We start from the raw sequence: 52,726 nt of genomic DNA, 5'->3' as shown, positions 1-52,726 counted from the left end.
TCCCCTGACGGCGTTTCACGCCGTCGAGGGCTCCGCTTCGCGGAGCCTGACCGCCGTTTCACGGCGGTTGTGGGGGTTGCTCGGGCCGCTTCGCGGCCTCTGACCTGGGATTTTGCCGCTTCGCGGCTAGGCTGGCTAGGAGGGGTGGGGGTGACCTCGTCGGTTCCGTTTCCCTCGAACTTGGTTTCTATTTTCCTCACCTCCCTTTATCTAATTCCGTTTAGGTTTCCTACCATAAGGGTTGTTCAATTCTTTGTCAAGTGTGGTGGTCGCCTCTTTATCGGGCGCCTTTCTCGGTAATTCCTTGGCTTTATGAGAATACCTCAGCATTCGTTTTCCAAACGGCCGTAGGCCGTTTTCCTTTGCCCCGCAGGGGCGGGCCCCGGCGCGAAGCGCCTTAAAGGGGCCCACCGCGATAGCGGCGGCCCGATAGGGCCGGGTCCTTTCCGCCCCGTGGCCGAAGGCCACTTAGGGGGGCGGGTTTCCTTTCGGGCCCGCGAAGCGGGACCAGGCCGCCCGTGGCCGAAGGCCACATAAAGGCGGACCAGCCCGAAGGGCTGTCGATTGGCCGCGCATTTGGGCATGGAAAAAGGGTGACCATTCACCGGTCACCCTTTTTCTGTTGCCTAGTCGTTACCTAGGCCGTTCTGTCAGTCCGTCATGTGGTCGAGCCAGTCGGCGGGTTCCATCCCGTCGATGGTCGGCCGGTCCTCGTCCCACTTGAAGTCACCGGGCGAGAGCTCGACCCCTGCGGCCTTGGCCCTTTCGAGGTAGGGCTCGATTTCCTCGGCCCGCTCCTCGTCGAGCTCGGCCTCAAAGTGCATGAGGCCCGCGTCGATGACGAGTTCCGGGGCGCAGCCGTTGAACCGGGCGAGGTGGAACAGGTCGGCGAGGAGGTCGCCGCCCAATTCCCTGAGAACGTCGCCGTCCACGTCGAGGGTGCCGTCGAGGTAGTTTTGCCCGGTCTCCGATCCGAATGCTTCCAGGGCGGTAACCGCCCAGTGCGCGCGGGTCCTATTGGCCTCGGCGGCGCCGTCCGCGTAAAGGTCCGTCATTTCCTTTTCCCTGCCTTTCACTTGCCGTAGACGGTGATTGCGGCGCGGACCTTTTCCGCGTCGAGGCACCCGGGGTGCCGGAACGTCGAGGGCGGGTTGCCGTTGCGCCCGCGCAGGTGGGACCAGTAGCGGGGGCCCTGCCACCCGCAGAGCTGGCACCGGAGGAACCAGGGGTTATCGGCCCCGGGGTAGCCGCCGAGGGGGGTCCAGAGGAATTCGGCGAGTCCATCCATGGCCTTGCGCGCGGCCTCGGTGTTCCGGGGCGTGGCGGGCATTCGCGGGTGCAGGAGGGGCACCGGCCCGACCAATTCGCGGGGCGCGGTTTCCTGGTCCTCCTCGGCGTTCTGCGGGGTGATCTGCCGCAGCTCGTACATGGCGACGAGGTAACCGGCGGCGAGTTCCTTCCCGACGCTTCCGGCGGCGACTCGGATCTCTTCGTTCTGTCCGGCCGGGACGGCGTACCAAGCACCGTGCCACCGGTAAATGCGGCCGATGTGCAGTCCGTTGAATCGGACCGGATAGCGGCATTCCTGGTTCGGGTCGCCGAGTTCGTATCGGCGCATTTCGTTGTTGGTCACTTGCTCCACCCCCACCAAGAACGGATTTCGTCGGCGCTCTCGCCGTAGTTCTCCTCGACCATTTCGGCGAACGAGGCGCCGGGGTTGGTGAGGCTCGTAATCGCGGCATTCACGACGAGGTTGATTGCGTCCTCTTCGGGCTCGCCGAGGCTGATCTCGCCGAGGACCATGTCGGCACCCGCGTTGACGGCGGTCCGAACGCTTTCCTCGGTGTAGCCGAGTTCAGGCCGCTTGATCCCGAGGCGGCGCGCGTCGATGTACGCCGCGAGGGATTCCGTCGCACTCCGCATGGAGTCGAGTCGGGCGTATTCGGCGTTCGGGCACTCGTCGGCGGTGAGGAATTCCTCGATTGCCTCCATGAGGCAGTCAAGGGAGTGGGCGGGGTCGGTGGCCGTGGACAGGGTTCCGTCGGCCGAGACTCCCCAGACCTCCATACCGTCGAGGTCGATATCGCGGCGGTCGAGGAGGTCCCCGCATTCGGGGCACTGGAACAGGCCGTCAGGCCGGACGCAGTAGGCGGAGAGTCCTCCGCACTGCGGGCAGCAAATTGGGTTCACTGAAAGCTCGCCTTTCGCGTAGCGCTTCCGGGGCGTGACCCAGGAGGCCGCACGGCACGGCGCGTACTTTTCGGCCCGGTGCGCGCCGAAGGCGCAGGGCCGAAAACCCTTTTGCCGGTGCGCGCCGAAGGCGCAGGCAAAAGGGCGGTCCCGCGAAGCGGGACCGAATCGCCGGTGAACGCGCCGAAGGCGCCCGGCGATTCGCCCGGAGGGCCCGCCAGGGCCCGCAGGGCGGTGCGCGGCGTGCCGTGTGGCACCCTGGGCCACGCCCCGGAAGAAAGGGCCCGTCAGGGCCTCTTGAGGCCCTGCGCCGCGCCCTGCCGCGCCTTGCTGCGCCCCGTTGCTGCGCCCTGGCCCAGAACGCGCGAGACCCCCCTCCCCGTGTGTCGGGAGGGGGGTCTCGCGCGTTCTCGGTGGCGGTGCCCTGCTACGCCGCTGCGCCCCGTTCGAGGACGCGAATCACGGCCTGTGCGCGCCGCTTGTTCTCCGGGACGTCCCCCAGGAGGACGAGCACCGGCTCGGCCGTCTCGCGGGCGTACTCGGGATCTTCCACGGCGAGGCGAATCCACACCGCGTGGGCGTTGCTGATCACCCGCTGTGTCTCGTCCTCGGGGGCCCCTGCCTCGCGGCGGCGCTGCGCCGTCTGGACGAGGAGCTCCAACGTCTCGGCCCAATCCTCTGTCTCCTCGACCCGGCGCACGGTGAACGCGGCCCTCGTCGTCATCACGTTGACCGTGGGCGGTGCGAGAGGCCCGAAGGCGCCCGCGAGGGCGGTCTCGATCTGGGCGGCGGCGACGATGGCCTCGACGAGCCGTCCCGCACGTTCGTGGGCGACGAGCTCGGCCCAGACGGATGCGTACTGCGGCGGGAGGGGCGCGGCCCACTCGGGCGGTACGGCGGCTGTGGCGCGGCCGGCATCCGGCGCGGCGGGCTGCTGTGCGGTACGGGCCTGAGTGCCGACCGCCGCCCGCTGGGGTGCCGCTGCCGAGGCGAGGGTCACGACCGGCTCGGCCGGGGCCGGGGAGGTGGGGGCCGCGGGGGGCGCCTGTGCGGGCACGGGTGCCGGCGGTGTCGGGTGCGGGCGGTCGAGCGTCATCACGTCGCCGTTGACGTCCACGATCAGGGGCCAGGCCGCCCCGTCGGCCTCCTTGGCGAGCACGCGGACGGGGCGGCCGTGAAAGGCCGCCTTGATCCGGACCTCGGCGAGGGCGCGGACGCGGGCCTCGTTGGCGTTGAGGCCCGGCTCGGTGACCTCTTCCCCGTTGACCGCGGCGACGCCGTTCGAGCTGACGGTGATGGTGTAGATCGGGGTTGCGGGAATCTGGTCGGGGTCAGTGATGGTCATTGGTCTTTCTCCGATCTATCCACCCTTGGGGAAATACGGTGGTGCCCAACCGACGTATGTAGAACCCCACTTACTTTCAATGTCGGTGGCGGGTACGACGTCAATGTAACCCGGTCTGAGGATATCGTTGCTGGCAATTTTTCCGTCGCCGAGATACACAGCAACGTGACCCGCTCGACCGCCGGTTTCCCAGTACATGAGGGCACCGGGCGGCGGGTTCCGGTCCTTGTCGTGCTTCATGCTGGCTGGCATCTCGTAGTAGTGGTCAATGGCGTAAGCCGTCCCGGAGAAACTCCAGCCGTACACCCGGGCAACGAACGCGAGGCAGGCGCGATACCAGTCCTTGCCGCCCGTCTTGGCCTCGTTCTCGGCCCAGGCGATGGCGTCCGCGGTGCTGCGGGGGTTCTTCACGTTCGCGGGCCACGGGGCGTCACCGTCATGGAACGCTTCACCGGGCTTGCCGGGGCGGTCGTTGGCGTCCTCGGGGTAGCACTTGGCGTTGGGGTCGTCGTCCTGGTCCGGGTTGGGGGTGGCGGTGTCGTCGCCCTGGCCCTGGTCCTCGTCGGCGTTGCCGCCCTTGCCGGGGCGGTCAAGGTCGATGCCGGCCTCTTTGGCTATCTGCCGGGCGGCGTCCTCCTGGCCGTCGTACAGCTCGGGGTGGGCGGACGCCTGCACCTTCTGTGCGGCCTGGCCGAGGCCCATCGTCTCCCACCCCCTTATGTCAGTCAGGCCGTGGATGCCGGCGGTGGTGTCGCGGTTGGCACCGAAGAAGAACATCCCGGCCGCGTAGGTGGGCTGCATGATCTGTGTCTTTGTGCCCCAGCCCTGCGACGGCCGCTGTTGGAAGAGGCCGATCGAATCGAGGTCGCCGTGATCGAGGTTGAGCAAGGTCGACTCTTGTAGGGCGGTCATCAGGCCGATGAGCGTTGCCCGTCCGGACAGGCCGCCATCGTCGGCCACCTTGTCAATGATCTTGGCGTTCGCTATCTGGTTCTTCCGAATGTCGCCGGTCGGCTGCTGGGCGTCTCCTCCGTCGCCGTCGCCGTAGTCGACGCCCGGTGTTCCACGTTCGCCGCAGGAGTCGGCGAACGCCTTCCCGCCGATGCCGGCACCGAAGATGCCGACAACGAACAGGAAGATCACGAACACCACCGACGCTATGGCAGTGGCCTTGATCTTGAGCCCGGTCCCGGCGAAACGGCCCACGGTCCGGACGGCGTCGCGTCCGTCCACTACAGCCCCAGGATTCGGGAGACGTGCCACCCGTCGCCGTCACCGTTGGTCAACTCGACCTGTAGCACGGTGGTTTCGCTGTAGTTGGTGTACCCCTCGACGTCTACCTTCGCTGTGGTCTTCCGCCAGACACGAATGGGGGTGTCCACGGGCAGGTCATTGCCCGCGGGCTCGACCTTGACCGTGCTCACGGTGGCGACTCCGCCGCGGCTGACGAGCTTGGACCATCCCGGGTCGGTGTGCCCGGCGAGGTTCTCGACGAGGGCCGCCGTCATGTACGGCTCGGCCCGGAGGACGCTCGCCGTGTGGTCTTGGTCCTTGGGCGGGTTGCGGGTGAGGTAGATCCGTACGGCCTCCTCGGCGACGTGGTCCGGCTTGCTGAGGTCGACGGCCGCCGAGGAGCTCGGCGACGCCGAGGGACTGCTCGGCGTCGCCGCGGGCGCCTCGTCCTGGGCGCCGGGGGTCGGGCTCGCGGTGGCCGTGACACGGTCGCCCTTGTGGCTCTCGCCAAGGAGGCCCGGCCACAGGAGGCGGGCCCCGACGCCGAGGCCCAGGATCACCAGCACGATGACCAGGGCACCGGCCGGGCGGATCGGGTCGCGGCGACGTTCCTCTCGAACCCATTCCTTCGTGCGGCGCCGGACGTCCTCGCGGTGCTCGCGCTTGGCCTCGCGGCGCCCGCGGCGGCCCTTCGTCTTCTTGACCTCCTCCGGGTAGGAGTACGAGGCGAGGATCTCCCGCCACTCCTCCGGGGTCGGTTCGTCTTTCTTCGTCATGGCTTACCCCCGTCGGCCGGTGTTCCTGGGCGCCGGGACCGCCGGGGCCGCTGGGCGGCGTGCCGGCGCGGTGGCGCGGGGCGGCGGCTGCGTGCTCCCGGTCGGCCGCGGTGGCGGACCGTTGGGCGTGCTGCGGATTACCGTCGCCTGAATGATCTTGGGATCGCCCGGCCGCGCGGGCGGCGGGGCCTGCCGGAAGGCGTAGTTCGGTGTCCCGCCGTTCTCCGGGCGCATGACCGGCGTCGGCCCCGACCCGATGGCCGGACGCGTGGCTCCTGCCCCTGCTGCGGTCCCCGCCGCGGCCGTGGTGCCCTCCCTGCCCCCAGGCAGTCCGGCGCGGGGCCTCGACGGCTGCGGGGGCAGGGTGGCGCGGGCCTTGCCGGTGACGTCGGACCGCTCGCGGTCGAGCGTGATCACCGGGGCGTCGGAGCGTCCGCCGGCAGTCGCGGCGCCGCCGCCGGGTGGGAGGGCCGGGCCCGCCCCCGCACCGGCTGTAGCCGGGAGCGGGCGGGGTGCCGGCGCGGGTGGCCGGTGGCGCGGAACGCGGGTGAGGACGACGTTCATGTCATCGGCTGCGCCGCCCCCGCCGCCGGGGAGCTGCGGCAGGTCGTCGCCGCCGCCCCCGCCTCCTCCTCCGCCGCCGCCTCGGCGACGTCCGCGGCCGGGCACGGTGCGCACGGGCTGATGGTCGACGCCTCCGCCGCCTCGGCGGCTGCTGCCTCCGCCGCCTCGGTTCATCATCTTGGCGAGGGCGAGGCCGCCGAGCATTCCGGAGGTGGTACCGCGGACGCCGAAGATTTGGGCGACGACGGCCCGGAAGTTCATCCCGACGATGGCGGCGGCGATGCTCAGGCCGCTGGTGGGGAGCCATCCGTACTGGCCGAACATCTGCGTCGTGGCGGCCTGTAGGGATAGGACCGCACCGAGGACCATCGTTGCGATCATGCTTTCGAGGGTGCGCGCGAGAACCTGATCGAACCAGGCGAGACCCCACTCGCGGGGGCGGCCGGGGATGACCCAGAGGCACGCGAAGATGACGCCCGTCAACAGAAGCATGAGGGCCCCGAGGAGGCTCGCCAACGAGGTGAAGGCGAGCATCAGGATTAGCGCCGCGAACAGGATCACGGAGATTAGGGCGGGAATGGTGACCATGATCCGGCCGACGGGGCTATGCCCCTGACGCCATGTCACGGAGTCGCCGCCGACTGCATCGTCGTCGACGGTGTCTTGCAACCATTCCTTGCGCTTGTCCTTGTCACTACCCTTGTCCAACAGGTCTTTTCCGTACTTCTCGCAGACCTCGAAAGAGCCGAATTCCGCGACACACCACGGGGTCGCCACATATGCGCGCCACACGGCATCACTCGATTTGCGGAGGGCGTCATCCCTGCCGTTCCCGCTGAATTTCGGCTTATGGTCGAGCTTGAACGGGAAGTCGCCCGAACCGTCGCCGAGGCCCTGCGACGTGGCGTTCATGGTGACGCTTGATCCGACCTGACGGGCGCTGTCGATGCCGCCGACCCAGGTCTGAGGGCTGGTCAGGAGCGAGACCGAGACCACACCGGAGATCAGCACCCAGGCGATTTGCGACAGGCCCCCGCCCCCGCCGCCCTTCCGGTGCTGCACGAATGCCACCAGGCCGCCGACGGCGAGTGCGCTCGGGAGGAGCGTCACCGTAAGGCCCTTGGCGGCCCCGCCGATGCTCTTGGTGATGGCGTTCTCAAGTTCGGGAATTGTGGTCAGTTGGAAAATCCACTGCACGATCACGATGCAGGCCGTACCGAGTACGGCGATCAGGCCCATGCAGATATCCGCGATGGCCTCGGCCATCGGGTCGAGGATGTCCCACTTACCGAAATCGGAATCGAGCTGCCACAGGGACGGATTGCTGTACGTCTCATAGAGGGTGCCCTCGCCGTCGGGCACCTTGTTGTCGGGCGACGGCATGAGGTCGCCGACTCCCGTTGGGTCGATATCCGCAGCGTGCGCGTGCCCGGCGAACACCATCAACGTGGTGAAGGCGAACAGGAGCGGAATCAACACGGTCCGCAGGCGCGGCAAGTTGTAGTAGACGAGCACTGTTACCCCTCTGACAGGGCGGTGCGGACCGGCGAACCGTGCCCCATGTCGCCCGCTTGTACGTCCTCGTGCTGGTCGACGAGCCAGGCCCCGCCCTGCTGGACCAGGCGCAGCGCGCGGCGCGTGGTGGTGGCGTCCTTGCCGGGCCACTTCACGGTGTAGGTGACGAGCACGCCGTACCCGGCCGGGTGGTCCTTGACCGCCGAGACCTCGACGACGTCCGAGGCCGAGACGGGGCCGGTGTCGGCCCGGTCCGGCCCGGTGGGCGTACGGGACGCGACGGGTTCGGGTGTCGAACCGTCGGCGTACGTCGGCGGGGAGAACGACGGCGAGGGGCTCGACTCGCTGGGGTCGGGCGTGGGCTCGTCCACGGTGAGCCGGTCGGCGCACTCCTCGACCGTGCCGCCGCGCAGCCGCGAGGAGCTGAGGCCGCAAGCGGCCTTCCAGTCAAGGCGGTTGGCGGCCTCCTGGTAGCGCTGGGCCACCTTCACGAGCGCATCGTCCTGGGGGGCCTGCTGCCCGCCGGCACTGGGGTTGGTGTCCTTGGTTCCGCCGTCGCCGTCCGAGGAGCATCCGGCAAGGGCGAGGATGCCGGCGGCCAGTACGGCGGCCGTCGTCTTGCGCATCATGCGTTCACCTTTTCCATGCTCACGGGATCGTCTTCGGCGGACTGGTCGGCCGCCTTGGGCGAGGTGTCGAGGAGCTGCAAGAGTTCGTCGCTCGGTACGTCCCACTGGACGGTGGCGCAGGAGAACCGGCGGTCACGGATCACGCAATGGCCGTGTCGAATCTCGCCGTCGGGCAGGAGGCCGACGGACTGAATCAGGGCGCGGCTGTGGGCATCCTTGGGCAGGCTGAGGAGCTCGGCCAACGCGTTCTGTTGTTCGCGGGTGGTGAGCTGGAAGCCCGCCACGGTCGTGAGTTGTTCGAGGACGCCGACCATGGAGACGAGCGACTCCGGGTCCTGCGTGTCGAGGAGGAGCGACGTCGCCAGGGCGCGGCCCACTCGGGCGATGTACTGCAAGAACGACGAGCCTTCCCGAGTCGCCGTGAGGACGTGCACCTCGGGAACGGCCACCACTTTGCGCAGGCCGCGCAAGTCTCGACGGCCTGCGGTGGTGATGCCGAACGCCAACATCGAGTGCATGAGGGCGACACTCAGGCGCTTCATGGGAGTCCAGTCCCGGCGGCTCTCCTCGGGCTGCGGCAGGGACAGGCCCGGCATCTGCACGACGAAGATCCCCGGCTCTGGGCTGATGGGCGCCCCCGCGCCGGTCGGGCGGCCCATGAACGGCGCACCCAAGGCGTTCTGCGCGAGTTCGTACAGGGCCTCACCCGCCTTGCGGCCGAGCTCGTCGTCCATCTTCCGCAGGTACTCGATCACCTTCCAGGTGGCGGGCTCGCCCTGGGCGATGACCTCGTTCACCGCGCGGGTGATGGGCGTCTCGGCCCCGGCCTCGCGCAGCCACTCGGGGATGGCAACGGAGAGTTGCGCCGGCACTTCACCGCGGGCGACGTCGACACCCTCGGACGCCAGGAGCGTGAACAGGTCGACGGCCCCGGCGAACTTGGGACCGGTCTCGATGAGGTGAGCGTTCAGACCGTAGCGGCGGGCCGCGGTGACGAGGCCGCCAAGGTCGCCCTTAAAGTCCAGCGCGAGGGCGTAGGAGCCGCGGAATCCGGCATCGAGGAGCGAGAGCATCATCGCGGTGGTTTTGCCTCGTCCGGACCGGCCGACGAACGCCGTCGTCGTGGCGTCGCCGCGGTCTGACCCGGCCGTCACGTCGTTGCGGAACGTGCCGGGCGTGCTGCCGGTGAGGTATCCGACGATGGGGCCGCGGTCGTCGCCAACCTTGGCGCCGCCCCACCACCAGGAGCCGGACAGTGCCGTGACGTCGCGGACGTGACCGAGGTCGGGCACGCGCAGTTGGTCCCCCGGCTGCACTTCGAGCCAGAGCTCGCGCTGCTCCTCCTCGCCGACGGTGACCTCGATCCCGAACCCGCCGTAGTGCGTGATCACCGCGTCAATCCGGGCCCGGAGGTCTTCGAGGGACGTCTCGCTCGTCACGATCAGCCGGGGGTGATCCTCGACGAGGGTCACGTCCTCACGCCGCATGTCGCGGGTGAGCTCGGCCATCACGTCCTCGGTCTCCTCGATGTCCCGGCCGGGGTCCTCGGCCGACGCCTTCGAGGCGCTGCGGCGCTGTTCCTTGGCGAGCCTGCGGGCCTCGTCCACCTTCTTGAGGGCGTCCCGCTTGGGCATCACGCGGAACCGTACGGACGCCTCGGGGCTGACGGGCTGGATAAGGGCGGCCGGGTCGAGGTCCGGGTCGAGGTCGTCCTCGTCCACGTCGGGCACGTAGTTGATCTCGGAGAGGACGCGCAGCCACTCGCCGTTTCCGGGGCTCTCCATCTGCTCGGGGAACCCCGACATGGTCAGCACCGACACCCAGGCCGTCACGTCGCCGTGGCCGTCGACCACCCGCAGGTGGTCGGGGTGGGGCAGGATGCGCCCGCGCGTCAGGGCCGCCAACTTGGCACCCGCGATGACACCGGCACGCGGGGCCGGCAGGGGGGTTCCGCGGTGCTGCTCGCGGCTGATCATCCATGCGAGCATCTCGACGGATGCGGGCTGCGCCTTCCACGGGGACGACTCCAGCCGTCGGCCGAGGCGGCGCATCTGCGCGTCGAGGCGCGCGAGTTCGCGGGAACCGACGGTCGAGGAGTTGAGGCCGAGGCCACCCTCGACACCCCGGCGGCCGAGCTTCTGCGCCTGCCCAGTGCGCTCGGTGAGGCGCACGCCGAGGAGGAGGTGACGCGTAGGCAAGGCGATCTGTTCGAGGCGGCCGACGCGGATCTGTGCCCACTCCTGCCAGTCCCCGGCGGTGAACATCTCGGCGGCCTCGGCGGCGTAGTCCTCGGCGTGTAGCGGGGACCACAGCACCCGAAGGTGGCAGTCGTGCCCGGCGAGGGTGCGCGCGAGGGCCGAGTTCGCGGCGTCGAGTTCGCCGTCGCGGGCCGTCTCCGACATGAGGTCGGTGTTCGAGGAGGCGAGGACGTACCACGCTTCCGTGTGGCTGTCGGTGATGACGAGGCCGTCGGCGAGGGCGACGTACTGCGGCGGCATCGCCGAGCGGTCACCGCCCACACCGAGGAACGTCCCGACCTTCTGTAGAACCTTCACGACGTGTTCCCCCTGTGCTGCTGCATTGCCTTGCGGCCATACGCCTTGCCGACGGCGTCAGGGCCGTACAGGCGAGGGCGTGCGGTGAGTCGGAGCGGGGCGCCGGCACCGGGCGGGACGGATTCCTCGGCGCCGAGCCATCGCTCGACGAGCGGCCCGAGCGGCGACTCGGCGAGGAGCTCGGCCTTTCCGGCCCACCGGGCGCGGCGGCTGATCCACTCGCTTCGGTTGGCGGCGCGACGCCCGGCGCTGATGATCGGCCGGTGTCCGAGGACGAGGTACCGAACCCCGATGCTCCACCGGGTGATGTTCCATCGGCGCTCGACTATCCGTGATCGCTGCGTGCCGTAGACAACGGTGATCAGCGGGGGCAGGAAGTAGAGCGTAAACGTGATCTTGGACGGGAGGCCGAACAGGAGCAACAGGGCGCCGGTCCACAGGGCGTAGAGCACGAGCCCCAGGACGAGGGCGCGGCGCGGCGCCCCCTCCCCGAGGTCCATCCCGAGCAACTCGTGTTGCTTGGTCTCAAGGTCAAAATGCCTGGTGTACGTGTTCCCTACGCGCATCAGGCAGACCCCGAGACCTTGCCCCACACGCCCGTAAGGAAGCCCTGCACGGTGTCAGGGGCCCAGATGATCGCGCCGACGAACACGGCGGCCACCCCGAGGGTGACCATCTCGCCCCACTCCTTTTTCAGGAAGTGCCCGAGGGCCCTCACCGCGAGGAACGCGGCGAACAGGTTCCCCACCACAACCAAGATCCAGTCTTTGAGCTCCGCCCCGGTGGTGAGTGGCGCGGCGAGCTCGACGAGGCGGTGCACAGGTTCCACGGGTTCCCCCTTGTACGTGAATGGGCAGGCTAGCCAGGAGTTATGACAGATGCTCATGATTTATGAGCTGGGGACATTGACGGGTCAGGCCGACCCGCCGCGGACGTCGTAGACCTGCCAACGGTGGGCGTCCGACGTCGACACCCGCGTGATGGTCACGCGGTAGACCTGCTCGACCGAGGCCCCGCCGAGGGACCAGGAGACGAGGGCGGTACCGGTGCGCCTGTCGCCGCTTCCGGTGTCCGCAGACCAGGAGACGAGCCCCTTGTACTCGACCCCGGCCGGAAGTGCCGGCACGCTCGCGCCCGGCGCCGTGACGGCGTCGGTGTCGCCCGCGGCGTACGCCGCAAAGAACTTGTCGACGGCGCCGTTGGTCTGCGTGCTCAGTTCGGGGTCGGTCTGCGTCGTGGGCGTGTCCGGCGCTTTGGGTCCGTGCTTGGGGATGCCGACGAGGCCGGGCCGCCCCGTGACGACGATCTGCCCGGCGGACTCGGCAACCGGCACGTCGAGGCCGACCCATCGGGCCGCCTCCTGGGCCGGGGTCGCCGCCTTGTCCTTGGCGGGTTCGGCCCCGGCCACGGGCCGGACGAGAGCCTCAACCCGTACGCGCGCCTGGGCGTTGTTGGTCTTGGTCACGGCGCCCGGCTGGACGGCTAGCACGTCTTGGCGGCCGTGCCCGTTCCATCCCATGGTGGTGTCGGCGTCCGGGGGCAGGACGGCGGCGAGGAGCTGCTCGCGCTCCTGGACCTTGCTCTCGTCCCACCCGAGGTAGGCGCGGGCGAACCTCGCGGCGACGGCCTGCGCCGCCTCCTCGGGGTAGGCCGCCTCGGTCTTCACGGCGGGCGCCTTGGGTGCCGGCGCCTTCGGCGGGATGAACCAGGCCCGCACTCCGGTGATGGCGGCCAGGACGACGACGAACCAGACCAGGCCGCGGCCGAGGCGCCTCAAGAACACGGCGCCCGACCGTTCGTCCTGCGGCGTCCACGGGGTGCCCGAGGAGGTTCTCGACGGCGCGGGCCGGGTGCCGTTCCCGGCCTTGCCGGTGGCGGTCTGCTGTCGCAGTTCGGCGCCTGCGGACTCCCACGGGTTTACCGGCCGGGGCGGCGTCTCCTCTGCCTGCCGTGGGACAGCGGCCGTCGGGTTCTCGCCGGTCCCGTTCTTGCCGGTTGGCTCCGGTAGGCCCATGACCTTCCGGGCGATGGTTCCAAGCGACACCACTCCCCGTAACCTCCCCCGTAACTAAGCCCACTTGGGCACATGTGGCCACTTGATGATCGACCATATGCCGCGTTCGATCACAGCGTCAAAGAAGTTGGTAACGACCCCCGGCAGGTTGTGGCTGGGCTGTGACACGGCCGTCCACGGAGGTGATCAAGGGCGCTAGAGTGCCGCCCCACACAGCCAAACGAGTCGGGGGGCAAGACGGGTGCGCATACGCCGTGAGCGGCTGCGACACCTGCGCAGAAAGCGCGGGATGACGCAAAGTCAATTGGCCGCCGCTTTGGGCTGTTCACGGGCCGCGGTGTCGACCTGGGAAACAACGGGTCGACTCCCCCGCCCCGACCGGCTGCAACTTCTTGCGAATGTCCTCGGCGTACCGGTTCCCGAGCTGATCGAGGACGGCGAATCGCTTTCGCTGGTGTCCCTTCGCCTCACTGCTGGAATGCTGGCAAAGGACGTTGCCCGCATTCTCAAGGTGTCGCAATCGACGTACTGCCATGTCGAACGCGGCCGACAGAAGGTCCCGCCGCGCTGGTTTCCGATTCTTTCTAGAACCTTTGGAGTACCGGCAGAGTTGTTCGGCTCATTAAGGGCGGAGCCATCCGTCAATAACACGGACGGGGGCGCCGAGTGACTACTCGGCGCCCCCGTCCATGTTTCTTTCTAGGCTCCCCCGGGAACCTCGCAGTAGGTTCCCCACTCTTCCGCGCAGCGCCTTTGGATAGCGTCGATTGCGGTTCCGGCCCCGGCGTACAGAATCACGCCGTGCGGGTCGGGTTCGGTCCGCAGGGAAACCATGTTGAATAGGTTATCTGCATGCTTGGCAGCATCGGCGATTAGCGCGTTTGCCCGCATGTTGTCGACGGGTGGGATAGGCCAACGCATGTGCCATCCGTTACCGACGAGGACGGGGGCGATATCCGCGTATTCGTCGGCCGAGTATGCGCGGATTCGACCGTGAACCAAATCGACCGAGAGGAACGCGGCCCTTCCTTGTTTCAGGTCGGCGCCCTCCTCGGCGAGATAGTCGCGGCTGATCTCTTTAGCCTGGGCCGGATCAAGCACTCGGCGCCCCCTCGGTTTCCTTGCCCGCCTCGGCACTCTTTCGCGGCGGCGGCGCGGTGTTGTTCTTGTCCTGCCATGCCTGCCATTCTGCAAGCCAGGCCGTGAGCTCCTCCTCGCTGTAAAAGGAGGTCTGCCCGTCGGTGATGCCTTCCGGGGCCTTGATTCCGCGCTTTTCACCGCGCTTGAAATACGTCCGGATGGTGCCCGGCTTGTGGGGGATGATGCCACGCTCAAATGCCTGGGCGAGGCTGTACGTCTCGACGACGTCCTCGACCTGGTCCTCGGCCTCGACCGGGACGAGCTCGGGGCCGGCACCTGTCGTGCCGCCTGTCGTGCCCCCTGTCGTGAGGGCCGGTGTCGTCGGCTGTGAGCTGGGCGAACCCCCCGTGATCCCCCTCGCGGCCGTGGTGCCGACAGGGGGGAGCGCTGCGGGGCCGTACTTGCCGCCGGGAAGGAACGCGGCCGTCGCGGCGGTCTCGTTGACCTCGTCGAGGACGTCAGGGGTAATCCACGGGGCCATGGCGCCGGCATCGAACCATGCTGGGGCCTGCTGGCACATCGAAAGGAATTGCCCGACTTCCGGCGTGATGTAGCTCGGCTGAATCTCCCGGACGTACAGGTAATCGGCGTCGGGGTCTTTCCGCTGATCGGAGTAGGCGCCGCGGCCCTTTACGTCAGTGTCGTACCCGAGAACCGGTGTGCTCTGCCCGAATGCCACGCCCCATGAAACGCGGTCCTGCTGTCCGACGGCAATCTTCGTGCCGATCTGGGCGCGCTCCATCGTGCCGCCGAAAAATGCGTTGGCGAACTGCTGCGTTCCGACGACGACGCGGTGATTCGAGGAGCGCCCTTGCAGGAGAATGATCGAGAGCCAGTCAAGGAAAGGAGGCGTTCCCTTCCCCTTGAGGCCGTAGCGCCACCATGTATATGCGAGCTTGATCAAGGTCGGCAATTCGTCGACAACAAGCGTTCGGGGTACGAGCTGGGCGCGGAGCGCTGGATCGGCGCCCTTTTGCATTGCCGCTTCGGCCGCCATCATCGACGTGAGGAATTCGGCGAATGCGGCGATGCACTCGCGCACGGTCTTGTGAATGCGGACGCCTGAATACCCTTCGGCCTCGGCGAGGCTGTTCCTTTTCGTGTCGAGAATGTCGATCAGTTCGCCATTCATGCGGCCGTGCACGACGGGAATATAAAGGACCGTTGATTTACCCGAACCGGTGGCACCGGCCACACCCCAATGCGGCGTAGCGGACTGCGTCTGAATGACGGCGTCGACAATCGAATCTCCCTCGATTGCGAGGCCGACGAACACGCGGCGCGGGTCTCCCGTCGACTTCCACGGGACGTATTCGGGAAGGACGGGTTTCGGTGTGGGCTTCGGCGCAGGCGTCCACTGGACGTAATGCTCCTTACCGGTGCGCTCCCATCGGGGCACCCATTCACCGGGAACCCGCTCCTCGATGATGCGCTCGATTGCCCCGACGGCCTCGGGTCCACCGATCCAACTCACCGGAATGCGCAGCACAATTCGAGCGCCGTCCGCGCGGACGTCATCGGGGACGGAGAGCCAACCCGACCGCGGTTCCGTGTCCTCCATTCGGAGGATCTGACGCACCGCCACCCAGACACCGGGCCCGTAGATTTGTCCATCTGTCCACGCAGGACGGATGCGCCACCATCCCAGTCCGGCCGGGCTGGTGAGGGCTGCGACGAACGCGGCCAACGCGATTGCGTAAAGGGCGAGTTCGGTCTCGGCGGGGAATCGCCACCACCCCCAGACGAGCGGGACCGGGGCGAGGCGGGCCGCCGAGCGCGCGGCGTACGGCCACCGGGACCAGGCGCGCAGAACGCGCCAGATGCCCGCGAGAGTGCCGCCGAGGACGCGCACCGGGGCGGTGGCGGCGCGGGCGACACGGCGGGCCTTGGACGGCTTGTCGAACGAGACGGCGGCCGGGACGCCGGGACGCGCGCCGAGCTGCTCGACGGGCGTCTCGGTGGCCCTGTCATCGGGCAGGGGTGCGCCTGCCTTCCACCATCTCGCCTCGCTGCGGGCCTCCCCGGTCAGCTCGCGGCCGGTGAGGTACCGGCCGATGCCGGCGGCGGCGTTGCCGAAGAACTGTTCAATGCTCCGGTTGAACTTCTCGCGGTCCCCCGGGGTGCCTTGGTTGGCGAGCACCGCAACGACGACCAGCGCGGCGAACAGGCCGCCCCCGCCGAGGCCGAGCGCGCCGCCGGGTAGTCCGTCGACGAGGTCCCTCGGGTTTGGTAGAGCTCCCACGTCTCCCCCTTTCTGTCCCGCACGCCAGGCGGGGCGTGCCCTGTGATCCTCGCGCACGGCCGCGCCGGGGCGCCGTCGGGTTTCAGCGGGCACAACGCGCGCCCGGCCCCTGGGGAGCCGGGCGCGGGGAAGGGCGGGTTCGTCAGGACGCCGGCAGGGCGTCGAGGGCGAGCTCCCACGGGAATTCACGGGGCCTGCCCTGGCCCGGCGGACGCGGTACGTATTTGCCCTCGCCGAGCAACACGTTCACGCCTGCCTCGCGCAGGGTTGCGATGCTCCGCTCAAATGCGGGGTGGCGGGCCTGCGCGGTGTTGAAGCTCGGGAGAGCAACGATCGGCTTGCCAAGTCCGATGGCCTCGGTAATCAGGCCCAGGGCGAGAGTGTCCGCGGTGCCCGCCGCCCACTTGTTCAGCGTGTTGAAGGTGGCGGGCGCAACGAGGATCGCGTCCGCCGCGGGCAGTACGTCGGGCTGCGAGGGGAGCTTGTAGGCGTGGCGCACGGGGTGGCCTGTGAGCTCGCGCAACTCCTCGATCTCCCCCTCGGCGTCCTCGACGGCCCACCGGTACGCGGCTGGGGTCAGGATGAGGCAGACGTCCCATCCTGCGGCCTGGGCTGCGCGGATACCAACGGAGACATGGCGGGCGGGCGGCGCCGCACAGGCGACTAGGTACAGAGTTCGTCGATTCACTCGGTCAGTCCACATCGGCCCGCTAGAGCCTGCAAGCGTCCCTCTGCGCTACCTACGCCCAAGAGGCGCAGGTCATCGACTAGTTGCCTGGTCCGGGGCCGACAGAGAACTTCCTCTTTGGCCTCCCGCTCGGCATCGAGGAGAGTGTCGACGGCCTTCTCGCGGCGGCCTACCTGCTGATAGGCGCGGGCAAGGTCGACGAGGTGGTGAGCGCGTCGTTCTCGCGGCAGTGCCGCACGGGCGGCGGCGGAGATATCCCCGGCGACCGTGACGGCGTCCTCGCCTTCCGAGAGCTGCACGGATGCCGCGACGCGATACAGGCCAACGTTTGTGGCGCCGAAGGAGGTCCACGTCCTTGCGCCGAACGTGGCCGGCACCCCGCCGCCGTCGCCGAGCTGGGCGGCGTAGTCGTCGGCCTGGTCCAGGTGGACGGGCACGGTCGTTGCGGCGCGGGTGTCGGGCGCAGACTGGGCGGCGCTTGCCTGAGCCATGGCGGCCTTGAGGTAGAGCGTCCCGAGGACCGACAGGCCGTCCGCACCGGCTGTCACGAGATCGGACGTAAGGCGGCCCGCAGCGGCGACGGCGAAGGCAGTAGCGGCCGGGGCCTGGCCGTGGTGGGTCATCGCGTCCGAGAGGTGACACGCGGCGAGGCCCATCATCACGGGATCTTCGGAGCGTTCCGCCGCAGCAACGGCGCGGTTGCCGGACTGGATGGCGAGTTCCGGGGCCCCGAACTTGATCGAGGCCGATTCGGCGAGGTTGAGCGCCATTGCCAGCACCCGGAAGGCGCCGAGCTGTTCGTCACCGCTATGCCGAGCGGCGGCACGGTTGGTGTCGATCAGGAGTTGAGGGACTGCGGTACCGAGCGAGGCGTACGCGCCCGCTTCAAAGGCACTGCGAGCGTGTACGAGCCTGTTCCACAGCGTCTCGACAGGGAGGGGATCGGCGTCGCTGCTGTCAGCCGTCCCGGTGATCACATCGTGCCGTTGCAGCACGGTCCGGATGGCGTCGAGCTCGACGGCGTCGAGGCAGTCCCGGCCAGGGGTGGAGTAGAGGAGGGCCTCTAACGGGACCTGTAGAACTGTCATCGCGCGGTAAAGGACGTCGATGTTCGGGTTGGCCTGCCTCTTGCCTCCCTCGAAGTCCTGCACCCATCGGCGGGATTGGCCCATGAGCCTGCCGAAGTCCGGTTGAGACAGACGGCGACGCTCGCGCCAGTAGGCAACACGGCGGCCGATTCCTGGGATATCCATGGACGCTACTCCGGACGGGAATGCACGCACATCGCGTGCCTACTTCCTGTTGTACGCCCCTTACGGTCCGGATATGGCCACTCCTGAGAAGACCCCCCGTAGGTGGGCCGACTTCCTCAACCCCGACGACGAGACCCTCGACCGGCTGCGACATTCCGGCCGCGGCGCTACGTCCCTCGTCGCCGTCGGCGCACCGTGGGACACCGTTGGTGGCCGGTGGGAAGCCCTCGCCATCGCCTCTCTTGAGCGCGGCCTCGCGGCGCTCGACGTGCTCGACCTTCCCCTCGACGGCGGACACCCGGTGTTCGCCGACCACGCACGGAACGAGCTCATCGTCTTGGTACCCGCAGGGACCGCGGTCGAGGGCCCGCAGGGCGTGCGCGCCCTCACGCCCGGGACGTACCTCGTCGTCCCGCACGGACCGGCGGGCGGGTTCGTAGCCGCTTGGCTTAGCCGCCCAACACGCGGTGGTGCGCGGTACGTTGACTCTGCCCGGCTGTGCGAGGCAGTCCTCGCCGCCGAGGCCCGGCGCGCGGAACACGCTCGCGCCTGTTGACCCCGTGCGCGGCTCCTCCCCCCGTGGGAGCTGCGCACGGCCCCCCGCAGGCCCCCGGAGCCCCGCGCCTTGGCTCCGGGGGCCTGTCGGTTCGGCGGCGCGTCGGCGCCGTACCCTGGTCCGCGGCGGCCCCCCGGTGATTCACCCTCCGGGGGGCCGCTTCCCTGTCCCCACCGGCCCGTATGTGCATCGCTCATGTTCTGTGAGCTGGGGACATACGGGCCTGCGGAACAAGGCACGCACAGTGCGTGCCTACGCCGGGCCCGGTGGCCCTTAGCGTCCGAACATGGCGCATTCAACGAACGGAACACCCCGCCCGAACCGCGGCCCCGCCGCGCATCTGCCGGCCACTCGCCGACCCGTCGAGGACGGGGTCGAGCTCCTGCACACGGACCGCACGCCCCCCTTCGCGCACGATCTCGTGAGGTCCCTCGACGAGGCCAGTCAAGCCGTCGGCGCACTCGACCGGCTCGACCCGTCCAGCGACGTCACGGTGAGCGCGCTCACCGCCCTGGTGTGCACGGGCACGACCCCGGCGGACGCCCTACAGGCCGCCGCCGACGTCGCCCGGAAGTCGCCCGGCCTCGAACCGCACGGCCTGAGCCTCGCCCGGGTTCCGGGGCCGGTAGTCGGCATGTGGGAGTACCAACTCACCATGACGGTGAGCTCGCGCGACCCGCAGACCGGCGAGGAGGGCGCACCTGTCCACCACGGCGAGCGGCTGAGGTGACATGGTGACGAGGGCGACGTACAGGTTCCGCGAACACGGAATCGTCCCGGACCCGTTGGGCCTGCCGGATCATCAGGCGGTGTGCGTGTCCGGTGACGACACCGAGTGCGGCGCGGACTCGGGGCTTTTGCAGGACGGGGATGCGCTCGCACGGTGGATGTTCGAGCACACCCGCGACACCGGACACCTTCGCTTCCGGGCGGCCCAGTGGGGATACGCCTTGGTGGAGCCGCGCGCATGGAAGTGATGACCGGCGGCGAGCGGCTGCTCGACGAGCCGCGAATACCTGACGGGCGGCGGCGCGAACTGTGGGAGCGCGCCGAGCGTATGAGGATCGGGGTCGACCACGCGCGGGCCGTCCGGACGGCCTTGGTCGAGGACCGGGCCCGACGTTCGAGCGGGGGCCCCGCGTAAGGCCCGCTCCCCCCACGGATACACGGAAGCGCCCGACCCCCACCGGGGCCGGGCGCTTCCGCATGTGCGCCTACTCCTGTTCGCCGAGGCGCGGCGCCCGCCGGTACATGGGGCGCTCACGGTCGGGGTAGAGGGGCGCCTCGTTCGCCATGTGCGGGAACTCGTCAAGGAGGCTGATCGCGCAGGGGCGGCGGTAGTCGTCCTCGGCCCACCGGATCGCCTCCCGGCGGGTCCACTCCCGGCGGAGGAGGAGCTCCTCCTCGGGTAGCCACACGATCCAGTCACCGCGCCCGTTTCGGCGCCGGTTCCAGAGGAGCGCGAGGACCAGGGCGACGGCGGCCTCGACCCCGGCGAGGGGCAACAGGACCAGGCGCGGCGCTCCGGGCTGTGCCCAGGCGAGGAGGAGGGCGATCACAGCGCCGGTTGCCCAGGCGGGCCAATACGCGTACGGCCGGGGCGGGACGGTGCGGCGGTAGACCATGAGGGCCCCACCGAGCATCCCGGCCGCAAGCCACACGGGCGCGGTGCTGCCGGTGCCGGCGGCGAGCACTGCGCACGCCGCGGCGCCGCCGAGGAGGCCGCCCGCGGTCCTGCGGTCCTGGGCGAGGTCTCGTGTCATGCGGGGTTCCCCCTTGAGTGTCGCCGGTAAGGGTGTCATGCGGGTACGACGGAGCGCCCGGCCCTCGACGGGGCCGGGCGCTCCTGGTGGTGCGGGTGGCGCTACCTGCGCTTGCCGGTCTTCATGAGCTCGCCCGACTCGCACAGGACGTCGGCGATCCAGAAGGCGTCAACCTTCACGGTCCACCGGCCTTCCGTGAGCGGGCCGGGCGGTACCTCGTCGAGGATTACGCCGGTCTTCCCGGCCGCGCGGCCGTCGTCTGCACACGACACGATCTGTACCTCGTCACGGGCCTGGCACATGCGGGGCACTCCTTGGGTGAGGCGGGTTGGCGGGTGAGGGCGGCCGGTCTATCGGGCGACGACCGGCCGGTGAATGTCCCGGTGCTCGACGCGGACGCGCAGCTCGTTGCCGTACCGCACGGCCAGGTGATTGACCATGGCGGCCGAGCGGTGCCGGCCACCCGCGCACCCGACGGCGACGCGGACCGTTCCGGCCGAGGGTCCGGAGCGGAAGGCGGCGACGGCGGCGAGGACGGCGAGGGCGAGCTCGGGAACACCCGCGGTGCCGAACACGGCGCGCGTGACGAGCTCGTGCTCGGCGGTGAGCTCGCGCAGTTCGGGGCTGACGTGGGGATCACGGAAGTGGCGCCGCATGTCGATGACGAGGTCAGCCTCGGGGGCGTCGCCGTGCAGGTAGCCGAAGCTGACGAGCTCGATCTCGGCCGGTTCGGCGTGCTGGGCCTCGGTGGTGGTGGCGGTCATGGTGGATGTTCCTCCCTGGGATGCGAGCGGCCGGGGCGGAGGGTCCGCCCCGGCCGGGGTGTGGCGCTGCCTGGTCAGAACTTCTTGACGGTGCCGTTTCCGGCCGAGGCGTTGACGTCGAGGTCGGTACGGCCGCGCACGCCGTAGAGCTTCACCGAGCCGTTGCCCGCCTTGACGTCGATCCGGCCGGACGCGGCGGGGGCGACGGTGAAGTTCACCGAGCCGTTGCCCGCGCGGACGCGGCAGGCGGAACCCGCGTACTCCTCGACCTTGACCGAGCCGTTGCTCGCCTCGGCGTCGATCCACTCCGTGACACGGCCGACCTTGACCGAGCCGTTGCCCGCCTCGGCCTTGATGCGGCCGACGCACTCGGCGGTGATGCTGCCGTTCGTGGCCTCGGCCTCGATGGCGGCGACGACACCGGACGCCCGGAGACTGCCGTTCTCGGAGCGTGAGCGGATGCCGGACCCGGCGGGCAGGGTGATGTGAACCTCGACGCCGGTAGAGACGTGCTGCGCCGTGCCGCCGATGACGCGCCCGTTCACCACACTGACGTTGCCGTTGTAGCGCACGCCGTTGATCACGGTCACGCCCCCGACGAAGTTCATGCCGCCGAACTGCTGCGCGGCGGCCGGGACGTCGGGCACGACCACGACCAGGCGTTCGGCGCTCTGCGAGATCCGGGTGTTGCGCACCGCCTTGGCGGCGGCACTGTCGGGCGCGTCGTGAGTGAGCACCCGGACGGTGGCGACGGTGGCGGCCGGGTCGACGGTGGCGTACACGGTGCCGGTGGGGCACGTCACGTCGGCGAGCACCGGGCCGGTGTAGTCGTCCTCGGCGGTGAACGTGCGCTGCGGGAAGCCGTCGCGGGTGGCGATCTGGTTCATGTGGGGTGGCCCTTCCTTCGGTGCGGTGTGGTGCGGTGGGTCAACCATGGCACGAGTTGCACTACAACTACAAGTACAACTGTGAGTTGACTTGAAAATGTCAGTGGTCGAGGTATTCGAGGGCGCGCAGCAACAACGGGCGGTGCGCGGCGTAGAGGGTTCGACCGGATGCAGTGACCGCCGATTCGAGCTGGTCAAGGGAGCCGAACGGGAACCATCCCGCGTCCGCGGCGTCGTCCCCGGCGGTGGCGGTGACCTGTTCGGGCAGCCGGTAGAGCGCGCTGGTAGATGCAACCCAGGCGCGATCGGTGTTGCGCCAGTCGGCGACGACCTGACGGCCGAGGATGACGGGCCGGTGGTCCGCCAGGTCGATACCGGATTCCTCGCGCAGCTCGCGCACGAGGGCATCCGGGGCCGTCTCGCCCGGGTCGACCATGCCGCCCGGGATGGCCTCCACTCCGATGTCGTCACGGGTGATCAGCAGTACCGACCGGTGTTCACCGGTTCCGGCAATCACGATGGGGTCGGCGGCCTGGTTCTCGCCCCACTTCCCGAGGTTGCGCCCGGTGCGCCCCGTGCGCCCGTGCGGGTGCAGCGGCCACCCGCGCTCGTCGAGGTCGAAGGGAACCAGGGCGGCGGCCTGCCGCTGGTCCCAGTCGCGTACCTGTTCCGGCGTGGCGTGTCCCTCGGCCCAGCCGGGTACGTGCTGGGCCAGTGCCAGGGGGCGCAGCTCGGGCGGCGTGATCTCGACCGGCGCGTACTCGGGCCAGATCACCGACCAGTGGCGCCGGTCCTCGGGCACGGTCACGCCGGGGTGGTCAACCGGGGCGTACGGGGTGGCTTCCATGTTTCTCCTGTTCGGTCCGAACCCGCCGGGCGGCGGCGCCACCCGGCGGTGAACGGGGCGGGCGGGGTCGGGTCAGTCACGGACGGCGACGTACGCGGCGAAGCCCTCGACGAGGTGGTGTGTTGCCTGGTCCAGCAGGTACGCGCCGCCGAGCGGGCCGCCGAGCTCGTAGAACGCGCCCTTACCGGTGGCCTCGGCCGCCTTGCGGACCGGCCAACGGCGATCAATCAGGTAGTGCGTCGCGCCGGACAGGGCGAGGGCGGCGGCCATGCTGCGGGGGCGCAGGCCGAGGCCGAGGACGCGGTTCCCGACGAGGAGCGCGGCGGCCTGCGTGGCGGTGTACGAGGCGACGTGTCCCGCGAGGGCCTTGTGTCCCTCGGCGCCCGGCTTGGCCTTGTGCTGCGCCTGGTGGTCGCTCTGTACCCAGTGGTCGGCGACGTCGGCGGCGACGCGCAGGAGGGCGTACACGGCGGGGAAGGCGGCACCACGGTTGACGGTCATGTCGGTTGGTTCCTCTCGGGGTTGGGCGGTGCCGGGGGCCTCGGGCGAGGCCCCCGGGAAGTGCCGGCGGGTCAGCTGTGGGTGCAGTCGTGGGCGCGCGGGTCGGCGAGGTGGGTCTCGAACGCGGCGGCGTCGAACGGCGTCCACTCCCGGGCCGTGATCTGGCGTCCGCAGTCCTCGCAGGACCAGGAGCGCGGGCCGTGGACGCGGCCGTACGCCCGTCGGTAGGCGCGCTCGGTGGCGTTGACGAGGACGTTGTCGACGGCCGACAGGGCGAGGACGGCGACGAGCGCGAGATACGCGAGGCGGGCGAACCCGTCGGCGTTGAGCTGGGGCTCGACGGCCCACGCGGCGGCGACGGCGGCGAGCGCCGGGACGGCCGTGCGGACGAGGCCGAGGGTCAGGAGGCGGAGGCGGGCGGTCCCGAGCGGGATCGTGTGGACCACGTTGTTTCGGGTCTCGGTCTTCACTGTGGTGGTTCCTTTCTGGGGGTCGGGCCGGGCCCCGGTGATTCACCCAGCGGGGCCCGGTACTGCGGTGTGCGGTGGGGTCAGTCGCGGGTGCCGGCCTCCCACCGGTCGAAGCCGCGTTCGCGGACGTGGGCCCACTCCTGCCGGGCGCCGATGAGCTGCTCGGCCCACTCCATGGCGGCCTCGATATCCGCGTTCGAGTCGTCCGGCCGGAAGGTCTCGTGACAGTCGCTCAGGTACTCGCCGGACTCCTTGTCGCCCTTGAGCTCCCAGCCGGGAACGTCCACGTCGACCCAGCCGGGTTCGAGCGTGAAGCGCGGGAACGGGCGGAAGACGGGGGCCGGGGCCGTCGCGACGAGCTCCCGCAGGCTGGTCACGCGTACGGCGGGGCGGCCGGTCCCGGCGGACCGGTGGACCCGCAAGGCGGCGCCCTCGGGGGCGGTCGGCAGGGCGTACACCCGGCCGCCGTCGAGGATGGCGAGGAGGCGGGCGCCGTGGCGCTCGCAGCCCTCGGCCCCGGCGTTGGAGGAGTCCAGCACGGTCACGGCCGGGGCGCCGTCGCAGGGGGTCGGGTCGGTGGGCAGAGCGGCGCCGCACCGGCCGGTGATCGGCCCGAGCTGCTCGGCGTCGATGGACCCGCCCGAGCGGCCGAGGAGCTCGACGTCCGCGGCGGCCTTGCCGTTGGGGCGGCGGTAGACCGACTGAACGACCCCGTACGCCGTCTCTCCGTTGCGGGGGTTGGTCCACTCGACGGCGGCGCCGGGCCGCATGTGCTCGCCGTGCTCGGCGGCGATTTCGTCCTCGGTCTTGTGCAGCTCGGCGGCGCGGCGGTGCTCGTAGGCGGCCTGTCGGTCGGCGCGCTCCTTATCGACGGCGGCCTCGGCGGTGACGACGGCGGCCGGGGGGCGGGGGCCGGTCTGCTCGGCGCAGTCCTCGCAGTGCGGGGCCTCGTCGCCCCACGGGCGCAGGCCGTGGCCGATGGCGGGCCAGGGGCGGGCGCCGTGGCGGGCGAGGAGGTCGAGGAGCTCGGCGGCGCCGCGGCTGCGGGTGGCGCGGGTGTTGGGGTGCTCCTCGGACTCCTCGACGAGGTCCGCCAGGAGCGCGGCGACGTCGGCGAGGTGGCCCAGGAGCCAACGCGGGGCGAGGGGGCGACCGCTGGTGACGTGCTGCCAGACCTGCCGGTACGGGGCGCTGTCGGCGTCGGCGTGGGTCTCGGCGAGCTCGGCCTCGTAGGCGGCGCGGAAGCGCTCGGGGAGCGGGAGGAGGACCTCCTCCTCGGCGGCCGTGATCTCCTCGGCGGCCGGGGCCTCGACGCCGAGGGCCTCGTACCCGGCCGGGGTGAGGGTCCACACGGTGACGTCGTACTCGACGCTCTCGGTACCCACGACGCGGGTGTTCGTGCCGACCTTGACGGCCTCGACCAGGCCGAGCGAGTGGAGCCGCCTCTCGGTGTTGCCGTGGATCTTGAGGAAACCGGTCTCGCCGCGCAGCCACGCAACGACCCCGCGGGGGTTGTCGAGGATCAGGCGGAGGGCCTCGGTCTGGGCGTCGGTGATCTTCAAGGGTTTGTCTCCTTCGGTGTGGTGCGGCGGGTCAACCATGACACGACTTGCATCACGACTACAAGTCCAACTGTGAGTTGACTTGAAAGTGTCGTCCGGTGTTCGAGCGCGGCCTCGACCCGGCGCAAGTCCCGGACATGGCGGCGCCCCCGGGGGCCGATTCACCCGGCCCCCGAGGGCGCTCGATTCCTGCCGTCAGTCCTCGGCCCCGTCGCCGTCGGCGGCGCGCATCTTGCGTTCGTGCCGGCGCTCGCCGTAGGCCCCCGCCTCGCGGATGCCGTCGCGGGCGACGCCGATCCCCTCGCGGCCGAGGCTCGATGCCGACTCGACGGCCGAGGCCCCGGCGGCGGCGATCTGCCCGGCCGCGCCCGCCGCCTGCCCGGCCGCGCCTGCCACGGCGGCGAGGGCACCGAACGCGGCCGTCATCGCGCCACCCGTGGCCCGACCGGCAGGCTTGGCGGGCCCGGCCTGGGCGGTCTTCCCGCTCTTGGCGTCGGCGGCGGCTGCTGCACGGGCGGCGGTCGAGTTGGCGGCGGCGCCACCGACGGCGGCGAGAATGCCCTCGACCTTGGTCCCGTCCGTGAGGGTCAGGCGGAAGCGGCCGGGCTTGCCCTGGCCGAGGATGCCGAGATTCGCCGCGGTGAGCTGCTCGACGGGAAAGAAGCACTGCGCACGGCGCCCGCCGTCCTCGCCCTTGTGCTTCTGGCCGCACGTCGCCGTGACGGTCTTCCCGTTCGACATGAGGGTGAGCTCGCGCGGGGTGTCGCGTTCACCGCGGCCGGGGCACCGCAGGGTGTCGGTTCCGATCTTGAGGGGTCCACGGACCTTGATCGTGGTCATGGGCGGGGCTCCTTACTTCTTGGCGATGGCGGTTGCGGTGGCGGTAGCGGTGGCCTTGGCGAACAGGCCCCGGGCGGTGGCGGTGCTGGTGGCCTCGGCGGTGACGCTCCCCCCGCCGGCACGGCGCTTGGCGACGACGACGACCAGGCCCAGGACCAGGGCGAGGACGAACCCGAACTTCGCCAGGAGGACGAGCGAGGCGACGAGGGCGGCGAGGCCCTCGGCGAACAGGCCGAGGGCGTAGGCGCCGAGGACCGAGGAGCCGGACAGGGAGAGGGCCAGGAGCGCCGTCGTCTTGGCCCAGGCGGGGACGGGCGCGGACGGGAGGGCCTCGGGGGCGGCGGCCGGGCCGGTGGGCTCGATCCGGGAGACCAGGAGCCACACCCGGGCGCCGTTGGGGGTGACGGCCTCGACGGCGCCCGGGATGGGCACCGGGGACAGGTACGGAAGGGTCGTCGCCAGTGCGGCCGTCTCGACGGGCTCGGGACGGTAGAGGACCGGCTCGGCGGGGGCGGTGCGGGCGGTGACGTCCATCGGGTCTCGACTCCTTGTGCGTGGGATTTCGGGGTGTCGGGGCGGTGTCCTGGGGGGTGGCTTTGCCCCTGTTTGTGCAGGTCTGGGCGGTGTCTAGGGGGGTGTCGGGCCCCTGGGCGGGGTGTCCGCTGGGGACACCCCGGCCGGGGGGCCGACACGTCCGGGACACGTCCCCACCTGCGGTTTTGCGGCGGGGACACCTTCCCGGACACGTCGGTTCGTCCCGTTATGCACCGAGCACGAGCGTCAGGTCCGTGCGGCGGAATCCGCGGCCCTCGGTGCCCGCGAGGGTGCGCACCTTGACGCGGTCGAGGCTGCGGCCCGACCCGTCGAGGGCCTCCTCGATCTCGCGGCCGAGGCGGGCGCCGACGCGGCTCGACCACTGCTTGTCGCTCTCGCCGTCGCGCTGGCCCCAGTCGGCCGCCGGGTCCTGCTGGTGCAGGAGGCGGGCAATGTCGGTGCTGCCGAGCTCCTCGACCCCGGCCGCCTCGAACGCGGCCCGCATCTGGGCGAGGATGCCGGACACCGTCAGGAGGCCCGACGCGGCGTAGCCGGTGAGGGTGCCGGCCTCGATCCGCAGGGCCCGGCCGCGGGCACAGATGACCTCGAACTCCTGCGGGGTGATCAGGTCGACTTGGAGCTTCTCGGAACCGGCCTCCTCGGCGAGGATGCCGACGCCGATCCGGCCCAGTCCGGCGGCGGTGTGCCCGCGCTTGGCCTGTCCGTCGCCGAGGATCATGTCGGACGACGTGTCGTCCACGGTGTGCACGCTGTACCGCTTGAGGATGACGTCGCGGAAGTCGGTCGGGACCGACTTCGCACTCGGGCGCTGTGCGGCGGCCACGATGATGAGGCCGCAGGCCCGGCCGCGCCGGATGAGGCGGGCGAGCTTCTCGACGAGGGCGGCGAATTCCTTCAACCCGTCCTTGCGAGCGAGGACCACGCCGAATGCCTCTTGAATCTCGTCGATCAGGAACATGAGGACGGGCATTCCGTGCGCCTGGGCCATGGCGGGCGTCAGGCGCATGTCGGGGCGCTCGGCCTTGGGCATCCGCCGGATTTTGGCAAAGCGGGTGTCCATTTCCTCGATCAGCTCGTCGACGAGCTCAATGAACTCGTCGACGCTCGCGGGGTCGGCGCCGATGATCACGCGGTGCGCGATGTTTTCGAGCTCCTCCCAGTCCGCGCCGCCCTTGAAGTCGGCGAGGAGCATCCGGCACTGAGGGTCGAGGGCGCCCGCGGCGGCCGGCACCCGCATTGCCGAGGTCTTGCCGTAGCCCTGGGCGCCGCCGAACAGCATCGAGGACCAAAGGAGTTGGAGGGTCTTCCGCAGGCCCTTGCGGTTCGAGGCGAAGGGGACGCCGTCCCAGATGGACCAGCGTTCGGCGTCGACCAGCGGGGACACGGGCGCGTCACCAGAGAACGGCACCGTCGCCGACACCCAGAGAACGACGTCGGCCGGGGTCTCGCCCTGCGACAGGTCGATGCGTTCCAGCGACAGGCCCAGGGCCCCGGCGAACTGCTCGGCCTTGCTCTTGAGGGCCTTGCAAATGACGTTGGCCGGGAGCTTGAACTCAAGCGTCGTGTTACCGAGCTCGTCGCGGGTGGCGAGGCCCACGGGCTTGATCTCCTGCTCGGCCGTCAGGAGCTTGATCTCGCGCAGGGCGTTGGTGATCCGCTCGTCAGTCACAGGGCCGTCGTGGTCGGCGCCCCCCGTGCTGTCGAGGAACGCGAACGATCCATCGGGCGCCCGGCGGGCGAGCTCGCGGTGTCCGAGGACGTACAGGAGGCCGAAGAACGGGATCAGGGCCGGGGCGGTGAGGACCAGGCCCCAGGTCTCCCCCAGGGCGATGACGGCCGCGGCGTAGGAGGTGCAGCCGGTCAGGGCGTAGACCGTGACCGGCTCGCGGCGCCGCGCCTTGGCCTCCTTGCGCCGGTCGGCCCGCAGGTCGGCGATGTGCTCGGCCCCCGCCTTGGCCCGGCGGACCTTGTCGGCGAGCTCGCCGTACTCGGTGGCGAACAGGTACGACCACGCGTCCCGGGCGCCGACGCGGGCCCCGATCCCGCTCGTCTTGATGAATCGCCACAGGTAGACGGGGCTGCGGGTGGCGTGGAAGGCGGCCGAGTTGAGCCACACCGCACGACGCTGCCGCCACACGCCCGCGTCGAGGAACGTCTCGGGGATGATCGGGCGCAGGCCGAGGGATGCGCGCTCGTCCTCGTCGAGCTCCTCCTCGTCGAGCTGCTCGAAGGTGCCGGCCTCGGCCGGGGCCTCCTCGACCTTGCCCAGTCGCACCGTGCCGGTGAACAGGTCGGCGACGCCGTTCTCGGTCTGCTGTGCGGCGGTCCGGGAGAGCTCGCCGAGACGGAGGAGGGTCTCGGGGTCCTGGTAGGCGGTGAGGTCGACGAGCTGCGCCTCGCGCTCGCCGTGCTCGGTCTCGGTGGTGCTCATGGGGGTGGTTCCTTCCTCAAGTGCGTGGGCCGTCGGCCCGGCCGCGGGGGGAGGGGCGGCCGGGCCCGGGGGTGGATCAGTGCGCCGCGTGCTCGCGGGCGAGGGCGTCGAGGGCGAGGTGAAGGCGGGCGCGGGCGGTGTCGGAACCGCAGCCGACGGCCGTTCCGTACTGGAGCGACTCGCGGGCCGCCTCGGCGGCCTCCCACGCCTTCACCCCGTGCTCGCTGGCCGGGGGGTGGGCGTCGAATTCGAGGTAGACGAGGCCGAGCTCGGCGGCGCAGCGCCCGAGCTGGGGGTGACGCTCGGCGGCGTGCTGGTCCGCCTCGGCGGCGAGCTCGCGGGCGATCTGTCGGTAGATGCTCTCGGCGGTCACTTCTTCCCCTCCTTCTTGGTGGCGCTCTCGGCGGCGGCCTTGGCCTTCTTGGTGGCGGACCGGACCGCCGACGCCTTGGCCGCGGACCGGATCAGGGCCGGGCCGAACAGGACGAGGGCGAAGATCACGGCGCCGACGACGGCGGACCACGTCCACCCGGTCTCGGGCGAGAGGGTGATCGTCGGGTAGATGCCGGCGGGCGCGGCGAGGATCAGGAGCCGGGGCGGGGTGAACGAGGCGCTCATCAGTTCTTCCTCTCGGCCTTGACGGCGTCACGGAGCTGCATCGCGTACCGGGTGTTGCCGCCCCCGATGGCCATGCGGACGTTGCTCACGGAGAGGTCCGCAGCGCCGCCGGGGAGGACGTCAGCGAGGGAGCGGACGCGTTCGAGGTGGGCCTCGTCGAGGGGCTTGTTCGGGACCTTCGGAGCGGTCCGTCCGGTGAGGCGGCCGAGTGCCTGCTTCCCTTTGCGCCCTAGGGTTTTCGCGGTTCGGCCGCCCTTGCTCGGACCCCCGTTCGGGCCGTTCGAGGAGCGGCGCGCGGCCGGTCCATCGTCGCCGTCACCGCCGCCGAACACGTCGCCGAGGAGCTGCTCGACCATGAGGGTTTCGACCCCCACGCCGTGCGCGGCGGCGAGTGCCTTGTCTGCCTCGCCTCGGTGCGCGATGACACCGGCCGTGACGGCGATGTCGGCGCCGTGCGTGTCCTGCCATGCGTCCGCCCACGCCTTTTCGTGGTCGACGCTGCCGTACGGGTGCGCGGTCAGAATGTCGGTGTAGCGGGCGTACACGGCGGGGAAGCGGCGGCGGCGCTTGCGGTCGTGCCGGCGGCGGCGCCGGGCCTCCTTGCGCTGGGCCTTGGTGCGGGTGGCCTTGGTGCCGTGGCGGCCCCACCCGCGGACCTCCCAGAAGAACACCCCGGCGTACGAGGCGGCGGCGAGGACCCAGGCGAGCCACCCGCCGGACGGGCCGGGCGCGTGCGAGTAGTTGATGACGGCGGCGAAGGTGGCGCACGCCCACATGACCACCCGGAAGCGGCCGACGGGGCGGCCCTCGCGCTTGGCGCGCTCACCGCTCACGGTGGCGACCCAGGCCCCGGCTTCCAGCATCACGGCCAGGCACAGGCTGATGATCCCGGGGAGGTTCTCCCCGTTGAGGGCGCGGAGCTGGAAGAAGAGGGCCGGGACGATGCCGCACGCCATGACGACCAGGGCGCCGACGGTGTCACCCTCCTTGCCGAGCTTGGCGAACAGCTCGGCGCGGGCCTTCTTCCACTCGGCCTTGCGACGGGTCTTCTCGCGCTTGCGCTCGGCGCGGAGACGGCGCTCCTCCTCCTGCCGGGCCTCCTCGTCCTTGCGGCGCTGCTCGGCGCGGGCCTCGTCGCGGATACGGGCGGCCTCGGCCTCGGCAAGGCGCTCCTTGCGGGCGGCCTCGGCCTCGGCGAGGCGGTCGCGGCGGTCCTCCTCGCGCTCGTTCTTCCGGTCGAGGCGGCGCTCCTCGTAGAACGACGTACTCACTTGGCGATCTCCTTACGGGCGCCTCGGCGGGCGAGGAGGCAAAGGGGGCAGTGGGGGAAGGGGCGGCCGAACCGGTCGGCGCGGATGCCCTCGGCGGCGAGGAGGGCGCCGACGGCGGCGGCGGTGATGGCCTGTCCGGCGTGTCCGGCGATCAGCGAGACGAGGAACCAGTCGGCGAGGAGGAAGAGGACCAGGGCCCCCGTGGCGATGTGGTGGACGGCGGCGGCGAGTCCGACGGCCGAGACGACGAGGACGCGGCGGGCGGCGGCGGTGGTCATCGGGTGGCCTCCTGGTCCTGGTGGCGGTCGAGGGCCTCGCGGTCACCGCGGCGGCGGTTCTCGGCGGCCCAGAGCTCGGCGCACCGGGCGGCCTGGTGGACGTCGGTCCGGCGGGTGAAGCCGTGGGCGGTGAGGGTCTCCTCGGAGACGGCGCCGACCAGGGCGCACGCGGCGGCGGTCATCGGGCCGTGCGGGGGGTCGGGACCGACGGGACCGCAGACGGGACGGGCGCGGCCGGGGATGCCGGCGGGGCGGTGCGGGGGCGGGGAAACGTCGCGGCCACGCGGACGGCGAGGCGGGCGAGGACGGCGGCCCCGGCGAGGAACGCGGCGGCCTTGGCCCCGGTCACCAGGGCGGTGAGGAGGGTCACGACGAGCGGCGCGGCGAGCTGGGCGAGTCCCGCGAAGGCGAGGACCAGGACCAGGAGGGCGGCGGGGTGCAGCCGGTCGGCGGAGCCGAGGAGGGCGCGGGCGGCGCGGGCGGCGGAGTGGCGGGTGATCACGCGGCCCACCCCCCGGCGAAGTCGTCGGCCTCGTAACCCTGGGCGTCGTCCTCGCGCTCGATCTCCTCGACGATTCCGGCGATCACGTCGAGGGACGCGTCGCGCGGGATGTAACCGGAGTCGGCCATGTCGACCAGCGCGCACAGGCGGGCGAGCTCGTCGAGGTCGTGCTCGTCGCCGCCGATGGGGCCGAGGACGAGGTCGACGTCGAGGCCCAGCTCGGCGGAGAGGTCGAGGCGGGTCGGGACGGTTCCGGCGGCGGAATCGGCCGTGCCGATTCGCAGGTTAAGCGCGGTTTCGGGCATGGTGGTGCGCACGCGGAATCACTCCTCTGTCGTGTCAGGGGAGTCCGCCGAGCGGCCCCGGTGTGCGTGGACTAGACGCCCCGGGGCCGCGCCCTTTCGAGCGTGGCGGACCACAACAACTCGGGCCCCAAGGCCCTCGTCGGTGCCGTTTGATCGGCACGACATGAGTGAACCACCGAATGGAATCCATTGCAATAGTCTTGGATTCCATCCATGCTTGTGTCGGTAGCAAGCGCCATGGAATGGCTTCCAGATAAGGTGACCGCATGACAGAGGACGAGCCGCGCCGAGCGACCTTTCGCGCAGTCGCCGACGAGGTGCGCACGCGCATCCAGCGGGGCACATACGCCCCGGGTGCCAAGCTCCCCACCGAGGGGGAGCTCGCCGACGAGATCGGCACGAATCGGGGGACCGCCGCACAGGCATTGCGCCTGCTCGCCTCCGAGGGACTGATCGACAAGAGCCGCCGGGGCATGTTCGTGCACCGGATCGTCAAGAAGATCGTTCGGGACTCGACGTCGCGCTACGTCCGGGCCCGCCGCGAGGAGGGGCAGGCCCGGGGGGCGTTCGAGGCCGAGATCCGCGGCCTAGGCATGACCCCGTCGAGCGTCACCACCACGAACCACGCACAGCCGCCGGCATGGGTGGCGGACCTCCTCGGGGTAGACGCGAACGATGTGTCGACCCTCGCCCGCGTCCGGCGGATGCTCGCCGATGACGTCCCCGTGCAGCTCGCAACGTCGTACCTGCCCCTCGCCATCGCCGAGGGGACCAGGCTCGAAGAGATCGACACGGGGCCGGGCGGGTCGAAATCACGCCTCGCCGAGCTCGGTCACCCGCAGGCCACCATCACGGAGGAGATCGACGTCCGTCCTCCTACTACCGAGGAAGTCGGGGCCCTCGACATGCGCGAGGACCAGCGCGTTTACGAGATCGCCCATATCGGGCGCACCGAGGACGGCCGCACGGTCGAGGTCACCGTTCACGTACTGCCCACCCACCTATGGCGCCTGTCCTACTCGTGGCCGCTCGGCCCCACCCACTGACCACCCCACCGGAAGGGATCACGCACATGGCACAGAACACCATCGGCGCAAACGGCGGCATCGTCCGGGACGCGCGCAGCCGGTACCGCACCGAGAACCGCGAGGCGAACGGCGCACACGGCGCGTACGAGAGCGAGACGCGCCGCGGCGGCGGGGCGCCCCGCGCCGAGGTGACGGTGAGCCGCGCCGAGGCCCCGGCCGACGTCGCCGAGCTGCTCGGCGTCGAGGGACCGGTCGTCGTCCGCGCCCGGCGCATGTACGACGGGGAGCGCCTGGTCCAGCTCGTCGACACATGGATTCCGGCGGACGTCGCCGAGGCCGCCGGTATCGAACAGGTCGACACCGGGGCGGGCGGGATCATCTCCCGGATGCGCGAGGCCGGTTTCGACCAGGGCGCCGAGGCAGTCGAGGACGTCGACCAGCGGCCCGCCACGTCGGACCAGGCCGAGGCCCTCGGCGTCGAGGAGGGCGAGCTCCTCCTCACCGTGACGCACGTCGGCCGGACCGCCGAGGGCCGGGTCGTCGAGGTCACCCGGCACACCCTCGGCCGCGGTTGGACCCTGCGCTACGCCGCGCCGCTCGACTGACGCACCCGCACAACACGGAGCGCCCGCCCCCTCCTCGGGGCGGGCGCTCTGTCGTTCCCGGCCGCGGTGCCGGCGCCTTCCGGGTCAGTCGTCGTCGGGCGCGCTCCCGACCCATGCGACGGGCCAGCCCTCGGCCGTGATCCCCCAGTGGGGCGCGGTCGATTCGTGGCCGGTGTCGAGCACGCAGACGCGCCCCCACCGGCCGTGTTTCCCGGGGCACGTCCGGGCGAGGGCGTCGAGGTCGGCCTCGCGTACGGCCCGGTCGTACCGGTCCCGGAAGTGCTGAAACTGGGCCCGCAGCTCCTCACCGAGGAGGGCCTCGGCCCGCTCGATCTCCTCCCCCAAGCGCCGAACCTCCGGATCGGACAACACGGCCGCGATGGCGGTCTCGGCCTCCCACCACGCGCGCCGCCGGGCGTGCGCCTCGACGGCCGCCGCCACCCGGCCCGATGCCGAGCTGTCCCCCGCCGGCATCAGGGCCCCGAGACGATAGCGACGATCAGAACCTCGCCCCGGGCCTCGTCGACCCGGTACAGGACGCTGGTCCACGCCATCCGGCCGCCGACCGTGAGTAGTGCGGTGTAGAGGCCGCCGACCCGGTCCGGGTACAGCTCGCCGCAGGTGTACGGCGAGGCGGCGACTTGCTTCTCGAAGCCGAGGACGGCGGCCCGCTCCTCGGCCGTGGCCGTGGCCAGTCCGGCGCGGCCGGTCTCGCTGTAGACGACGGCCCACGGGGTGCCTTGGGTCACCGGCCCGCCTCCTGGTGGCCGTCGGCGCCGAGGATCTCCTCGGACGTGAAGCGGGGGGCGGCCGGGTTGGTCGAGGCCGCGACGGCGGCGAGGATCTCGGGCCGGGTCCGCATGACGAGGCGGTGCCGCCAGGAGCGGACGAGGGCGGCGTACTCCTCGGGGTCGTCGAGGTCGAGCTCGCCGAGCTGCGCCTCGAACTCCTCGCGGTCCGCGGCGCTCGCCGCGGTGAGGGCGGCCCGCAGTTGCGTGACGGTGCGCGGGCCGCCGCCGTGCTGTGTGCGGTACGGGTTGGTCGGTTCCTCGATGGGGAGGGCGCTCACGGGGTGATCTCCTTGGACTCGGGGCCTGCCTTGCGGAAGCGGAGACCGACGCGACCGTGTCCCTCGTCGGTCTCCTCGTACGGGATGCCGGCGGCGTCGAGCTGCGCCCGGGTCAGGTCGAGGGCGTTCGTCTTGCCCGACCCCGACTGACCGACGAACAGGGCGCGTTGGGCGTCGGGCGAGTACCGGCTCACGCGGCCCACGGCGATGATCTCCTCGGCGAGGCGGCGGGCCTCCGGGGTGAGCAAGGCGGCGGCCTCGTCGTACATCACGACGCGCGGGCGCCCGGAATCGCGGGACACGGGGACGGGCAGCAACTCCCCTTCCTGCGGGGCGCGTTCGGGCTTCGGTTCCTGGTCCATGAGGGTCCTTCCGGGGTCAGGCCGTGGCGTCCTTGACGAGGGCGGGGCGGGTCCGGGTCTCGACGGCGGCGACGGCCTGCCGGGGGAGGGTGAGGACGCCGTCGAGGAGCTCGCGGGCCTTGGCGTAGGCGGCGCGGCGCTCATGCTCGCCCCCGTTGCCGTCGAGGGCGATTTCGAGGAGCCCACGGGCCCGGGTGACGGTGGCGCGCTCCTGGCGGGGCAGGTGGCGCAGGCCGGTTTTCCGGGCGTGTTCGTCGGCGGCCCGCCATGCGGTTTTCAGTTGGCTGACGGCGGGCCGGTAGAGGTTGAGGTCGCCCCCTCGGCGGGCGTCGGCGGCGATGTCGAGGGCGTGCAGGAGGGCCGCGGTCTGGGGCACGGTGACGTCGTCGAGGGCCGGGCGGTCGAGGACGGCGAGGACGTCGCACAGGAAGGCGGCGTGCGCATCGAGTACCTCGTCATGCTCGGCCTCGATGGCGCGGCGGCGCTCCTGGGCGGCGGTGTCGGCCGCGCGTCGGGCGGCCTTGCGGGTGCGGCGGCGCTGGATAAGCGACCACAGGCCGTACCCGCCGAAGCTCACGGCGAGGCCGACCGCCCCGAAGGTGAGGGGGAGCCAGAGGCTAGACCCGTCATCGCTCTTGGGGTGGGAGTCGGCCGCCGGTTTCGAGGGATGCCCACCGTCGAGGGCGCCCTCGAACCAGTCCCTCAGCGGTCCGAAGTTCGAGAGCACGACGAGCGCCACCATGCCGGCGAGCAGCCGCACGACGGCCATTCCGAACTCCTTGCGCACGACTGCCGCGAGGACACCGGCCACGGTCCCGAGCGAGACAACCATCGTGGCGACGGTGGTTACCCATTCGATCATCAGGCGGCGGCGGCGCCGCTCTTACGCGTGCGACGCGCGGTCCCGCCCTCACCACCCTTGGCGGTCCGGCGGGTGGCCTTGGGCTTGTTCGCCTTCGCGGCCTTGGCCGCCTCGCGCTCCTCGGCGGCCTGGTCGAGCCACCCGGGTTGCTTCTCCTCGATCAGGGTCCGGAGGTACTGAGCGGCGATGCCGGCCTCGCGGGCAACGGCCGACAGGTGGCCGTACGCGGTCGAGGTCATGGCCTCCTTAACGGCCGCGTCCAGCAAGGCCGTCTTGTCCTTCTTGGCCTGGGCCTCGGACGCCTCGGACGCCTCTCGCAGTTCCTTGATCGTCTTCACGGGGGTGTCAGTCATACCCCGAGGATGACACGTCCGGAGATTCACTACAAGCAAGACTTGTAGTTGACGTGCAACCGTGGAAGAGTGTGCACCGGTCGGGCAGGAATCGCCGGACCCCGCTAGCTGCCGTTATGAGCCCAGCTCACAAAAAGTGAGGTCAGAGCATATGGGGAAGTTCGCAGCCGCCTTGAGTACCAGTGAGCGCACGCTCCGGATCACGGTCGCGGCCCTGATGCGCGCCTGCGGCGAGAATCAGACGTCGCTCGCCAAGGGCCTGCGGATCACTCAGGGGCAGGTCTCGCGCAAGCAGACCGGCGCCGCCGCATGGTCCCTCGGTGACATCGACCGCCTGTCCGCCCACTACGGCATCCCGGTTCCGGATCTCCTGTGCGGCCCGACGCACGCCGTGGAACAGCTCTCCCCCCGGCGCCTCGCCTCTGTGCTCGGCGGATCGCAGGAGGTCATCACGGTCTGACCTGGCACAGGCCGCGCGCCTGCCGCTCGACCCGCTCCACACATGCGAAAAGCCCCGTCGGGGTCATAGGAGGTGGCTCTCCTACCCGTCCGAGGCTTTCGCGTGGACCCTGCTCTAGGTCTGTGGCGGAGTCTACCCGCGCACCCCCGGGTGAGACACCGCAGCGGACGGAAAGGCCGATTAGTGGCACCCCACCGTGATATCAGTCCCGACGACTGCCCCAACTGCCACAAGGTTTACGGCGCCCTTGAAGAACACCGGACGGCCGACCCCGAGAAGTGGCTCACGACCGAGGCCCTCGGTCGGATCATCGGACTCAAGAAGCGCGCCACACAGGACCACTTGGCGCACCTGTTCGCGCACTCCCGTATCGACGCCGACCGGCGCACGCCGCTGGGCGGCGGGATCGGTCAGCCCCTCTTGCCGGGGGCCCAGGAGTGGGCGGCGAACATCGTTGCGCCGGACCCCACCTGTGCAAAATGTCTCGTCGCTCTCGCCGCAATCGGGTGGGAGGGTCAGGTCCACATGGAGGAGCTCGCCAAGATCGCGGGCGTGAGCCTGCGGACCATCGAGCGCCACCGGCCGCACCTCGTCCGCGCGGACCTCGTCGCCTTCCGCCCGGTGGCGATCCGCGAGAACGGGAAGAACCTCGGCCGCCGCCCGGACCGCTTCACCCTGTTGAGCGGGTTCACCACGCCGCGCCTGGAAGGGGCGGCACTGGAAGCGGTGCCGGCACTCGCCGAGTCCATCATCGACCGCGTCCGCTGGTTCGTCGGCGTCACCGCCGAGGAGCGCACCCTCGCCGCCAAGTCCGTTGCCTGGTGCCTGCGCAACGGGTGGCCCGAGGAGGCCCTCCTCCGCGCTCTCGACGCGACGGAGAACCGGCAGGCGTACCGGCCGAACGGCTACCTGGACAAGCTCCTCCGCAAGCTCCCGCCGCAGTACGTCATCCCGGCCCGGCAGATGGTCACCCAGCGGACCGCGCCGCGCAGGCTCGATTGCGCGATCTGCGACACCCCGTTCAAGACCACCATGCCCGGCCATGTGCTGTGCGGCGGCGCCGTCTGCCTGCGGCCGGAACTGGCCGTCGTTCCCCCGTCCACCAACGTCTACAAGCTCGCCTGAGAGGAGCCGTGACCATGGGAAAGCTCGTCGATGCAATGCGAGCGCGGTTCCAGACGCGCAACGCCCCGAAGACCGCGAGGGGTCAGTTCAACGCCCTGATGCGGAAGGAGAAGGGCAACACGGCGAAGGTGGCCGAGCGCCTCGGCGTGTCCCGCCGGACGGTGCAGCGGTACGTCAAGGGCGAGCGGAACATCGCCAAGTCGAAGCCCGAGATCCTCGACCGCTTGCAGAAGGAGGCCGTCAAGGACCACCAGCCGCGCGTTACGGCGCGTGCGCAGAAGGAGGCCCAGCGGCGCGGTATGACGATTGAGACCCGGGCGTCATTCGGGTTCACTGCGGGCCCGGACAGTACGGACGACCCGCGCGTACGCCGCCTCACCGAGGACGTGCCCGACCACCTGATTCCGCAGGTGTTCGACGCTCTGCGGGCGGGCGACGAGGACGAGTTGAACCGGCTCCTCGGGCAGGGGCTCGCCGAGGAGTATTTCCGCACCCCCGGCACCGACGCCGAACAGCTCGACGTCGAGTTCAAAGACATTGACTACGTGGAATTGGACCTCCGCTGATGACCGAGAAGACCTACGCCGCTCCCCTCCTGGTCCTCGACGCCAAGGGCGGGGCCCTCATCGCCCACGGCACGGACGTGCAGCTCGTGAACGTGCCGGCGGACGTCGTCGACTTGGCGACGGCCGCCGAGTGGGCCGTCGCGTACGGCCTGGGCACCGGTCCCCTCTCTCAGTACGGCGAGGAGTCCGGCCCGCTCCTGGTCCTCACCGAGGCCGCCGTCGAGGCCCTCGGCCTGCCCGCCCGGCTCGACGACCGCAAGCGGCTGCGGGTGCCGGACGACCACCCGGCGGTCAAGGCCGTGGAAGAGGGCGGGTGGAAGCTGAGCCGCGCGGGCCTCGCGCCCTGGTCCTTCCTGTACCGGGACCGCGTCGAGGTCTACGTCGCCACGATCCCGTGGGGTGCGTTCGCCGATCACCTCCGGTGGGGCGGGATTGAGGACGTCGCCGCCGACCCGGCCGCCCTCGCGTACGTCCTCGGTCAGTACGCCGAGCGCGTGATCACGCCGACCGGCTCGACGGCCGCTTGCAGCCTCGCCCTGATGACCGCCCTTCGGCCGCCGACCCGGCTCGTCCGGGACCGGGGCACCGGACGGCCCCACCGGGTGCCGGTCGAGGGCTCGCTCTCCGCGCCGGTCGACCCGGCCCCGCCCGAGGCGCCGGACGAGCACCCGCTCGCCAAGGACCGCACCCGGGACGAGGCCAAGGACCCCGCGCACGTCCTCGCCGAGGAGGCCCTCGCGTGGCACCGGGCGCCGACCGAGGCCGAGGCCGCCGCACCGTACGTCGTCGGCCTCGACATCAACACGGCGTTTCTCGCGGCGGCGAACCGGCTCACGGTGGGGATCGGCGAGGCGGTCTACACCGACGGACCGCGGTTCGACAAGAAGGTTCCGGGGTCCTGGCTCGTCGACCTGTCCGGCGCCGAGCTGCGCACGAAGGATCTCGTCACGAAGGCATGGAAGACGCTCCCGGTCGAGTTCCCGAGTCCGTTCACCCCGGACGGGAAGACACCGACCGGCCCGGCCTGGTACGCGACGCCGACCCTGGCGTACGCGGTCGAGCTGGGGATCGAGGTCCGGCCCATCGCCGCGTGGCTGCGGCCCGAGGCGGGCGGGTACCTCGACCTGTGGCACAACCGGCTGCGGGATGCCTACATGGACACCCTCGCCGATCTCGGCATCACGGCCGACATGGACGAGGAGGCATTCCTCGCGGCCATGTCCACCGTCAAGGAGCGCGACCCCGAGGCCGTCGCCCTCCTGTCTGCGATCAAGCAGACGGCGAAGGGCGGTATCGGCAAGCTGCGCGAGAAGCCGCAGGGGAAGCGCGAGGGGCGAAACGCGCCGTGGCCGGCACTCAAGCGCCCGACGTGGCGGCCGGACATTCGCGCCGCCGTGATCAGCTCGGCGCGGGTCGGTGCCCACCGGAAGATGGTCAAGACGTGGAACGCGCTCGGGTTGGTCCCGCTCGCGGTCCTGTCTGACTGCGTGATCTACCCCTCGGCGCACCCGACGGCCCGCGCGGTCGTGCCGCGCAAGCCCGACGGAACGCCTCTGCCGGGCGGTTTCCGCCTCGGCCCGAACCCGGGTTACGTCAAGGAGGAGGGCGTCCGGCCGATGGAGTGGCTCCGAGAGACGGTGGCCAAGGGCGCGAACCCGGCGCGGTTCATCAAGGAGGGCCGGGACGCGGGCCGCGAGGAGTAGGCGGAGCGCGTACGGCAGGGGCGGGCCCCGGTAGGTAGCTACCGGGGCCCGCCCCTTTCTCTGTGCCGACTTGGATTACAACTGTGAGTTTTACTTGTAGTTGTAGTGCGACTGTGCGAGGGTGTCCGGAGATCAGTACCCCGAACACAGGAGCCACGCCGAATGCCTGCCGAGTACGTCACCCGGACCCGAATCGCCGTCGACCGAGGCCGCGCCGAGGCCGCCCTCGAATTCGAGCGCGCCGCCGGGAAGGGCAAGGCCCGCACCGCCGCCGCCCGCCGCCTCGCGGTGATCTACCGGGTAGAGGCCCGCCACCCGTACAGGACGCTGCACTACAACCCGGCCGGTTCTGACGCTCCCGCGCCGACGCCCGACGAGCTGCGCCTCGACGTGTCCGGCGACCCCGAGCGCGTCGCCCGCTACCTGTCCGCCGTCCCGCGCTACCTCGCCCGCGTCGAGGCCCTCACCACCAAGGCCGTGCGCGCCTACGGCCGGTGGGCCCGCAGTGCGGCCGGTGAGGAGGCCCTCGAATACACCGATGCCGGCGGGGCCCGCGCGTACGCCCGCCGGTTCCGTGTCGAGGCGTTCGCGGCCGTCGCGGACGCGTTGGGGATCTCCTCCCTTCCCCGGTACGTCGACCCGGCCGCGCCGATGTGGGACCAGGCCGCGCGCATCGCGTGGGACGTCGTCAAGGCCGAGGGCCCGGTGTCCCTGTACGCGATGCACGACGAGGCCGAGGCCGAGGAGCTCCTCGCCGCCGCGGACCGCACCCCGGACCCGGCCGCCGAGGCGTTCGAGCGTGAGCTCGCCGAGCTGCGCACCGCCGAGTACCGCCGCAGCGCCCGCCTGTTCGCCGCCCTCGACGGCGAGGAGCTTCCGGCCGACGAGGCGCCGGTCGAGGAGGCCGAGGACGTCGTCGAGGACCAGGAGGACGAGGAGCTCCCCGCCGTCGAGCTCACTCCGGTGCAGCGCCGTTGGCTGCACACCGCCGCCGCGCACCCGGAGGGCTTCCTCCCCGCGTCCGTGAACCTGCGGACGGCGCGCTCCCTGGGGGCGGCCGGGCTCATTCGGTGGACGCGGCCCGAGGGTCGCACGGTGCCCCTGGCCGAGGCGGTGTGGAAGCTCGACGCGGGCGAGGTCCGGATCACGGCGGCGGGCCGTCGCCGGGCCGCGGCCGAGGAGCGCGAGCGCGTCGTAATCGTGGCGTGCGGGGGCCGCAAGGCTGTGTATGCCGACGGCGTCCGCAAGGGCGAGCCGGTGATCGGCGAGCGGGCCGGGGCGCTTTACGTGGGGAGCTACCACCGGGCGATGCGCCGGGCGGCCGACGTCCTCACCCAGGGCGGCCGGTCGGGGCGGGTGCTGATCCTGTCGGCCAAGTACGGGCTTGTCGAGCTCGACCGGCACCTCTTGAACTATGACCTCCGGGTGGGCGACCCGGGCACGGTCGACGGCGAGACGCTGCGCCGGCAGGCGCACGAGCTCGGGATCTCGGGCGCGGCCGTGACGGTGCTCGGCGGCCGGGCGTACGTCGAGCTCGCCGGGGAGGTCTGGGACGAGCTCGCCGCGCCCCTCGCAGGCACGCGGGGGATCGGCGAGCAACTCGCCCGACTCGCCGCCATCTACGACCCGGCCCGCGCCGCCGTCGAGGCTGCGGCCGAGGACGTCGTCGAGGACCAGGACCAGGAGGACGAGGAGCTCCTCGACGTCCCCGCCGCCCCGGTGCGGCCGGTCGAGCTCGTCCCCGCCGCACGGCCGCGCGGGCGGTCGCACCCCCTGTCGCGCCCCCTGTCGGCACCCTGCCCGGCGTCCGGTGTGACCAGGGCCGACGCCCCCGTTCCCCCGGCCCTGCGAGCGGCGCGACAGGGGAGGAGGCACAGGGGCGGCGGGGCGTGTCCCTCGAACCGGTGGACCGCCGCGCGGCGTGACGTACGGCGCCCCAGCATCGGGCACGGTGAGCGGGTGCACCGTCCCGTGATCGCTCTCGCCGTCGCCGCTCTCGCCGTCCTGGCCACCGGATGCGTGTCCGTCCCCCCGGCAGACGACAAGGCGCCCGGCCCGCGCGCCCGGCCCGTCGTGTCCGCCGCCCCCAGTCCGGCGGGCGCCACCCAGGCCCCGGCCCGCGAGGAGCTCACCCGGACCGACCCCGACCCGTCCCCCTCCTCGGCCGCACCGCGCCCGCGCTCGACACCGACCGCCGCGCGGGCCCCTCGGTCAGTGCGGCCCGCCCCGGCGGTCCGTCCCGCTGTGCCCCCGCAGGGTCACCGCGCCCGGCCGCCGGCACCGCCGCGCCGCACGGTCCGGCCGCCAGTCCTGCGGCCGTCGCACCGACCCGCGCGGCCGACTCGCCGGGCGCCCGCCGCACCGAGCTACTCCATGCGCGACGTGTGCCGGGCCGCCGACGGCGTCACCGATCCGGGCCTCGCTTCGCTGTGCCGTAGCACGTACGGGGGATAGACGGCCGCGCCGAGCGGCCACGCCGCGGCGCGAGAGTGAAAAGCGGCGCCGGGATCACGGATGCGGCGGATAGCCTTCCGCCATGTCATCACTGATGTTCCAGCTCCCTGAAAAGGGCCGCCGCGTGACCTTCATCGGCAAGGGCGGGTCGACCAAGACTCACACCCTCGCCCACGTCCGCGGCCACTGGGCCCGCATGGGCTACCCCGTAGGCGCCATCGACTCCGACCAGCCGGGCGAGGACGAGGACGGTTCCCTCTACACCTGGGATCAGTTGTGCGGCGGCATGGTCAAGGACCGCCCCGTCACGGCGCAGTACAGCGCGCTGCACCTTCCGGGAACCATCACCAAGGAGACCCCGCCCGGCGGCCTCCTCGGCATCGACACGGGAGCGTGGTCCAACACCCCCGGCGGTACGCATCACTCAGCGCTCGCCATGTCGGATCTCGCCGTTCTGTGCCTCCAGCCCGCCGAGGGTGAGCTCCACCGGTCGGCGTCCGTGTGGCTCGCTCTCAAGTACCTGGAAGACACCACGGGCCGCCGCCCCGAGCTCGTCGTCCTGTTCACCCGGACCCACCACACCGCCAAGGCGAACGACGAGGCCCGCCGCGCACTGGAGAAGCGCGAGATCACCGTGTTGGAGTCCAGCGTCCCGAACCAGCAGGGCGAGCACGGCTACTCTCGCGCGTTCGGGAAGGCTCTCGCCCTCGACGACGACGACCCCATGCATAAGGTGGCTGTCGAGATCCTTACGAAGGTGGCGATTCAGTAGATGAGCATGGATGCAGTGTTCGGCGACGCCCTGACGACCCGTGGGCGGGGGGCGGAAACGGGCAAGCCCGAGAAGCCCGCGGTACCCGCCACGTTCACCGCGCCCGGAGTGCCGGCGCCCGCGGGGACACCGGCAGTCGAGGCCGCTCCGGAGACTGAGGCCGGGGCGGCGCCCGCCCCGGCCGAGGGGGGCGTCCCGCCAATTGGCGGGAAAGTGTTCGATGAGAATTCGAACAGCGACGAGGGGGGCGCACCGGCCACCACCGAGGCGGACGACGCGGGCAAGCCCGTGAGTCCGCTCTCCGAGGAGGACCGACTCCTCCTGAGTCAGTGCGAGGGCCGGATTCAGGCGTTCGGGAAGGCTGCGGCCGACGCGGGCGAGGCGTTCGACACGATCAAGGACAAGGAGCTCCACCGGCACTACGGGATGACGTGGGCCGAGTACACCATGGCCCGGTGGGGGGTGTCGGTCTCGCAGGTCGACCGCCTCATTGCGGCGGCGCCGGTCATGCGGGAGCTGTCCATCCCGAACGAGGGCACGGCGCGCGAGCTCGTCCCCGCCTACCGCGAGTGGGGCGCGGATTCCGCGCGGGCCCTCTGGGACGGCACCAAGGAGGGGTCCGAGAACAAGCCCACGGCCAAGGTGTTGAGGGCCGCCGTCCAGAGCGCGAAGGAGAAGATCGGGGAGGGGAAGAAGGTCCCCGCCCCGGACAAGCTCCTGAGCCTCGCGCGCAAGACGGTGGCGCGGGTCGTCAAGGAGGACGCGGCGGCCAAGGCAGAGAAGGCCGCCGCGAAGAAGGCGCCGGCACCGGCACCGGCCGCCGCGGGGGAGGCCGAGAAGAACGGCGCGGACACGTCGAGCGCACCGGCCGGTGAGGCGTCGGCGTGGGTTCTGCCCGACAGTGCGGTGACCGAGTTCTCTCGCCTGTTCGTCGCCCAGGCCGAGGCGACGGGCCGCCCGCCCGAGGAGATCGCCATAGAGGCGTACGACGTGCTGCGCAAGCACTACGGCACGGCAGGGGACCAGGCCGCCGCGTAGGCCGCCGCAGAACCCGCCACACGGCGCGGCCCCGGGAGTTCGAGCTCCCGGGGCCGCGCCGTTTCGTGCCTCGGTCAGTCGGCGGCGGGGACAGGGCGGCCGATGCCCTCGGCGAGGAGCTCGGCGGGGAATCCGTCACGGCACCATGTCACCGCGAGATCCGAGGCGAAGCCGTTCCCGTGCAGCAACGGGCCGTGTTGGCTCATCAGGCGTGCCGCCTCCTCGGCGTGCACGGGGAGGCCCAGGTATGCACGGCCGGGCCGCGGCCACGTCAGGTCACGCGCGGCGCCGTCCTTGCCCGCGCACCATGCATGTTCGACGGGCCACGCCACATCCCATGCCAACCCCTCGACGTAGGCGAGCTCGCCGCCGCTCGCCCATGCCCACGATGCCGCCTCGGTGTAGCACTTCCCCGGCTCGCCGGGCGGGGTGCCGCCGTCCGGCCAGGGCGCCGGGGTGAACAGGCGGCCGTGCGCGAGGAGGAGCGCGGACAGGCTGCTGTGCACCCAGCCGGGGCGCTCCCCGCGCAGTGCGGCATCCCTGCGCAGGTGGTCGACGAGCTCGCCCTCGGTCGTGGCGGGTTCGGTGTGGGGCATGGGCGGGTGTCCTCCTGGTGGTCGAGCGGGCACCGGTCGAGTCTGCCCGTTCCGGGCGGCGGCCGGGAGGCTCTCGGCCGAACCCGCCACGGGTGCACGGGTGGCCGGCACTTCTGCCCGGTCCCGTACGGCGAAACCGCAGGTCGGACCGAACCCGCCATCTCGTGCACCCCCTTGGCGTCGACCCCGCCACGGCGTGCACCCCCTTGGGACGTCGGCCCTGGTCCGGGGCCTTTGACCTGCGGGAGTCGGGCCCGCTGGTGAATCTGAAACCGCCATTCCGTGCACCCCCTCATGACCAGGGGTTATGACGAAGTCTCATATTTTATGAGCTGGGGACATACGGGCCCCGCCCGAGGAGGCCGAACACGTCGCCCCAAACTCGCAGTACAACTTGTAGTTGAGTTACAACCTGTGTCATGGTGAAGCCCCACCGACCAAGGAGGCAGCACCGATGAACACCCCGACCCCCGCCGAGCTCCCCGCCACGGCCCGCACGTTCGTGGTCGACGCCGAGACGCGGGCCCTGTTCGAGGACGTCGTCGCCGAGGCCCGCCCCGAGCTCGGCGCCGTCCTGGCCACCGTCCGCGCCGACGAGGTCCCGGCCGGGGCCGTCGTCCTCGGCTGCTACCCCGACGGCGTGAACGTCGAGGAGGCGACCCCGGCCGGGGCGATCACGCACTCGGACCCGTACACCGCCGCGCCGCGCCCGTACGACTCGGCGTGCGACTGCCTCGGATGCGCCGAGGCCCGCGGCTGGTCCGGCCGCGTGATCACCCTCGCCACCGAAACGATGTGGGACGCGTGCGACCCGGTCCCGGCCGCCGCGCCCGTCCTGGTCCGCCTCGCCGCATAGAACCCGCCCAGCACGAGGGCCCCGTCGCACACTGCGACGGGGCCCTCGGCGTTCACCGGTCGAGGACGCTACGCCTCGGCCTGCGGCTGTCGGTCCCACAGATGCACGGTGCTGCCGGTACGGAGCGGCGCACCCTGCGGGCCCTTGATGTGCCCGGGAACGATGCGGTCCTCGTGCTGGCAGTCCCCGGCCGCGTGCCCGCCGGGGTTGAGGCAGGTTGAACGGCGGTACGGGCGCACTGGCCACCGGCAGGACCACGACGGTTCACGGCGGCCGGTGCTCGCTGCGGCGTCGGCGTCGGCGGCTTCCCGGGGCGGCCGTTGGGCGGTGTGGACGTTGACGACACGGACGGCCGACGGCCCCGTGATGCCCTGCCGGGCGTCCCGCTTCTTGCCGGACCGATCCCGGGGGATCTCCTCTACCTCAGCCCACCGGGTGCCCCCGGCGGCCGTCATGAGTTGCCACGCGGTGTAGAGGGTGTGCGTCCATACGTCGGTGGTGTCGGGCCGGGCCGGGGCGAACTCGGCGCCCTCGATGAGCAACACCTCGTTGTCCCAGTTGAGCGGACCCCCAGGGACGTTGTGTCGCTGCGCCTCGATCATCCCGGCCGTCATGACTGACCCGTCCCGCATCGTGCCGAGCACGGTCTCCGGGGGCAGGCCAGAGAACAGGTTCCGGGGACTGTAGTAGGTCACCCAGATACCCCGGGTGCCGGGAGGGATCGCGGCGTAACCGCCGCGGGTGGTGTGGCCCCATGTCACCGGCTGACCCTCGACGTTCACGTCTTCCGGGGTCCACGCGGTCCACGCCGCGGCCACGATCGGTGTCGTGACCTTCGCATCGACCCCCGGCCGGGCGGCGAGGGTGTCCGCCAGGGCGGCCCCGACGTCCTCGACGTATCCGCCGATGGGCTCGCCGAACACGATCAGCCCGGATTCCGCCGGCAGGCGGTCGATGCTCACCCGCTCCCGAGGCGGAGTGGCGGCGGCGGCCAGGGCCAGGGCCGTCATGTCCGCCGTGGCGTAGTAGAGCTCGGCCTCTTCGAGCCGGGCGCGCTCCGCCTTGTTGAGCAGGATCGCGGCGAGGGTGTCGGCCGCAATCGGCGCGTTGCGCATGGTGGGCACGATGGAACAGCGCCCCGCGCGGATCGCCTCGCGCATGGTGATGTTGGACGGCTCCGACGCGGTGAAGTCGACGAGCTGTGCGCGCCACTCAGGCAGTTGCCGGGGGTCCGGCGGCACCCATCGGGTGGGGGCGGCTTGCGTCATGGGTGGTGCCTTCCTGGTCTGTGATGATGGAGGCCGCGGCGGGCCGCCCCTACTACCGGTGGGGGCGGCCCGCCGTCCTGTCGGCACCGTAGTGCCGCGGGGTGTCAGCGGGTGCGCTTGTCGGGCAGGCCGGTGCACTCGGGGTAGGGCACCCATCGGCAGCTCGGCGCGCGGCCGTCGCACCGGGGGCATACGGCCGTGACGGACGTCAGGGGCAAGCCGTAGACCCACATGAGGCAGGAGGGCGCCCGGAAGGGGCCCGGCTCGGTCGACCGTCGGTGCAGCGCGGGGAGGTGGTTCCATCGGCGGTCGGCGGCCGTGCGGCCGGACGACTTCCCGGCAGGCTCGGGCCGGTGCTGCTCTAGCCAGTAGTCGAGGGGTGCACGCTCTTGCCGGGTGAGGGTGCCGGCGGGAACGAGCTCGGCGACGACGTCCTCGACCCAGGCCGCGGACGATGCCCCGCGCTTTCGGCGCCGCTCCTCCCATGACCACATGAGCTCGGCGAGGGTGACGGCCTCGGGGTAGACGACGACGGGTGCCGCCCGGCGGCGGTGCCGGGTCATGCCGAGGGCCTCCTCGCGGGCGTGCCAGACGTCGGCGGCGCCTCGGCCGCCGTCCCGGCCGGGGCCGCGGCGCCGGGGGATGGACACCCACCACCAGAGCATCACTTGATGGGCGTCCGCGAGGAGAGCGTCACCGACGGGCCCCACGCGGTGGACGAGCTGTCGGTGTCGTTGCAGCGCCCACCCGAGATCGGGGACGGGGGCGGTATCGACGAGGTACCCGCCGTCATCCCCGGCGAGCCACCGACGGCCGCAGGGGCACGGCCGCCAGCGGTGACCGGTGGCGGCGAGCCACGCCCCGGGTTCCATGCACAGCGGGCAGGCCGGCAGGGGAGCGGCGCCGAGCTCGTCGGGCCACGGTTCGACGCGTACGGCCTTGACGTCGGCGACGCGGTCCGGGTGCGCACTGGGGAGAGCTCGGGACAGTTGGTCGGCGTCGCGGTCGACGAGCACGGCGAGTCGGTCGAGGCCGTCGGGGGAGAGGAGGAGCTCCTCGCGCTGCGGGTCGAGGCCCTCGGCCGGGAGGTCGAGACCCTCGTCGAGGACCCGCAGGAGCCGAGGCAGATCGGGGCCGTTGGCGGCGGCCGTGCGAGCGAGGAGAGAGAGCGTCGTCTCGCCAGGGATCAGCGGAACGCGGATCGGAAGTCCGAGGGGGGGCTCCGCCGGGTCGGCCGGGTCGGTTTGGGTCATGTCGGCACCGTGGCACACCGCACCGACAACGCGTCCCCGAACGGGTGACGTCCCGCCCGGACGAGGGGACGGCCCGTCGTCATCTTGGCGCGTCCCTGTCAAGTTTCCTGATGAATCCACGGGGTGGACCCTCGGCCCTTCTGTCGTTTCTGACGTGTCCTTGTCAAGTTCTCGGGGAAGCGCCGGCACCCGGCCCAACGGCCGGATACGGGCGGCGGGCCCCGCTCCCCGTACGCTTGCAGGGGCCGCCCCGCGCGCCCGGGGGCCTGTCGCGTGCCCTGTCGTGCCCCCTGTCGTGCCGCGCCCTGTCGCGTGCTGTGACCTGCGCGAACACCCCCGCCCCTCCCCCCGCGCGGGAGACGCGACAGGGGGGCGCCGACAGGGCCCGCCGCCCCCGGGCGGGCCGCCGCCGGGACCTCCTCGACCGCCGCCTCGACCGCCGCCTCGGCCGCCGCCTCGGCCGCCGCCGGGACCTCCTCGACCGCCGCCTCGACCGCCGCCTCGACCGCCGCCTCGACCGCCGCCTCGGCCGCCGCCTCGGCCGCCGCCGGGACCTCGGCAACGGGGACCAGGAGGCCAATCTCGGCGTATGCGGGAGTCGACAGGAGGACACCCATACCGGCCCACCCGGGCGCGTCCCCTTCCCGTCCGCGCGCCACCACACACCCGTTGTCGAGCCGCTCGATACCGGTCAAGGTCACCGGGGCGCCCCACGTTTCGGGGGAGAGGGGACCGCCGTCCCCGAACCCGCCACGGACCGGCACGCACCGCCCCGGGGTGCGGACGACGTCCCCCGGCTCGACCGCGTCCCATGTGGTGACGCGCCACCCTTCCGGTGCCACGGTGCGGGCCCGCATCCGGCGCGCGGTGTCCGCCTCGGCCGCGGCCCGGACGTCGACCAACCCGACGAGTCGGGCCGCCGCCTCGGCGCGGCTGGTGTGGTCGGTCCGGCGCGTCTCGTCGAGACCGAGGGCCCACCATGTGCGGCGCGTCCGGTAGACGTGCCCGACCGGTGCGCCGTCGACCGACACCGGGTAGCGACCCTCGGCGTCCCGGCGGCCGAATCGGTACCGGGGTGCCTCCTCGACCGCCGCCTCGGCCGGGGCCGGCACCGGAGCGGCCTCGGCCCGCGCAGCCTCGGCCGCGCGCTGGTTCCGTGCCCACTCGTCGCGGTCCCGCGCGTACTCCGCCACCGTGGCACCCAGCGCGCGGACCCTGTCGGCCACCGGGGCGATACGGTCGGCCGCCTCGGTCCCGCGCTCCCGCGCGGCACGGTCGTGCAGCTCCTCGGCCGTCTCCAGCGCGGTGCGCGCCTGCCGGTACCGGGCGCCCGGAACCTTCGTGTCCGTGTGCCGCGCGTCGTCCATCAGGGCCCGCATGATGCCCAGTTCACCGGCCATGCGCTCACACAGAACCCGCGCGGCGTGTTCGCGGTTCTTCGCCTCGGCGATCATCTCGGCCCGATCCTGGTCCGTGGACGTGTCGACGATGCGCACGGCCGTGCCCGCGTACCGGCTCACGGTGCAGTAACCGACGCTCCACCCCTTGACGGTCCCTCGGTCGGTAAGCGTCGGGTACGCGATGAACGGTGCGCCGTTGACCGCCGCAAGAGCCTGCCGCGCGATCCACACGAGACGGAGCGCGTTCGTCTCTCCGATGCGGCGGTCAACACCCTGCGCCCCGATCCACGCGTTCGGACGGCGCGCAGCCTCGTAGCGCTCCTCGGCGTCTGCGAGGGACCACTCCGCGCGCTGCAACTCGGCCGCCGCCGCGGCCTCGGCCTCGGCCCATGCGAAAGCCTCGGCGACCGTGCGCGCGTCCGCCTCGCACCCGTCGGCCAGCACGCGCGCACGCTCGGCGCAGTCCCGCGCACGGGCGGGGTCCGTGATCTCTGCGCCGTCCCACCAGTCACGCCGCGCGGAAATCTCAAGGTCGTACGCGGTCCGGGACCGGCGGTCGATACGGGCGAGTGCGGCCCGCACCCGCTTGCCCTCGGTCTCGTCGAGCCGCTCAACGGGCATGGCGTCATAGATGTTGGTCCGGTGCCGGACGGCCGTCACGGTGAGCTCGTACGCCTCGGCCGCGCGGGACGCGTGTCCCTCCGCCTCCTCGGCCCACTGACGCGCGGTCCGGCCGTCGCACGTCGCCACCGGGGCCGCAGGCTCGACCGCGGCCTCGGCCGCACGGACCGCCGCGCGCCGCTCCTCGGCCTCGGCCGGACCCTCCTCGGCCCGCTCGATAGCCTCCTCGGCCTCGGCCCACTCGCCGCCCAACATGAGCTGTCCAGCGGCGTGAAGCTCCTCGTCGTCCGACATGATCAGTTCGCCGATGCGGACCGCCTCGGGGTCGACCGTGCGCGCCGCACCCGACCCGTACCGGGCGAGCATCGCGCACATGATCTCTCGGCACGCGCACAGCCATTCGCCGCACCCCATGCACTCGTTATCGGCCGCGGTGCGCGCGGCCTCGGCCGCCTCCTTCGCAGCCTCGGCCGCCTCCTCGGCGGTGTCGAGGGACTCCCGCGCCGTCTCCCGCGCATCCTTCGCACGGTCGTAAGCGCGGTCCGCCTCGGTCTCGTACAGGGCACCGGTAGCGGCCTCGGCGTACTTCCGGCACTCATTGGCCGCACGCTGCGCCCGCTGAAAAGCGCGCTTGCAGTCGACGACCGCCTCGGCCGCTCCCTTGGCGTCCGCCTCGGCCTGGTCCGCCTCGGCGTCCGCCTCGGCCCAGGTACGCGCGGCCTCGGCCGCCTCCTGCGCCGTCTCGGCCGAGTGCTGGAACCCGCCCGCAGCGTCGGCGCACTTGCGCGCCTCGGCGAGTGCCTCCTCGGCCTTCTGTCCTGCCTTGACCGCGTCGAGTGCCGAGCGGGCCGCAACGACACCGGCCGCGGCCTCGGCGCGCGTCTCGGCCGAGACGTCACCCGCCGGGACCTTGACCTCCTCGACGACAGTCTCGACCGCCGCGCCCGGAAGCGACTCCATGCCGGACCGGTACCAAGCGACCGTTTCGCGGTAACCGCGGCCCACCGTCGCCCACTTGCCCGCGCGCCATGTGTAGCGGCCCGTACGGGAGTCGGACGGCGTCGCCACAACCAGCGTCCACGCGTCGGCCGTTGCGTCGCGCTCGACCATGACGCCCCACCCGCAACCGGTAGCGGCGGCGGCGAGCGCACCCAGGGTGCGGGGGGCGCCGGCCGACAGAGCGTCAGCAACGGGCATCGGGGCGGAAGTCGAGGTCATGCGCGGTTCCCTTCGGATCGGCCGCCGGGACTTTCCCCCGGCGGTTGGTGCGGTTCCCACACTAGCCAACTTGCATCACAACTACAAGTTGAACTGTGAGTTTGGGTGCATCTTTTCGACGTCCGGGCCGAACCCGCCACGGGGTGCGCCGAGGCGGACCGGGGCGCATGTCGACCGCACGGGGGAGATCATCCGAAACGGGCCCAGGAAGCGGCCTATATGGCGCCCTACGGGCCTAGCATCGCCTCGGCGGCCCGCAGTGCGCACACGGGGTCGAGGCTGGGAGGCGGGCGCACAGCGGTTTTCGCTGGTCAGTCGGGTTGTGGATAAAGGGTGCACCAAATGGCGGTATCGGGACTGACCAGGGGGAACGGGTCCTACGATGGCCGAACCCGCCACGGGTGCACGGAAGTTGGTAAGGGGTGAAACTTTGGCGGCGCCTCTTACTCGAACAGCTTATTGGGAACGGTTTCCAGTAAGGGGGTCCACCGGACGGCCGTTCTCGCTGGTCACTCCCGAACCCGCCACCCCATGCACCCCCCGACCTTTGTTCGATTTCCGCACTGTGGAAAAAGCGTGCACGAAATGGCGGGTTCTGAGATCGGTTACGATCGGTCTCCGAGGCCGGCACTTGGGAAAACGTGGGTTGAGCTGGGGAAACGTGGTTTTCCACAGGGGTGCACCGTATGGCGGGTTCCACCTAGTTCCCACACTCAAAGCCGCAGGCGCAGACGTGATCCGCGAAGCGGATCACTGCGGCCCGCGAAGCGCGGCCGCATAGCAGACAGCGTGAAACGCTGTCAAGTGATCGGCGAAGACGATC

At 71.4% G+C, this 52,726-nt stretch carries 59 protein-coding genes; 15 read left to right on the top strand and 44 right to left on the bottom strand.

The features are described 5' to 3' along the window. Positions 1-650 precede the first annotated feature (650 nt). The 12 genes from N4G70_RS34350 to N4G70_RS34295 form a co-directional block, all read right to left on the bottom strand. Complete coding sequence (locus N4G70_RS34350; protein WP_261716701.1) at positions 651-1,055, bottom strand: hypothetical protein; 405 nt, start codon at positions 1,053-1,055, stop codon at positions 651-653. A gap of 17 nt (positions 1,056-1,072) precedes the next feature. Continuing rightward, complete coding sequence (locus N4G70_RS34345) at positions 1,073-1,633, bottom strand: hypothetical protein (protein ID WP_261716700.1); 561 nt, start codon at positions 1,631-1,633, stop codon at positions 1,073-1,075. Next, the gene (locus tag N4G70_RS34340) at positions 1,630-2,067 is read right to left on the bottom strand and encodes a hypothetical protein (RefSeq protein WP_261716699.1); all 438 of its coding nucleotides are present in this window, start codon (positions 2,065-2,067) and stop codon (positions 1,630-1,632) included. Before N4G70_RS34340 ends, N4G70_RS34345 begins: the two co-directional genes overlap by 4 nt. 550 nt (positions 2,068-2,617) lie before the next feature. Then, on the bottom strand, positions 2,618-3,535 hold the full coding sequence (locus N4G70_RS34335; protein WP_261716698.1) for a hypothetical protein: 918 nt from the start codon (positions 3,533-3,535) through the stop codon (positions 2,618-2,620). A 15-nt stretch (positions 3,536-3,550) separates the two neighbouring features. Beyond that, on the bottom strand, positions 3,551-4,768 hold the full coding sequence (locus tag N4G70_RS34330) for a C40 family peptidase (protein ID WP_261716697.1): 1,218 nt from the start codon (positions 4,766-4,768) through the stop codon (positions 3,551-3,553). Continuing rightward, positions 4,768-5,544, bottom strand: coding sequence for a hypothetical protein (locus tag N4G70_RS34325; RefSeq protein ID WP_261716696.1), 777 nt, complete (start codon positions 5,542-5,544; stop codon positions 4,768-4,770). Before N4G70_RS34325 ends, N4G70_RS34330 begins: the two co-directional genes overlap by 1 nt. A gap of 3 nt (positions 5,545-5,547) precedes the next feature. Further along, a complete protein-coding gene (locus N4G70_RS34320; protein WP_261716695.1) occupies positions 5,548-7,623 on the bottom strand; it encodes a hypothetical protein in 2,076 nt (691 codons plus the stop codon). Between the two features lie 2 nt (positions 7,624-7,625). Next, positions 7,626-8,252 (bottom strand): hypothetical protein, encoded by a 627-nt coding sequence (locus tag N4G70_RS34315; RefSeq protein ID WP_261716694.1) that lies wholly within the window; start codon positions 8,250-8,252, stop codon positions 7,626-7,628. Continuing rightward, a complete protein-coding gene (locus N4G70_RS34310) occupies positions 8,249-10,807 on the bottom strand; it encodes an ATP-binding protein (RefSeq protein ID WP_261716693.1) in 2,559 nt (852 codons plus the stop codon). The genes N4G70_RS34315 and N4G70_RS34310 overlap by 4 nt, the downstream gene beginning before the upstream one ends. Continuing rightward, positions 10,804-11,373, bottom strand: coding sequence for a hypothetical protein (locus N4G70_RS34305; protein ID WP_261716692.1), 570 nt, complete (start codon positions 11,371-11,373; stop codon positions 10,804-10,806). The genes N4G70_RS34310 and N4G70_RS34305 overlap by 4 nt, the downstream gene beginning before the upstream one ends. Continuing rightward, complete coding sequence (locus N4G70_RS34300; protein ID WP_261716691.1) at positions 11,373-11,636, bottom strand: hypothetical protein; 264 nt, start codon at positions 11,634-11,636, stop codon at positions 11,373-11,375. Before N4G70_RS34300 ends, N4G70_RS34305 begins: the two co-directional genes overlap by 1 nt. A gap of 84 nt (positions 11,637-11,720) precedes the next feature. Next, positions 11,721-12,851 (bottom strand): conjugal transfer protein, encoded by a 1,131-nt coding sequence (locus N4G70_RS34295; protein WP_261716690.1) that lies wholly within the window; start codon positions 12,849-12,851, stop codon positions 11,721-11,723. A 211-nt stretch (positions 12,852-13,062) separates the two neighbouring features. Here N4G70_RS34295 and N4G70_RS34290 point away from each other — a divergent pair, with 211 nt between their 5' ends. Further along, on the top strand, positions 13,063-13,491 hold the full coding sequence (locus N4G70_RS34290; RefSeq protein ID WP_261716689.1) for a helix-turn-helix transcriptional regulator: 429 nt from the start codon (positions 13,063-13,065) through the stop codon (positions 13,489-13,491). 29 nt (positions 13,492-13,520) lie between these two features. On the opposite strand, the gene N4G70_RS34285 is transcribed toward N4G70_RS34290, so the two are convergent. The 4 genes from N4G70_RS34285 to N4G70_RS34270 form a co-directional block, all read right to left on the bottom strand. After that, complete coding sequence (locus N4G70_RS34285; protein WP_261716688.1) at positions 13,521-13,922, bottom strand: hypothetical protein; 402 nt, start codon at positions 13,920-13,922, stop codon at positions 13,521-13,523. Further along, the gene (locus N4G70_RS34280) at positions 13,915-16,203 is read right to left on the bottom strand and encodes a type IV secretory system conjugative DNA transfer family protein (protein WP_261716687.1); all 2,289 of its coding nucleotides are present in this window, start codon (positions 16,201-16,203) and stop codon (positions 13,915-13,917) included. The genes N4G70_RS34285 and N4G70_RS34280 overlap by 8 nt, the downstream gene beginning before the upstream one ends. Positions 16,204-16,345: 142 nt before the next feature. Further along, complete coding sequence (locus N4G70_RS34275; protein ID WP_261716686.1) at positions 16,346-16,891, bottom strand: flavoprotein; 546 nt, start codon at positions 16,889-16,891, stop codon at positions 16,346-16,348. After that, positions 16,888-18,144 (bottom strand): helix-turn-helix domain-containing protein, encoded by a 1,257-nt coding sequence (locus N4G70_RS34270; protein ID WP_261716685.1) that lies wholly within the window; start codon positions 18,142-18,144, stop codon positions 16,888-16,890. Before N4G70_RS34270 ends, N4G70_RS34275 begins: the two co-directional genes overlap by 4 nt. Positions 18,145-18,217: 73 nt before the next feature. Between N4G70_RS34270 and N4G70_RS34265 the strand changes: the two genes are divergently transcribed. From N4G70_RS34265 to N4G70_RS34250, 4 genes are all read left to right on the top strand, one after another. Beyond that, entirely contained in the window at positions 18,218-18,700 is a 483-nt protein-coding gene (locus tag N4G70_RS34265; RefSeq protein ID WP_261716684.1) for a hypothetical protein, read from the top strand. Positions 18,701-18,986: 286 nt separating this feature from the next. Then, on the top strand, positions 18,987-19,430 hold the full coding sequence (locus tag N4G70_RS34260) for a hypothetical protein (RefSeq protein WP_261716683.1): 444 nt from the start codon (positions 18,987-18,989) through the stop codon (positions 19,428-19,430). A 1-nt stretch (position 19,431) separates the two neighbouring features. Further along, positions 19,432-19,677 (top strand): hypothetical protein, encoded by a 246-nt coding sequence (locus tag N4G70_RS34255; protein WP_261716682.1) that lies wholly within the window; start codon positions 19,432-19,434, stop codon positions 19,675-19,677. Then, positions 19,668-19,844, top strand: a complete 177-nt coding sequence (locus N4G70_RS34250) for a hypothetical protein (RefSeq protein ID WP_261716681.1) — start codon at positions 19,668-19,670, stop codon at positions 19,842-19,844. Before N4G70_RS34255 ends, N4G70_RS34250 begins: the two co-directional genes overlap by 10 nt. Before the next feature lie 70 nt (positions 19,845-19,914). Here N4G70_RS34250 and N4G70_RS34245 read toward each other — a convergent pair whose 3' ends face one another. The 18 genes from N4G70_RS34245 to N4G70_RS34160 all read right to left on the bottom strand — a co-directional run bounded on the left by N4G70_RS34245 (position 19,915) and on the right by N4G70_RS34160 (position 32,306). Then, positions 19,915-20,463: a hypothetical protein gene (locus tag N4G70_RS34245; protein ID WP_261716680.1), complete on the bottom strand. Its 549-nt coding sequence runs from the start codon at positions 20,461-20,463 to the stop codon at positions 19,915-19,917. Between the two features lie 101 nt (positions 20,464-20,564). Further along, a complete protein-coding gene (locus tag N4G70_RS34240; protein WP_261716679.1) occupies positions 20,565-20,765 on the bottom strand; it encodes a hypothetical protein in 201 nt (66 codons plus the stop codon). A 48-nt stretch (positions 20,766-20,813) separates the two neighbouring features. Beyond that, complete coding sequence (locus N4G70_RS34235) at positions 20,814-21,227, bottom strand: RNase adapter RapZ (RefSeq protein ID WP_261716678.1); 414 nt, start codon at positions 21,225-21,227, stop codon at positions 20,814-20,816. Positions 21,228-21,301: 74 nt separating this feature from the next. Then, a complete protein-coding gene (locus N4G70_RS34230) occupies positions 21,302-22,114 on the bottom strand; it encodes a hypothetical protein (protein ID WP_261716677.1) in 813 nt (270 codons plus the stop codon). 100 nt (positions 22,115-22,214) lie between these two features. Then, a complete protein-coding gene (locus N4G70_RS34225) occupies positions 22,215-22,961 on the bottom strand; it encodes an NUDIX domain-containing protein (protein WP_261716676.1) in 747 nt (248 codons plus the stop codon). Between the two features lie 72 nt (positions 22,962-23,033). Then, positions 23,034-23,462, bottom strand: a complete 429-nt coding sequence (locus tag N4G70_RS34220) for a transcriptional regulator (RefSeq protein WP_261716675.1) — start codon at positions 23,460-23,462, stop codon at positions 23,034-23,036. Positions 23,463-23,533: 71 nt separating this feature from the next. Beyond that, positions 23,534-23,932: a hypothetical protein gene (locus N4G70_RS34215; RefSeq protein ID WP_261716674.1), complete on the bottom strand. Its 399-nt coding sequence runs from the start codon at positions 23,930-23,932 to the stop codon at positions 23,534-23,536. A gap of 80 nt (positions 23,933-24,012) precedes the next feature. Next, positions 24,013-25,494, bottom strand: a complete 1,482-nt coding sequence (locus N4G70_RS34210) for a hypothetical protein (protein ID WP_261716673.1) — start codon at positions 25,492-25,494, stop codon at positions 24,013-24,015. Positions 25,495-25,689: 195 nt separating this feature from the next. After that, a complete protein-coding gene (locus tag N4G70_RS34205; RefSeq protein ID WP_261716672.1) occupies positions 25,690-26,334 on the bottom strand; it encodes a hypothetical protein in 645 nt (214 codons plus the stop codon). 12 nt (positions 26,335-26,346) lie between these two features. After that, entirely contained in the window at positions 26,347-26,868 is a 522-nt protein-coding gene (locus N4G70_RS34200) for a hypothetical protein (protein WP_261716671.1), read from the bottom strand. Positions 26,869-27,094: 226 nt separating this feature from the next. Continuing rightward, on the bottom strand, positions 27,095-29,320 hold the full coding sequence (locus N4G70_RS34195; RefSeq protein ID WP_261716670.1) for an FtsK/SpoIIIE domain-containing protein: 2,226 nt from the start codon (positions 29,318-29,320) through the stop codon (positions 27,095-27,097). A gap of 76 nt (positions 29,321-29,396) precedes the next feature. Next, positions 29,397-29,693 carry a hypothetical protein gene (locus tag N4G70_RS34190; protein WP_261716669.1) on the bottom strand — a complete coding sequence of 99 codons (297 nt, stop codon included), beginning with the start codon at positions 29,691-29,693 and terminating at the stop codon, positions 29,397-29,399. Further along, the gene (locus N4G70_RS34185; protein WP_261716668.1) at positions 29,690-29,938 is read right to left on the bottom strand and encodes a hypothetical protein; all 249 of its coding nucleotides are present in this window, start codon (positions 29,936-29,938) and stop codon (positions 29,690-29,692) included. Before N4G70_RS34185 ends, N4G70_RS34190 begins: the two co-directional genes overlap by 4 nt. Then, positions 29,938-31,209 carry a DUF2637 domain-containing protein gene (locus N4G70_RS34180; protein WP_261716667.1) on the bottom strand — a complete coding sequence of 424 codons (1,272 nt, stop codon included), beginning with the start codon at positions 31,207-31,209 and terminating at the stop codon, positions 29,938-29,940. Before N4G70_RS34180 ends, N4G70_RS34185 begins: the two co-directional genes overlap by 1 nt. After that, entirely contained in the window at positions 31,206-31,487 is a 282-nt protein-coding gene (locus N4G70_RS34175; RefSeq protein WP_261716666.1) for a hypothetical protein, read from the bottom strand. The genes N4G70_RS34180 and N4G70_RS34175 overlap by 4 nt, the downstream gene beginning before the upstream one ends. Beyond that, complete coding sequence (locus tag N4G70_RS34170; RefSeq protein ID WP_261716665.1) at positions 31,484-31,669, bottom strand: hypothetical protein; 186 nt, start codon at positions 31,667-31,669, stop codon at positions 31,484-31,486. The genes N4G70_RS34175 and N4G70_RS34170 overlap by 4 nt, the downstream gene beginning before the upstream one ends. Continuing rightward, positions 31,666-31,989 carry a hypothetical protein gene (locus N4G70_RS34165; protein ID WP_261716664.1) on the bottom strand — a complete coding sequence of 108 codons (324 nt, stop codon included), beginning with the start codon at positions 31,987-31,989 and terminating at the stop codon, positions 31,666-31,668. The genes N4G70_RS34170 and N4G70_RS34165 overlap by 4 nt, the downstream gene beginning before the upstream one ends. Next, entirely contained in the window at positions 31,986-32,306 is a 321-nt protein-coding gene (locus N4G70_RS34160) for a hypothetical protein (protein WP_261716663.1), read from the bottom strand. Before N4G70_RS34160 ends, N4G70_RS34165 begins: the two co-directional genes overlap by 4 nt. A gap of 254 nt (positions 32,307-32,560) precedes the next feature. Between N4G70_RS34160 and N4G70_RS34155 the strand changes: the two genes are divergently transcribed. Both N4G70_RS34155 and N4G70_RS34150 read left to right on the top strand, forming a co-directional pair. Next, entirely contained in the window at positions 32,561-33,340 is a 780-nt protein-coding gene (locus N4G70_RS34155; RefSeq protein WP_261716662.1) for a GntR family transcriptional regulator, read from the top strand. A gap of 26 nt (positions 33,341-33,366) precedes the next feature. Continuing rightward, entirely contained in the window at positions 33,367-33,927 is a 561-nt protein-coding gene (locus N4G70_RS34150) for a UTRA domain-containing protein (protein WP_261716661.1), read from the top strand. 84 nt (positions 33,928-34,011) lie between these two features. On the opposite strand, the gene N4G70_RS34145 is transcribed toward N4G70_RS34150, so the two are convergent. The 6 genes from N4G70_RS34145 to N4G70_RS34120 are packed head-to-tail and all read right to left on the bottom strand — an operon-like array spanning position 34,012 to position 36,573. Next, entirely contained in the window at positions 34,012-34,401 is a 390-nt protein-coding gene (locus tag N4G70_RS34145) for a hypothetical protein (protein ID WP_261716660.1), read from the bottom strand. Beyond that, the gene (locus N4G70_RS34140; protein ID WP_261716659.1) at positions 34,401-34,676 is read right to left on the bottom strand and encodes a hypothetical protein; all 276 of its coding nucleotides are present in this window, start codon (positions 34,674-34,676) and stop codon (positions 34,401-34,403) included. Before N4G70_RS34140 ends, N4G70_RS34145 begins: the two co-directional genes overlap by 1 nt. Beyond that, positions 34,673-34,996 carry a hypothetical protein gene (locus tag N4G70_RS34135; RefSeq protein ID WP_261716658.1) on the bottom strand — a complete coding sequence of 108 codons (324 nt, stop codon included), beginning with the start codon at positions 34,994-34,996 and terminating at the stop codon, positions 34,673-34,675. The genes N4G70_RS34140 and N4G70_RS34135 overlap by 4 nt, the downstream gene beginning before the upstream one ends. Beyond that, complete coding sequence (locus N4G70_RS34130) at positions 34,993-35,358, bottom strand: hypothetical protein (RefSeq protein WP_261716657.1); 366 nt, start codon at positions 35,356-35,358, stop codon at positions 34,993-34,995. The genes N4G70_RS34135 and N4G70_RS34130 overlap by 4 nt, the downstream gene beginning before the upstream one ends. 16 nt (positions 35,359-35,374) lie before the next feature. Next, positions 35,375-36,220, bottom strand: a complete 846-nt coding sequence (locus tag N4G70_RS34125) for a hypothetical protein (protein WP_261716656.1) — start codon at positions 36,218-36,220, stop codon at positions 35,375-35,377. Continuing rightward, positions 36,220-36,573 carry a hypothetical protein gene (locus tag N4G70_RS34120; RefSeq protein ID WP_261716655.1) on the bottom strand — a complete coding sequence of 118 codons (354 nt, stop codon included), beginning with the start codon at positions 36,571-36,573 and terminating at the stop codon, positions 36,220-36,222. Before N4G70_RS34120 ends, N4G70_RS34125 begins: the two co-directional genes overlap by 1 nt. A 172-nt stretch (positions 36,574-36,745) precedes the next feature. Here N4G70_RS34120 and N4G70_RS34115 point away from each other — a divergent pair, with 172 nt between their 5' ends. From N4G70_RS34115 to N4G70_RS34085, 7 genes are all read left to right on the top strand, one after another. Further along, positions 36,746-37,033 carry a helix-turn-helix domain-containing protein gene (locus N4G70_RS34115; RefSeq protein ID WP_315904332.1) on the top strand — a complete coding sequence of 96 codons (288 nt, stop codon included), beginning with the start codon at positions 36,746-36,748 and terminating at the stop codon, positions 37,031-37,033. Positions 37,034-37,216: 183 nt separating this feature from the next. Beyond that, positions 37,217-38,158, top strand: coding sequence for a hypothetical protein (locus N4G70_RS34110; RefSeq protein WP_261716653.1), 942 nt, complete (start codon positions 37,217-37,219; stop codon positions 38,156-38,158). A gap of 14 nt (positions 38,159-38,172) precedes the next feature. Then, positions 38,173-38,724, top strand: coding sequence for a telomere-protecting terminal protein Tpg (tpg, locus tag N4G70_RS34105; RefSeq protein ID WP_261716652.1), 552 nt, complete (start codon positions 38,173-38,175; stop codon positions 38,722-38,724). Continuing rightward, positions 38,724-40,427 carry a telomere-associated protein Tap gene (gene tap, locus N4G70_RS34100; protein WP_261716651.1) on the top strand — a complete coding sequence of 568 codons (1,704 nt, stop codon included), beginning with the start codon at positions 38,724-38,726 and terminating at the stop codon, positions 40,425-40,427. Before tpg ends, tap begins: the two co-directional genes overlap by 1 nt. A 162-nt stretch (positions 40,428-40,589) precedes the next feature. Further along, entirely contained in the window at positions 40,590-42,881 is a 2,292-nt protein-coding gene (locus N4G70_RS34095; RefSeq protein WP_261716650.1) for a DUF6884 domain-containing protein, read from the top strand. Between the two features lie 82 nt (positions 42,882-42,963). Then, positions 42,964-43,653: a hypothetical protein gene (locus tag N4G70_RS34090; protein WP_261716649.1), complete on the top strand. Its 690-nt coding sequence runs from the start codon at positions 42,964-42,966 to the stop codon at positions 43,651-43,653. 213 nt (positions 43,654-43,866) lie between these two features. Next, positions 43,867-44,691, top strand: a complete 825-nt coding sequence (locus N4G70_RS34085) for a hypothetical protein (protein ID WP_261716648.1) — start codon at positions 43,867-43,869, stop codon at positions 44,689-44,691. Positions 44,692-44,765: 74 nt separating this feature from the next. On the opposite strand, the gene N4G70_RS34080 is transcribed toward N4G70_RS34085, so the two are convergent. Next, a complete protein-coding gene (locus N4G70_RS34080; protein ID WP_261716647.1) occupies positions 44,766-45,287 on the bottom strand; it encodes a hypothetical protein in 522 nt (173 codons plus the stop codon). Between the two features lie 454 nt (positions 45,288-45,741). Between N4G70_RS34080 and N4G70_RS34075 the strand changes: the two genes are divergently transcribed. Beyond that, positions 45,742-46,143 carry a hypothetical protein gene (locus tag N4G70_RS34075; RefSeq protein ID WP_261716646.1) on the top strand — a complete coding sequence of 134 codons (402 nt, stop codon included), beginning with the start codon at positions 45,742-45,744 and terminating at the stop codon, positions 46,141-46,143. A 68-nt stretch (positions 46,144-46,211) separates the two neighbouring features. Here the strand turns inward: N4G70_RS34075 and N4G70_RS34070 are convergent, their stop codons facing one another. The 3 genes from N4G70_RS34070 to N4G70_RS37095 form a co-directional block, all read right to left on the bottom strand. Then, positions 46,212-47,411 carry a hypothetical protein gene (locus tag N4G70_RS34070; protein ID WP_261716645.1) on the bottom strand — a complete coding sequence of 400 codons (1,200 nt, stop codon included), beginning with the start codon at positions 47,409-47,411 and terminating at the stop codon, positions 46,212-46,214. Positions 47,412-47,515: 104 nt separating this feature from the next. Further along, entirely contained in the window at positions 47,516-48,664 is a 1,149-nt protein-coding gene (locus N4G70_RS34065) for a TniQ family protein (RefSeq protein WP_261716644.1), read from the bottom strand. Between the two features lie 98 nt (positions 48,665-48,762). After that, positions 48,763-51,903: a hypothetical protein gene (locus N4G70_RS37095; RefSeq protein ID WP_315904331.1), complete on the bottom strand. Its 3,141-nt coding sequence runs from the start codon at positions 51,901-51,903 to the stop codon at positions 48,763-48,765. Between the last annotated feature and the right edge of the window lie 823 nt (positions 51,904-52,726).

This window comes from Streptomyces sp. ASQP_92 (assembly GCF_025399895.1).
Lineage (GTDB): Bacteria > Actinomycetota > Actinomycetes > Streptomycetales > Streptomycetaceae > Streptomyces.
Note: the sequence above shows the minus strand (reverse complement) of the source record. Positions and strands in the feature narration are given on the sequence as shown.

Coding starts and splice junctions, on each gene's coding strand:
- N4G70_RS34350 (WP_261716701.1), bottom strand. CDS start 1,055: ATGACGGACCTTTACGCGGACGGCGCCGCCGAGGCCAATAGGACCCGC.
- N4G70_RS34340 (WP_261716699.1), bottom strand. CDS start 2,067: ATGGAGGTCTGGGGAGTCTCGGCCGACGGAACCCTGTCCACGGCCACC.
- N4G70_RS34335 (WP_261716698.1), bottom strand. CDS start 3,535: ATGACCATCACTGACCCCGACCAGATTCCCGCAACCCCGATCTACACC.
- N4G70_RS34325 (WP_261716696.1), bottom strand. CDS start 5,544: ATGACGAAGAAAGACGAACCGACCCCGGAGGAGTGGCGGGAGATCCTC.
- N4G70_RS34315 (WP_261716694.1), bottom strand. CDS start 8,252: ATGATGCGCAAGACGACGGCCGCCGTACTGGCCGCCGGCATCCTCGCC.
- N4G70_RS34305 (WP_261716692.1), bottom strand. CDS start 11,373: ATGCGCGTAGGGAACACGTACACCAGGCATTTTGACCTTGAGACCAAG.
- N4G70_RS34270 (WP_261716685.1), bottom strand. CDS start 18,144: ATGGATATCCCAGGAATCGGCCGCCGTGTTGCCTACTGGCGCGAGCGT.
- N4G70_RS34265 (WP_261716684.1), top strand. CDS start 18,218: ATGGCCACTCCTGAGAAGACCCCCCGTAGGTGGGCCGACTTCCTCAAC.
- N4G70_RS34260 (WP_261716683.1), top strand. CDS start 18,987: ATGGCGCATTCAACGAACGGAACACCCCGCCCGAACCGCGGCCCCGCC.
- N4G70_RS34255 (WP_261716682.1), top strand. CDS start 19,432: ATGGTGACGAGGGCGACGTACAGGTTCCGCGAACACGGAATCGTCCCG.
- N4G70_RS34250 (WP_261716681.1), top strand. CDS start 19,668: ATGGAAGTGATGACCGGCGGCGAGCGGCTGCTCGACGAGCCGCGAATA.
- N4G70_RS34245 (WP_261716680.1), bottom strand. CDS start 20,463: ATGACACGAGACCTCGCCCAGGACCGCAGGACCGCGGGCGGCCTCCTC.
- N4G70_RS34240 (WP_261716679.1), bottom strand. CDS start 20,765: ATGTGCCAGGCCCGTGACGAGGTACAGATCGTGTCGTGTGCAGACGAC.
- N4G70_RS34235 (WP_261716678.1), bottom strand. CDS start 21,227: ATGACCGCCACCACCACCGAGGCCCAGCACGCCGAACCGGCCGAGATC.
- N4G70_RS34230 (WP_261716677.1), bottom strand. CDS start 22,114: ATGAACCAGATCGCCACCCGCGACGGCTTCCCGCAGCGCACGTTCACC.
- N4G70_RS34225 (WP_261716676.1), bottom strand. CDS start 22,961: ATGGAAGCCACCCCGTACGCCCCGGTTGACCACCCCGGCGTGACCGTG.
- N4G70_RS34220 (WP_261716675.1), bottom strand. CDS start 23,462: ATGACCGTCAACCGTGGTGCCGCCTTCCCCGCCGTGTACGCCCTCCTG.
- N4G70_RS34205 (WP_261716672.1), bottom strand. CDS start 26,334: ATGACCACGATCAAGGTCCGTGGACCCCTCAAGATCGGAACCGACACC.
- N4G70_RS34200 (WP_261716671.1), bottom strand. CDS start 26,868: ATGGACGTCACCGCCCGCACCGCCCCCGCCGAGCCGGTCCTCTACCGT.
- N4G70_RS34195 (WP_261716670.1), bottom strand. CDS start 29,320: ATGAGCACCACCGAGACCGAGCACGGCGAGCGCGAGGCGCAGCTCGTC.
- N4G70_RS34185 (WP_261716668.1), bottom strand. CDS start 29,938: ATGAGCGCCTCGTTCACCCCGCCCCGGCTCCTGATCCTCGCCGCGCCC.
- N4G70_RS34175 (WP_261716666.1), bottom strand. CDS start 31,487: ATGACCACCGCCGCCGCCCGCCGCGTCCTCGTCGTCTCGGCCGTCGGA.
- N4G70_RS34170 (WP_261716665.1), bottom strand. CDS start 31,669: ATGACCGCCGCCGCGTGCGCCCTGGTCGGCGCCGTCTCCGAGGAGACC.
- N4G70_RS34155 (WP_261716662.1), top strand. CDS start 32,561: ATGACAGAGGACGAGCCGCGCCGAGCGACCTTTCGCGCAGTCGCCGAC.
- N4G70_RS34150 (WP_261716661.1), top strand. CDS start 33,367: ATGGCACAGAACACCATCGGCGCAAACGGCGGCATCGTCCGGGACGCG.
- N4G70_RS34145 (WP_261716660.1), bottom strand. CDS start 34,401: ATGCCGGCGGGGGACAGCTCGGCATCGGGCCGGGTGGCGGCGGCCGTC.
- N4G70_RS34130 (WP_261716657.1), bottom strand. CDS start 35,358: ATGGACCAGGAACCGAAGCCCGAACGCGCCCCGCAGGAAGGGGAGTTG.
- N4G70_RS34125 (WP_261716656.1), bottom strand. CDS start 36,220: ATGATCGAATGGGTAACCACCGTCGCCACGATGGTTGTCTCGCTCGGG.
- N4G70_RS34120 (WP_261716655.1), bottom strand. CDS start 36,573: ATGACTGACACCCCCGTGAAGACGATCAAGGAACTGCGAGAGGCGTCC.
- tpg (WP_261716652.1), top strand. CDS start 38,173: ATGGGAAAGCTCGTCGATGCAATGCGAGCGCGGTTCCAGACGCGCAAC.
- tap (WP_261716651.1), top strand. CDS start 38,724: ATGACCGAGAAGACCTACGCCGCTCCCCTCCTGGTCCTCGACGCCAAG.
- N4G70_RS34095 (WP_261716650.1), top strand. CDS start 40,590: ATGCCTGCCGAGTACGTCACCCGGACCCGAATCGCCGTCGACCGAGGC.
- N4G70_RS34090 (WP_261716649.1), top strand. CDS start 42,964: ATGTCATCACTGATGTTCCAGCTCCCTGAAAAGGGCCGCCGCGTGACC.
- N4G70_RS34080 (WP_261716647.1), bottom strand. CDS start 45,287: ATGCCCCACACCGAACCCGCCACGACCGAGGGCGAGCTCGTCGACCAC.
- N4G70_RS34075 (WP_261716646.1), top strand. CDS start 45,742: ATGAACACCCCGACCCCCGCCGAGCTCCCCGCCACGGCCCGCACGTTC.
- N4G70_RS34070 (WP_261716645.1), bottom strand. CDS start 47,411: ATGACGCAAGCCGCCCCCACCCGATGGGTGCCGCCGGACCCCCGGCAA.
- N4G70_RS34065 (WP_261716644.1), bottom strand. CDS start 48,664: ATGACCCAAACCGACCCGGCCGACCCGGCGGAGCCCCCCCTCGGACTT.
- N4G70_RS37095 (WP_315904331.1), bottom strand. CDS start 51,903: ATGACCTCGACTTCCGCCCCGATGCCCGTTGCTGACGCTCTGTCGGCC.